This window comes from Streptomyces sp. NPDC004658 (assembly GCF_040609555.1).
GTDB lineage: Bacteria > Actinomycetota > Actinomycetes > Streptomycetales > Streptomycetaceae > Streptomyces.
The window spans coordinates 1-57,671 of the sequence record NZ_JBEXKG010000009.1 but is presented as its reverse complement, the minus strand read 5'-3'; the positions used below and the strand labels follow the sequence as shown (position 1 = coordinate 57,671).

Annotated in this window: 42 protein-coding genes and 1 tRNA gene (1 of these 43 running past the window's edge); 23 read left to right on the top strand and 20 right to left on the bottom strand. The window is 72.0% G+C overall.

Translation table 11 applies throughout. The annotated features are described in order from the left end of the window. The 3 genes in view from ABZV94_RS06115 to ABZV94_RS06105 are tightly spaced (each overlapping or abutting the next) and all read right to left on the bottom strand, a layout consistent with a single transcriptional unit that may run on beyond the window. On the bottom strand, positions 1-2,980 hold the 5' portion of the coding sequence (locus tag ABZV94_RS06115; protein WP_356337703.1) for a signal recognition particle. The gene continues 458 nt to the left of window position 1, outside the view; the window shows 2,980 of its 3,438 coding nt (coding positions 1-2,980); the start codon lies at positions 2,978-2,980; the stop codon falls past the left edge of the window. After that, the gene (locus tag ABZV94_RS06110) at positions 2,973-4,148 is read right to left on the bottom strand and encodes a hypothetical protein (protein WP_356337700.1); all 1,176 of its coding nucleotides are present in this window, start codon (positions 4,146-4,148) and stop codon (positions 2,973-2,975) included. The genes ABZV94_RS06115 and ABZV94_RS06110 overlap by 8 nt, the downstream gene beginning before the upstream one ends. Further along, positions 4,145-5,785 (bottom strand): PD-(D/E)XK nuclease family protein, encoded by a 1,641-nt coding sequence (locus ABZV94_RS06105; protein ID WP_356337698.1) that lies wholly within the window; start codon positions 5,783-5,785, stop codon positions 4,145-4,147. Before ABZV94_RS06105 ends, ABZV94_RS06110 begins: the two co-directional genes overlap by 4 nt. A 135-nt stretch (positions 5,786-5,920) precedes the next feature. On the opposite strand from ABZV94_RS06105, the gene ABZV94_RS06100 reads away from it, so the two are divergent. The 4 genes from ABZV94_RS06100 (at position 5,921) to ABZV94_RS06085 (ending at position 10,872) form a co-directional block, all read left to right on the top strand. Then, positions 5,921-6,796: a hypothetical protein gene (locus tag ABZV94_RS06100; protein WP_356337696.1), complete on the top strand. Its 876-nt coding sequence runs from the start codon at positions 5,921-5,923 to the stop codon at positions 6,794-6,796. Between the two features lie 88 nt (positions 6,797-6,884). Continuing rightward, entirely contained in the window at positions 6,885-8,003 is a 1,119-nt protein-coding gene (locus tag ABZV94_RS06095; protein WP_356337694.1) for a hypothetical protein, read from the top strand. After that, positions 8,000-9,511: a hypothetical protein gene (locus tag ABZV94_RS06090; protein ID WP_356337693.1), complete on the top strand. Its 1,512-nt coding sequence runs from the start codon at positions 8,000-8,002 to the stop codon at positions 9,509-9,511. The genes ABZV94_RS06095 and ABZV94_RS06090 overlap by 4 nt, the downstream gene beginning before the upstream one ends. Further along, positions 9,508-10,872 carry an AAA family ATPase gene (locus ABZV94_RS06085; protein WP_356337691.1) on the top strand — a complete coding sequence of 455 codons (1,365 nt, stop codon included), beginning with the start codon at positions 9,508-9,510 and terminating at the stop codon, positions 10,870-10,872. Before ABZV94_RS06090 ends, ABZV94_RS06085 begins: the two co-directional genes overlap by 4 nt. A gap of 359 nt (positions 10,873-11,231) precedes the next feature. Here ABZV94_RS06085 and ABZV94_RS06080 read toward each other — a convergent pair whose 3' ends face one another. From ABZV94_RS06080 to sucC, 9 genes are all read right to left on the bottom strand, one after another. Beyond that, positions 11,232-11,717: a hypothetical protein gene (locus tag ABZV94_RS06080; RefSeq protein WP_356337689.1), complete on the bottom strand. Its 486-nt coding sequence runs from the start codon at positions 11,715-11,717 to the stop codon at positions 11,232-11,234. Next, complete coding sequence (locus tag ABZV94_RS06075) at positions 11,714-12,043, bottom strand: ribbon-helix-helix protein, CopG family (protein ID WP_356337686.1); 330 nt, start codon at positions 12,041-12,043, stop codon at positions 11,714-11,716. Before ABZV94_RS06075 ends, ABZV94_RS06080 begins: the two co-directional genes overlap by 4 nt. Positions 12,044-12,127: 84 nt before the next feature. Continuing rightward, a complete protein-coding gene (locus tag ABZV94_RS06070) occupies positions 12,128-12,577 on the bottom strand; it encodes a hypothetical protein (protein WP_356337684.1) in 450 nt (149 codons plus the stop codon). Further along, the gene (locus ABZV94_RS06065; protein WP_356337682.1) at positions 12,574-15,012 is read right to left on the bottom strand and encodes an AAA family ATPase; all 2,439 of its coding nucleotides are present in this window, start codon (positions 15,010-15,012) and stop codon (positions 12,574-12,576) included. Before ABZV94_RS06065 ends, ABZV94_RS06070 begins: the two co-directional genes overlap by 4 nt. 218 nt (positions 15,013-15,230) lie before the next feature. Further along, entirely contained in the window at positions 15,231-16,904 is a 1,674-nt protein-coding gene (locus tag ABZV94_RS06060) for a DUF262 domain-containing protein (RefSeq protein ID WP_356337680.1), read from the bottom strand. Between the two features lie 661 nt (positions 16,905-17,565). Next, positions 17,566-17,650 (bottom strand) — tRNA-Leu (locus tag ABZV94_RS06055). Positions 17,651-17,813: 163 nt separating this feature from the next. After that, positions 17,814-19,388 (bottom strand): aldehyde dehydrogenase family protein, encoded by a 1,575-nt coding sequence (locus ABZV94_RS06050; RefSeq protein WP_356337677.1) that lies wholly within the window; start codon positions 19,386-19,388, stop codon positions 17,814-17,816. Positions 19,389-19,534: 146 nt separating this feature from the next. Then, positions 19,535-20,416: a succinate--CoA ligase subunit alpha gene (gene sucD / locus ABZV94_RS06045; RefSeq protein ID WP_356337676.1), complete on the bottom strand. Its 882-nt coding sequence runs from the start codon at positions 20,414-20,416 to the stop codon at positions 19,535-19,537. 11 nt (positions 20,417-20,427) lie between these two features. After that, a complete protein-coding gene (gene sucC / locus ABZV94_RS06040) occupies positions 20,428-21,558 on the bottom strand; it encodes an ADP-forming succinate--CoA ligase subunit beta (protein ID WP_356337673.1) in 1,131 nt (376 codons plus the stop codon). A 289-nt stretch (positions 21,559-21,847) separates the two neighbouring features. On the opposite strand from sucC, the gene ABZV94_RS06035 reads away from it, so the two are divergent. The 5 genes from ABZV94_RS06035 (at position 21,848) to ABZV94_RS06015 (ending at position 29,839) form a co-directional block, all read left to right on the top strand. Further along, positions 21,848-23,530 (top strand): thiamine pyrophosphate-binding protein, encoded by a 1,683-nt coding sequence (locus ABZV94_RS06035; RefSeq protein ID WP_356337671.1) that lies wholly within the window; start codon positions 21,848-21,850, stop codon positions 23,528-23,530. A gap of 10 nt (positions 23,531-23,540) precedes the next feature. Then, positions 23,541-24,782, top strand: a complete 1,242-nt coding sequence (gene frc / locus ABZV94_RS06030) for a formyl-CoA transferase (protein WP_356337669.1) — start codon at positions 23,541-23,543, stop codon at positions 24,780-24,782. A 4-nt stretch (positions 24,783-24,786) separates the two neighbouring features. Continuing rightward, positions 24,787-26,931, top strand: a complete 2,145-nt coding sequence (locus ABZV94_RS06025; protein WP_356337666.1) for an acetate--CoA ligase family protein — start codon at positions 24,787-24,789, stop codon at positions 26,929-26,931. A gap of 116 nt (positions 26,932-27,047) precedes the next feature. Further along, positions 27,048-28,436: an OFA family MFS transporter gene (locus ABZV94_RS06020; protein WP_356337664.1), complete on the top strand. Its 1,389-nt coding sequence runs from the start codon at positions 27,048-27,050 to the stop codon at positions 28,434-28,436. Positions 28,437-28,438: 2 nt separating this feature from the next. Then, entirely contained in the window at positions 28,439-29,839 is a 1,401-nt protein-coding gene (locus ABZV94_RS06015) for an OFA family MFS transporter (RefSeq protein ID WP_356337662.1), read from the top strand. Positions 29,840-30,313: 474 nt separating this feature from the next. On the opposite strand, the gene ABZV94_RS06010 is transcribed toward ABZV94_RS06015, so the two are convergent. The 4 genes from ABZV94_RS06010 to ABZV94_RS05995 form a co-directional block, all read right to left on the bottom strand. Further along, positions 30,314-30,991, bottom strand: a complete 678-nt coding sequence (locus ABZV94_RS06010) for a GntR family transcriptional regulator (protein ID WP_356337660.1) — start codon at positions 30,989-30,991, stop codon at positions 30,314-30,316. 182 nt (positions 30,992-31,173) lie between these two features. Next, positions 31,174-32,121, bottom strand: a complete 948-nt coding sequence (locus ABZV94_RS06005; protein WP_356337657.1) for a beta-ketoacyl-ACP synthase III — start codon at positions 32,119-32,121, stop codon at positions 31,174-31,176. 137 nt (positions 32,122-32,258) lie between these two features. Further along, on the bottom strand, positions 32,259-32,387 hold the full coding sequence (locus ABZV94_RS06000) for a hypothetical protein (protein ID WP_356337655.1): 129 nt from the start codon (positions 32,385-32,387) through the stop codon (positions 32,259-32,261). Continuing rightward, entirely contained in the window at positions 32,362-33,690 is a 1,329-nt protein-coding gene (locus tag ABZV94_RS05995; protein WP_356337652.1) for an OFA family MFS transporter, read from the bottom strand. Before ABZV94_RS05995 ends, ABZV94_RS06000 begins: the two co-directional genes overlap by 26 nt. Positions 33,691-33,950: 260 nt before the next feature. Here ABZV94_RS05995 and ABZV94_RS05990 point away from each other — a divergent pair, with 260 nt between their 5' ends. From ABZV94_RS05990 to fdhD, 5 genes are read left to right on the top strand one after another with little or no spacing between them, the layout of a single operon-like run. Continuing rightward, the gene (locus ABZV94_RS05990) at positions 33,951-34,922 is read left to right on the top strand and encodes a 2-dehydropantoate 2-reductase (RefSeq protein WP_356337650.1); all 972 of its coding nucleotides are present in this window, start codon (positions 33,951-33,953) and stop codon (positions 34,920-34,922) included. Beyond that, on the top strand, positions 34,919-36,838 hold the full coding sequence (locus ABZV94_RS05985) for a molybdopterin-dependent oxidoreductase (RefSeq protein WP_356337648.1): 1,920 nt from the start codon (positions 34,919-34,921) through the stop codon (positions 36,836-36,838). The genes ABZV94_RS05990 and ABZV94_RS05985 overlap by 4 nt, the downstream gene beginning before the upstream one ends. Positions 36,839-36,843: 5 nt before the next feature. After that, entirely contained in the window at positions 36,844-38,667 is a 1,824-nt protein-coding gene (locus ABZV94_RS05980) for an NADH-ubiquinone oxidoreductase-F iron-sulfur binding region domain-containing protein (protein WP_356337773.1), read from the top strand. Beyond that, entirely contained in the window at positions 38,664-39,524 is an 861-nt protein-coding gene (locus tag ABZV94_RS05975; RefSeq protein WP_356337646.1) for a 2Fe-2S iron-sulfur cluster-binding protein, read from the top strand. The genes ABZV94_RS05980 and ABZV94_RS05975 overlap by 4 nt, the downstream gene beginning before the upstream one ends. Before the next feature lie 7 nt (positions 39,525-39,531). Then, on the top strand, positions 39,532-40,380 hold the full coding sequence (fdhD, locus tag ABZV94_RS05970; RefSeq protein ID WP_356337643.1) for a formate dehydrogenase accessory sulfurtransferase FdhD: 849 nt from the start codon (positions 39,532-39,534) through the stop codon (positions 40,378-40,380). A gap of 180 nt (positions 40,381-40,560) precedes the next feature. On the opposite strand, the gene ABZV94_RS05965 is transcribed toward fdhD, so the two are convergent. Further along, positions 40,561-41,082: an isochorismatase family protein gene (locus ABZV94_RS05965; protein WP_356337641.1), complete on the bottom strand. Its 522-nt coding sequence runs from the start codon at positions 41,080-41,082 to the stop codon at positions 40,561-40,563. Between the two features lie 19 nt (positions 41,083-41,101). Continuing rightward, complete coding sequence (locus ABZV94_RS05960) at positions 41,102-41,539, bottom strand: MarR family transcriptional regulator (protein WP_356337638.1); 438 nt, start codon at positions 41,537-41,539, stop codon at positions 41,102-41,104. 125 nt (positions 41,540-41,664) lie between these two features. On the opposite strand from ABZV94_RS05960, the gene ABZV94_RS05955 reads away from it, so the two are divergent. Then, entirely contained in the window at positions 41,665-42,609 is a 945-nt protein-coding gene (locus ABZV94_RS05955) for a zinc-binding dehydrogenase (protein WP_356337636.1), read from the top strand. A 115-nt stretch (positions 42,610-42,724) separates the two neighbouring features. Next, entirely contained in the window at positions 42,725-44,602 is a 1,878-nt protein-coding gene (locus tag ABZV94_RS05950) for a sialidase family protein (protein ID WP_356337634.1), read from the top strand. On the opposite strand, the gene ABZV94_RS05945 is transcribed toward ABZV94_RS05950, so the two are convergent. Next, positions 44,552-45,568 carry a bile acid:sodium symporter family protein gene (locus ABZV94_RS05945; RefSeq protein WP_356337632.1) on the bottom strand — a complete coding sequence of 339 codons (1,017 nt, stop codon included), beginning with the start codon at positions 45,566-45,568 and terminating at the stop codon, positions 44,552-44,554. The genes ABZV94_RS05950 and ABZV94_RS05945 overlap by 51 nt on opposite strands. Before the next feature lie 168 nt (positions 45,569-45,736). On the opposite strand from ABZV94_RS05945, the gene ABZV94_RS05940 reads away from it, so the two are divergent. After that, positions 45,737-46,606, top strand: a complete 870-nt coding sequence (locus ABZV94_RS05940) for a LysR substrate-binding domain-containing protein (RefSeq protein ID WP_356337630.1) — start codon at positions 45,737-45,739, stop codon at positions 46,604-46,606. Between the two features lie 26 nt (positions 46,607-46,632). Here the strand turns inward: ABZV94_RS05940 and ABZV94_RS05935 are convergent, their stop codons facing one another. Then, positions 46,633-47,643: an Lrp/AsnC family transcriptional regulator gene (locus ABZV94_RS05935; RefSeq protein WP_356337627.1), complete on the bottom strand. Its 1,011-nt coding sequence runs from the start codon at positions 47,641-47,643 to the stop codon at positions 46,633-46,635. An 85-nt stretch (positions 47,644-47,728) separates the two neighbouring features. Between ABZV94_RS05935 and ABZV94_RS05930 the strand changes: the two genes are divergently transcribed. The 6 genes from ABZV94_RS05930 to ABZV94_RS05905 all read left to right on the top strand — a co-directional run bounded on the left by ABZV94_RS05930 (position 47,729) and on the right by ABZV94_RS05905 (position 57,525). Continuing rightward, entirely contained in the window at positions 47,729-49,216 is a 1,488-nt protein-coding gene (locus tag ABZV94_RS05930; protein ID WP_356337625.1) for an MFS transporter, read from the top strand. 310 nt (positions 49,217-49,526) lie between these two features. Then, positions 49,527-51,353 carry an AMP-dependent synthetase/ligase gene (locus ABZV94_RS05925; RefSeq protein WP_356337622.1) on the top strand — a complete coding sequence of 609 codons (1,827 nt, stop codon included), beginning with the start codon at positions 49,527-49,529 and terminating at the stop codon, positions 51,351-51,353. A 145-nt stretch (positions 51,354-51,498) separates the two neighbouring features. After that, positions 51,499-51,816: a CU044_2847 family protein gene (locus ABZV94_RS05920; protein ID WP_356337620.1), complete on the top strand. Its 318-nt coding sequence runs from the start codon at positions 51,499-51,501 to the stop codon at positions 51,814-51,816. Further along, the gene (locus tag ABZV94_RS05915) at positions 51,813-52,616 is read left to right on the top strand and encodes a serine protease (RefSeq protein WP_356337617.1); all 804 of its coding nucleotides are present in this window, start codon (positions 51,813-51,815) and stop codon (positions 52,614-52,616) included. Before ABZV94_RS05920 ends, ABZV94_RS05915 begins: the two co-directional genes overlap by 4 nt. Positions 52,617-53,686: 1,070 nt before the next feature. Next, complete coding sequence (locus tag ABZV94_RS05910; RefSeq protein WP_356337770.1) at positions 53,687-56,599, top strand: BTAD domain-containing putative transcriptional regulator; 2,913 nt, start codon at positions 53,687-53,689, stop codon at positions 56,597-56,599. Positions 56,600-56,688: 89 nt separating this feature from the next. After that, positions 56,689-57,525, top strand: coding sequence for an aldo/keto reductase (locus ABZV94_RS05905; RefSeq protein WP_356337614.1), 837 nt, complete (start codon positions 56,689-56,691; stop codon positions 57,523-57,525). Positions 57,526-57,671 lie beyond the last annotated feature (146 nt).

Below are 57,671 nucleotides of genomic sequence, written 5' to 3'. Positions count from 1 at the left end.
AGTCGTTGATGGACTGGATGGCGAGTGAGATGTCGTCGGGCCGAGGGTGGGGACGTGCCAGGAAGTAGACCGTGCCGATGGCCGCCTTGCCACCGCGCAACACGATGTTGTGTCCCCGCTCCACGGCGAGCAGCGGCGCGACGAGAATGTCGCCGCCGACCGAGGGGAATGCCTTCACGTCACCGCGGGGCAGTGTCCGTGCGGCGGCATCCTCCGGCAACCGGGTCCAGGCCGTGTCGGAGTCCGCGTCATCGGACACGAGCCGGGTGACGCGGCCGTTCCACCCGGGTATCTGGTTCAGATACTCGGCGGCCCGGCGTGCCTCGTCGTAGCTGCCGACGAGCAACAGGATGCGGCGACGGTCCGGATCGTCGATCTCCTTCAGCTCGGCGTCCAGCATGCTCTCGGCGTCGGGCAGGCTCCGGTCGGGCACCGCGAGCTGGTGCAGCATGTGCAGAAGGACCTGCGGTCGCTCTTCGGGGTCGCAGCCGGACAGGCGCAGCGGTTTCGGCCGGTCGTTCCCGGGCCAGTACAGGAACTCCTTGCGGAACTCGCTGCGCAGCACGGCTTCGACTTCCTCGTCGTGAGGACGCAGTACGGCACCGACCTCGGCGTGCACGTGGTACCTGCTGGACGTGCCCGCCCAGCTCGTCGCGGACATGAGCAGGACGTGTGGACCGGGACGGCCGTCCACGGCGCACAGGTCACCGAGCCGCATGAGCAGTTCGCGCCCCACGCCGTTGCAGTGGAAGAAGCGGAGTTCACCGCTGCGGTCACCATCGCGCTCACGGTCGTCGTGGCGGAACTGGAAACCGAGCACGTTACCCATGGGCGACTCGGGGATGACCGCCTCGTAGTCCTTCGGGGGCCTGCGGGAGAGCACGTTCGAGGCGCTCTCAAGATTGAGGGCGGCCTCGACGCGCGGCCACAGCGTGGTCATGAAGTCGAGCCGACTGTGCAGAGCGGAGAGGAGCAGGGTGAACTCGAAGCGCCGGGCCTGGAGGTCGGCGTCCGCGAGCACCGTGCTGTCGTCTCCGACGATGTCGGTGAGCGTGTCACGCAGCCTCTCGCGCGTCCGTGCTCCCTGGGGCGCGTGCAGGAGCTCCAGGGTGAGGTGGACGAAGGTGTTCACCAGGGGTGTCACTTCGTCGTCGTCGCCCGTGCCCTGCTGCTCGTGCAGCGGGTCGTCGCGGAACCGGCCGAGCGCACCGTCCAGCGTCCGGGCCGCCGCAGGCGGGCGTTCGCCCCCCTTCCGCCCCGGGAACCAGCTGTCCAGCAGCAGGTTGTGGAGGGTGAAGGCGCTGAAGTAGTCGACGCTGATCCACCGCCTGAGCTTGTCGTCCTTGACGAGCAGGGCGAAGAGGCGGTCGGTGGCGGCGCTGACCGTGTTGACGGCGTTGGTCCAGTCGTCGACGTCACGGGCGGAGAGCTGGAGCCGGCCGTCCCGGGCCATCTGCTGGAACTTGTGGACGGCGACCTCGTCGAACCAGGAGTTCGGGGCCTTGCCCACCAGAGTGCTGGCCGGAGCGAAAGCCGTGTCGAGCTGCATCTGCACCCGGTCCGCCTCGTCGACGATGATCAGGTCGCTGAGGCGGCAGGCCAGTTCGAGGTAACGGAGCTGTTCCTGGTGCTGGTGCAGCGGGACGGAGCTGTGCACCAGACCGGCCGGGGTGGCGACCCACACCTGTGCGTCGACCAGGTCACGCGCCCCACGGTGGCGCGGGCAGCGGTTCCACAACGGGCACAGTCTCCGCTGCGGCTTCGGGCCTTGTGCGTCGCGCTGTGCGCTGTTCTCGTCGTCGAGGAGGGGATCTCCGTCCGCGGCCTCCTGCTCGGGGACGGTGTACAGCGTGATGCACGGTGCTTCACGGATGCCGAGCGGGCGGCGGGCCTCCAGACCGCGTAGCACGTCGACGGGGCAGGCGCTGCTGAGGTAGGCGAAGCCCGCGTGGTCATGCCCGAGCATGGTGGCGGCGCCGGCCGTGGCGGTGCGGCGGTGCAGCCGGTTGATGTTGCGCTCCCTGGTGGAGTGCCCGAGGACCGGCGCCGCCCGTACACCGAGCCGGTCGAACTGCTCCACCACGGCGAGCGTCTCGGCCACGTCCCCGACGACGATGGTGACCCGGCGAGCTGTCCGGGTCACGAGGTGGTAGGTCAGGATGTCCCGGAGGGTGGACTTGCCGGCTCCCACCATTCCCACGAGGTGCAGCAGCCGGTCGATCCTCAGCCGTCCCTTTTCGGTGAAGCGGCCGAGTTCCGCGTCGCGCACGAGCAGTTTCACCCGCCGGAGCCGCCCGGCCCAGCCGTTGCGCGGCCCCTCCGGCGCCGTCGCCTCGACCGCGTCCATCTCGTCCGCGGCCTTTTCGAGCTCTTCCCAGGTGACGTCGACGGGCTCTCCGTGCCCGGCCGGTGGCGCGTCGAGCGCGTGGGCGCGCGGCAGACTGTCCGTCAGCAGTTCCTCGTCGAACACCACGGAGTGGGTGCGGTCCTGAACTCGGAAAGTGTGCTCTCCCTCCTCGGCGAACGGAATGGACCGCGTCGCGAACCGCGGAGGGGCGCTGAGCAGTTCTTCGAAGATCTCGAAACGGCGAGCGGCGCGCGACGTCTCGCGACGGCGCGGCACGGAGCCGGGTCCGTCGATGTCGTACCCGCGCAGGTGCTGGGGGACCTTCAGGTAGTCGGTCAGCGCCTCCGACCAGGCGTGCCGGCGCCGCATGTCCCACAGGTAGTGGCGGGCGCGCAGAACGCGCAGCCGCTGTTCGTCGGTGCGGACGTCGCCGAACACCTCGCTGTACGGGTAACCGCCCAGCAGCGGCCAGACGTCAGCGGCCGTGCGGGTGGGCGTCACGTCCTGCAGGAGGTACAGGCCCAGTTCGACGTCGAGAAGGTCGCCCGGGCGGAAGCTGCCGAGATTCGCCGGCCACACCTCGGTGAGCTGCTGCGGTGAGCAGCGCCGGTGCCATCCCCTGCGGTCACGCACGGCGTCCTCCTTCGGCACGCGGGTCCCCCGCCTTGTCGCGCGGGACGGAGATCTCATCGGCGACCAGCCGTTGGAAGGCCAGGTCGTCCAGGAGGGTGATCCGGTCGGCCAGGTGCTCCGGCAGGTTGCGGCGGAACTGCCGCCCATACGCCTCGTTGTCGCGGAACCGGTAGCGGGGCACGACGAGGAACGCCCGGTCGTACGGCGGCTCGTTTCTGAACGGTGTAATGGAACGTGCCAGGAGAACGGGGTTCACCCGGTCTTTGACGTCCACCGCCCAGTGCCGTCGTCCCGGCAGGGGGACGCGCAGGTCGTACGCGTCGTAGTTGGGCCACATCTCGGCGGTGATTCCGAACTTCTTCTCCAGCGCGGCTTGCAGATCGGTCTCCGCGAGCCCGGGGCTGGTGATGAACATCCGCAGCGGGCGGCTGAGCTGGAAGATCCCGCCTTTGTCCGCACGGAGCGGCGTGCCTTCGTCCGATAAGCCGTCGCGGCGGCATCGGTCCAGTTCACACCGGTGGCCGCCGTGCAGCAGCGGCACCATCAGGCAGCGGCAGCGAGCGCACTGCCGGTATGCACCGCGCCGCAGGTAGGAGGAGGGCACGGGCTCGTAGCAGCGCTTGATCACGTCGTGCAGCAGCACCCCGCAGTCGGGATCGCCGCCGAGCAGCGCCAGCTCGGCGGCGGTCAGCACGGGCCTGGAGGTGAGCAATGCCCGGAACGCGGTGTACGCCTGCGGGGCCTTTGCCGCGCGGCACACGGCGAGTGCCTCCCGGATGCGCTCGTTCTCGAAGATCTCCGCGGCCGGGTCGGCCGCGCTCACATCCCACTCCAGGCACAGCTGGTGCGGCAGCCGGGTCTCCGGATCGACGAGCAGGGCCGTGTCAGGAAAGTTCTCGGTCGGCAGCCTCAACGGCCACTCGGCCAGCGGCCGTTCGCAGGCCCATCGGACCATCTGCGGCACACTGCCCGGCGGTTCCTCGCCCCGGCGCAGGCAGTGCAGGACGAGTCGGTTGTACGCGTTCTGCACCTTCGCCGGGTAGACCGGATTGGGTACGGTCCGCTGCCGGGACAGGCTCGCCAGGGCGCTGGCGATTTGGCGAAGCAGCCCCTCGTCCGCTCCGACGGCGTCCTCGGACCGTGCGTCCCTCATGTCGGTCGTGGTCACGCCTCCCCCTCTCCCGCGACGGCGCCGTCGGGTGTGGCGCTCGGGCACCATCGGGACACCGGGCAGGACCGGCAATGCCGTCCGGGGCGGGCGTCCCATGTCTCGTCCTCCCGCCACGGACCGGCGTACCGCCGCAGTACCGACAGCGCCTTCTGCTGCCGACCGGGGTCGGTCGGATCGATCACATGTGGATCGGAACCGTCCGGCCGGAGGATCTCCACCTCGACGCGGGAGCCGTCCGGATCGCCGCCCAGCGCTCCCTGTGCCAGCAGCGTGACGGCCAGGGCCAGTTGGGGGTAAGTCTCAAGAAGGTCCTCGTGGTGCCGGCGCCGCCTCCGCGTCGTCTTGAGCTCGCGCCACACCCATGAGCCGTCCTCCTGGTAGAGCAGGTCGGGTTTGGCTATGACGACGGCCTGCGCCGCAGTGTCGTGTACGACGCGGAGAGCTTCTGGCTCGACCCGCTGGATGAGGGCAGCGTCCTGGAAGGGACAGGCATCGACGTGGCGGAGCAACATGTCCCGGCCGGTCGCGGCGTCCTCGTCGGAGACCCGCCAACGTCCCTCCGTCCAGTTCTCGCCCTCCGCGGGCATGTCGCCGGCCGTGCACGGCGGCCACCCCCGGCGCCGGTGCAGCTTCTCGATCCAGCCGTGCACCGCTTGGCCGAGCCTGGCCGCGCTTCCGTACTCGTCGGACTTGGGCAGGTGCAGGGCACGGAGGAATCCCTGTGCGGGGCAGGCCGCGTGATAGCGCAGATCGCTGACGGACACCTTCCTCAGCGGTGCCACCCGCGAGGAGAGTCCGAGGACACCAGGCCTGCGCGTCAGGGCCTCGCAGCCCGTGAACTGCTTGCAGTCGACGCAGGAGGAGCCGGGTACCGGCCTGCCCCCCGTCACGACACGGGCCACGTGCGTGTGCCCGTGCTCGGCGTAGTACGCCTCGGCCTCCTCGGCCGTGCCCTCGAACTGCACGCGCGGCCGTCCGTCGGCGAGCCCGACTTCGACCACACGCACCCGCTCGGGCCGGACGCCGGGTCCGTACGGCTCGAACGCACGCGACCATTTTCGGGGCCAGGCCGCCTGCCGCCCGTGGACGGCCACGTACACGGCGATAGCGATCTCGCCGGGCTCGGAGTCCTTGGCCTCACCGTGCCGTAGGCGCCGGTACTCGCGCACTCGTCCACCGGCCGACTCGTACCTGCGCCACCAGGTGTACATCTCCCAGACCTTGCCGTTCTCCCGCTGGGCCACCCAGAACGGACGGACGGGCTGGAGCCGCTGCTCACCGTCGCCGGCGCACGCTTCGATGTACGTACGGAGGGCATGCTCGGCATACGTCAGGTGGCCGGGGTGGAGCGCGGGGGTGCGGGAGCGCAGCCCCGCCAGGGCCTGGTCCGGTGTCTCACCGTGGAACTCGACCCGGTCGACGGCGTCCATCACCGGCCCGAGGGTGAACGTCTCAAGCTCTGGATTCGGCAGCCGGAGACGCCGGACCGGCCACAGACCGGGCCGGGCCTTGGCGGCGGCGTGCGAGGGGCAGGTGTGCTCCTCGCTCCCGCCCGTTCCGGGCCCCACGCGTACGAGGCCGTCGTCCCCGGTCAGCCAGTGCGGCTTGTGCCATGCCGTCGCGTCGTGACTCATTGCCTCCCCTTGTCTCGGAACAGACGGCACCCTTCGGACCGGGCCGGGTGCGCCGCCGGCTTCGACCGTAGCAGGAATCTTGGAACTCATTGGAAGTTATTGGCATTGGTTGGTTCTTGCGCTACGCTGCCCCGCATGGCGGCATCACTGGAGGAGCTCGAGCAGCGCCTGTCCCAGCTGCGCACCGAGCTGCGCGGTGCTGTGCGCGCACGGGACAAGGCCGAGACCATGCGTATCCGTCGCGCGCTGCGCGAAGCCGAGGCCGCGTGGGAGCACGCCCTCGAAACCGAGGCGGGACCGGACGGCGAGGCACTTTTGACCGAGCCCCCGGCCGCGCAAGCACCGGAAGCCACAGGCGCGCCACGCCGCAAGGGGCGTCCGGCACACGGCTCCATCCCGATCCGCGAACAGGTCCACCAGTCGCTGACCCTGCTGGGCGCCCCCGCCTCCCCGAAACTCATCTCGTCCACGTACGAGGCGTTCTTCACCGAGTCGCTGGTCGCCACCAAGCTCGCGTCCCTCCGCCGCGACGAGGAACGCTCCTTCACGGCACAGGGCTATGCCCGCCCGTACTACGTCTGCGCGGCGCTGACCCACGACCGCCTCGTCCCCGCACGTGGACTCCTGGCCCTGTCTACCTGGCCCGTGGAGCGGCGGATCATCGGCCCGCTCAGCCCGCGCACCGACTTCCTCACCCATGCGATGGGAACCGCCGAGCAGATCCAGCGGCTCACCACCGCGGGGCATCCGGCCCCCGACGCGGCCTGGCGGCTGCTGCGCCGTTTCGCTCTCACGATCCCGGGCGCCTACGACGCCGCGGCCCCGGAACTCGACCCCGCCCGCGTGATCGCGGCCGCCCACGCCGAAGCGGCCGTCCACCGGCAGGAGGACGACCAGCAGCGGCAAGCGGCAGCGCAGCGCGCCCGTTCCCAACTGTCGGACGCGCAGCAACTGTTCGGCGCGGCGCCGATGCGTGACGCGCTGCGCGACGCGAGTGGGACCCTCCCCTGACCTTCCTGACCGACCCCTTTCCCGGCGGCGATGGCGTCAGACGCCTCGCACGCCGGTGAGCCCCGAAAACGTTCCCGAAGTAGAGACGATGCCCTCGCAGCAGTCCGAACCTCCCGACGGCCGACTCACGCGGCTGCGTGGACCGCAGCTCCCTCAGCCGTACACCGCCCGCAAGATCACCGCCCTGACCGCCAATCCCGCCTGCGCCCGCCGTGCCGTCCTCGACGCCGCCGGAGTGGACAAGGCGTTACTCGCCCAGCAGGTCGGATACGAGCCGCGCTTCGGCCAGTCACCCTTCGCCCTCGCCCGCGAGAAGGCGTTCCACGACCTCGTGAAGTGGGGCTCCTACGCCGAGCTCATCCGGCTGCTGCGCGAGCAGCTCTCCGTCCCCGTGGCAGAGGCCCAGGTCACTGACCTCACCGAGGTGGGGGGCAACACGGCGCTGCACGTGCGCGAGCGGGAAACCCACCGCCTCATCGCGCACGTGGCCTCCGGCCAGGACGTACGGCTCATCCTCGACCGCCCCGTGCTCACCCTCGAAGTCGCCGGCCAGACTGCGTACTTGGAGCCGGACGCGCTCACCCACCGCATCGGGGGGAAGTTCCACGTCGTCGTGATCCGCTCGTTCGCGGCGATCGACGGCCAGGCCAACCCGACCGCCGTCGCCGAGGCGGCCAAGCAGGCCGCGGTGTACGTCCTCGCCCTACGCCGCGCCTTCGAGACCGCTGCCCTGCCCACCGAGCAGATCTCCCACGAGTTCCTGCTCGTCTGCCCCAAGGACTTCTCCAACCGCCCCTACGGCCGCCTGATCGACCTTCGGCAGGAACTCGACGCCCTCCAGTTCCAGCTCTCACGGCTGCGGCGAGCCGAGGAGCTCGCGGCCGGGCTGCCCGAGACGGCGACCCTGGACACGACCCGAAGCGCAGACGAACTCTCTTCTTCCACAGCGGCGTTGGACGCGTCGTACACCCCCTCCTGCCTGTCCTTCTGCGAGATGGCGCGCTACTGCCGCGACGAGGCCGACGCATGCGCCTCTCCGGCCCGCCTCGGCAACGGCGTACGCAACGACCTGCCCGGCATCGACTCCACCCGCACCGCGCTCGACTACCTGGACGGCGTCGCCGCCCCCGGAGAGGCCGAGGCGGAAGCCGCCGACCTGTTGCGCGACGCCGCCCGGCTGCGTCGGCTCCGCCAGGGGGCTGCATGAGCGTCCTGTCCACGGTCGCGATGCTCACGGCGTCCCGCACCGGCCGCGCCGAACCGCTGACGACCGTCCGCCACCAGCACCTGGACGAGAAGCCGTTCGTCCTGGTGCCGCTCACCCTCGCCGGCGAGGCGTGCGCGCCCCTGGCCGCGCTCGCCGGTACGGACCCCGAGCACCCGACCCTCCTCACCATCCGCCAGCCTCGCAACCGCGCCGAACGCTTCCGGTTCGCCGAGCGTCTCGCCGCACTGCTGCTCGCCTACATCGACGGATGCCGGACGGAGACGGAGCCGTACACCGTCGGCCGCGGCAAGGGGAAGGAGGAGCGCCTGCGCTTCCAGCGGGCCCCGCAGTTCCTGGTGCCGAACGGCGAGGGCATCGCCTACGTGCGCCTGCTCGGTCGGCTGACCAGGCTGCGCGCCACCGAGGGGCCGTACGCGGTCGACCCGTCCGTGCCCGCCCTCGGCAAGTGGCTGACCTGGTTCGCGGACCTGGCCGAGTTCCCGGACTCCTCTGTGCTGCTCGCGATGACCCGGCTGCTCGCCGCGCACTGGGCCACTGGCCAGAGCCCCTCGGAGGACTCCCACCTCGCGTCCCTGCTCGCCTGGATCGATCCACCGGAGGGCAGCGACGGCGCGCGGGCGGCGCGAGAGGCGGAGGACCCCGCCGTGTGGCCGCCGGCGGGTCCGTCCACGGACCCGGTCTTCGACCGGACCCTGCACGAACTGATGACGCGCTTCGACGAGGCGTCCGACGACCGCGGGCGCGAGGCGGTCGGCCGCCAGATCGACCGTGAGCTGAACGGCCAGATGCTGCCCACCTGGCGGCTGATGTGGCGCGGCGTGGAGTTGCTCCGCGAGCTACCGGAGGGCGCCCACGTCCCCGGCCGCTGGGCCCTTGACCGCCGCTGGTTCTCCGAGTACGCCGAGTACCTGGACGCCGACGGCCGCCCGCAGGCCCGCCGCGACCAGGCCGTCCGAGCAGCCCGCCGCCTGGCCCGACTGGAGGACGCCCTCGCCCGCTACGAGGCGCAGCGCGCGTACGACGACCCGCTGGTGATGGCGGAGTACGAGCTGACCGGCGAGGCGTTCACGGGCACGGTGACGGCCAGGGACGAGGACCGCTTCGTCCCCGGCGACCGTCCCGGCTCCCAGGTGTGGCGTCCCACGCTCACTCTCCGCACCGACACCCGCGTACGCCTTGCGGTCGGCACGACGGTGAAGTCCCCCGCCCGGCCCGGCCAGGAGGCACGGATCCTCGGTGTCCGGCAGGAGGACGACGGCGGCCACACCGTGGTGCTCCAGCTCAAGGGTGGCTTCGCGAACAAGCGCAGGCCTCCGGCACCGGCCGGAACCCTCGCGGAAACCGGCGAGGAGCTGACGTACACCACGCTCAACCCCACGGCCATGCCGTCCGCCCTGCCCGACGAGGAGAACACCCCCTGGACCCACGGCGGTCCGCCCCAGCCGTACGAGCCCACCGACGAGGACGCAGAGGAGACCTGGGAGTGACCGCCCTCCTTCCCGGCACCGCGGAGCCCGAAGCTCTCACCCCCGGCGAACGCGCGGACCGCGCGGTCGGTGGAATCCTGACCAGCCTCGACACCGCGCCCGGCCGGGGCGTCGTCGTGGACTCGCCTCCGGGAGCCGGGAAGTCCACACTGGTGGTGAAGGCCATCGGGCACCTGACGTCCGCGGGCCACCAGCTCATGATCGTCGCACAGACCAACGAACAGGTCGACGACCTGGTGGACCGCATCGCGCGCGAGCACCCCGGCCTCGCCCTCGGCCGCCTCCACGCCGGGGGCCACATCCTCCCGCCCCGCGTCACCCGGCACCCCAACGTCACCGGGAGCAGCCAGGTGACGGACCTGCGCGACCTGCCCGTCGTGGTGTCCACCGCGAAGAAGTGGTCGTTCGTCACCCCGGACAAGTGCGCACCGTGGCGGTGGGCCATCGTCGACGAGGCGTACCAGATGCGCTCGGACGGGCTACTCGCGACGGCCCCGCTGTTCGCCCAGGACGACTCGCAGGTCCTCTTCGTCGGCGACCCCGGCCAACTCGACCCCTTCGCCACCGTGGAGACCGACCGCTGGCACGGCCTGACCTGGGACCCCCTGCGCAACGCGGTCGACGTCACCCTCGCCCACAACCCCGACCTGGTACGCCACCAGCTCCCAGTCTCCTGGCGCCTACCGGAGACGGCGGCGCCTCTGGTCGAGCAGGCCTTCTACCCCTTCTACCGGTTCGTCCCCGGCACAACGGCATCGGAGCGTGTGCTGTCGTACGCCAGCTTGCCCCACGGCTCCGGCCCACTGGACGACGTCCTCGCCCGGGCCGCCGGCTCCGGCTGGGGCCATCTGGAACTCCCCGCCCGCCACACCCTGGACCAGGACCCGGAGGTGGCGGACGCCCTCGTGGCGACGGCGGCCCGGCTGCTCGAGCGCGGCGCGCTGGTCAACGGGGAGCCCCTGACCGCGGACCGCATCGCCATCGGTACGGCACGCACCGTGCAGGCGGACGCGGTCCGCTCCCGCCTCGCCGCCCACGGCCTGACCGGCATCACCGTGGACACCGCCAACCGCCTCCAGGGCCGCGAGTTCGACGTCACCCTGGTCTGGCACCCGCTCTCGGGCCGCCAGGACGCCTCGGCTTTCCACCTGGAGACGGGCCGCCTGTGCGTCCTGCTCTCCCGGCACCGCTTCGCCTGCATCGTGGTGGCCCGCGCCGGTATCCGGGATCTACTGGACCGGCATCCGCGGAGCAGTCCTGTGTACCTGGATGTGCCACCGAAATTCCCGGACGGGTGGCGGGCACATCAGGTGGTCATGGGGCATCTGGAGCGGGGGGAGCACCAGGTGCGGGTTGCCTGATCCGAGCATCGATTCGCCGTACGCGGAGCCGGCCTGGCACTGGGCGAGCGGGGGTAACCGACCGGTGAGCGGCTTCCCGGGCGCCGCCCGAGCGAGACCTGGATGCCCGTCCCGCGCGCCCGAAAGAAGCGCAAGACGTCGGCCGGCGTCTAGCACGAGCTGTTCATCGACGGCTTCTCCGCTCAGCATCGTTCTCGGATCGAGTGGCACCGGTGGCGGTTGCCGTTGCCGGCTGATCGCCTCGGCACCCGCTCGTGGAGCAAGCCCGCGAAGGGCTGAGCCCCGTGCCCGGCTCCTGCCGGCGGGTCGTTCACCGCGTGAGCGATCATCTGGACAGGGCGGAGCGTGGCTCCCGGCCGTCAGACGGCCACCACATGCACGTCCGTCGGCGCGAAAACCGTCAGGTAGGCGTGGATGTCCCCAGGGTCGGTGGTGAAGATCACCGCGCTGCCGTGCCGAGCCGCCGCCAGGGCCACCCAGGCGTCCACCGCGTCCGGCCGCTTCTTCGTCGGCAGGGCCGCCCGCCCCAGAGCGGTGCCGATGCGCCGCCAGTCGGCCAGGTCCGGACCCGTCGCGCAGGCCAGACACTCCGGATGGCCCGCCTTCGTCTCACGCATGGGCGGCTCGGACGTACGGGCCTGCGGGACCGTGCAGTCTTTCAGGACGCCGGACAGGGCGTGCACCAGCGCCGGCTGGGGGCGCCACACCTGGGCGAGGACCGGTCCGAGCACCAGCGCCCGGTGCGGGACCGTGCGCAGTCCCTCATGGAGAGCCACCGCCTTCGCCTTGCGGTCGGCGAGTGCGATGAGCATGCCGGTGTCGTAGACCGGCACCCGTACGCTCACGCGGCGTGTCCCGGACGGCGGGCTTGCCGATCCCGGCCGTGGACGAGGCCCAGGGCCTCCTCGACCTCGCGGCGTTCCTGCTCCGTCAGTTCCACGGCGGGTGCCGGGGCGGGTTCGGCGGGCAGCACCTCCGCTGCCCGCTCCGCGCGGGCGATGAGTGCGTCCACCGCGGCGAACTGTTCCTCTATGGCATCGCTCTCGGCCATCTGACGCGTTGCGGCATGCACCAGGTACGCCGAGACATCCATGCCCGCCCTTTCCGCATGCTGCCTGATGCGTTCGGCCTGCTCCTGCTCCAAGCTGATGCTGATGCGCGTCTTCGCCATAAGGACAGCGTAATACGCGTATGACGACAGTGCGAGCGCGGTCGCGGGGAACTGGGCACGTCCCCTCTCCCGGCGCGCCGTCGGTCACTGCCTCCGGGGCGCCAGAGCCCCGATCACCCGCTCCACGTCGTCCCGCCACGCACACAACTCCCCCTGCGTGGGAGCCAGCTCGTACCCGTGGTAGTGGCAGGCCCGACTGAGGCCGGCCCAGGTGGCCGACCAGCGGCGGGCTGTGTCGGGGTCGGCGTAGGACTCCAGGCACAGGGACTGCGCGTGCGGCGGGCAGTAGGACAGTTGGAGCTTGCGGGCCTGCCAGTAGCGGCGCAGGGCCTCTTCGAGAGCGTGGCGAAGCAGCAGTGCCACGGCGCGCGGCCAAACGCCCGTGCTGGAGGCGGTGGCCGTACCGAGCAGCCGGTCCGCACCCGCGAGCAGTTCCTCGGGGGTCGAGGTGGACGACGGCGAAGCCGGGAGGGCCGCGCGGGGCGGGGACAGGCGCGTGGACGGAACGGGGGCCGCCGGGGGGCTCGTGGTCACAGGGATCGCACCGCCTTCGCGAGGTCCGCGGTGCGGCGGATGATCCCCTCGACATCGTCGATGGGCACCGCTTCGTGGGAGCCCCTGTTGCACCACCGGATGTGGTCGGTGGCCTGCTGGCCGTAGGCCCGGGTGAGGTCGGTCATGGCCTCGCCCACCCGGTCCGTCTCCCCGTAGAGGGCGAGGGAGGCCAGTTCGGTGAGCCTGTGGGCCTTGGCGATGCGTCGCTCGATCTCGTCGTGGGGCAGGCCCGTGCCGAGGAGCCGGCGGCGGGCCGGTTCGAGGAGGGCGGCCTCCAGAGCGGTGCGGCACAGGCCGGGCAGGACCCGGGCGGCGACGTCGCCGGGCAGGTCACGGGTCCTGGCGAGCGCCTTCGCGTCGTTCAGGGCCTGCTTGACGGGGTCGTCACCGGAGCGGACGCGTACGGCGGAGCGCTCACGGCGGTCGACCGTGAGGACGGTGGCGGGCAGCCGCAGGTACTTCAGGGCTTGGGGCAGGCGGGTGTCGTGGGTGAAGACGACGACCTGGCGGTGCTCGGCGAGGAGGGCGAGGACGCGGGCGAGGCCGTCCACCTTGGCGGGGTCCATGGACTGCACCGGGTCGTCGATGACAAGGAACCGGAAGGGGTTCTCCGGGAGGAAGGTGCGCGGGAGGAAGAGGGACAGGGCGAGGGCGTGCAGTTCCCCCTGGCTCATCACGCCGAGCGCGGGGGCGTCGATGTCGTCGACGGTCACGTCGAGGGCGACCTTGCGCTGGGTTGCGGAGCCGCTCAGGCGGACGGGGCCGAGAGCAACGTTGCTCTGCTGGCGCAGGTTGGACCAGATGCGCTGGGCGTCTTCGGCGATGGGCCGCATCCGGTCGGCGCGGATCTCGTCGTGGGCGGCCTTGAGCCACTTCTGGGCGGCCTTGACACGGGCCAGGTGCGGGACCGCACGCTCGGCTGCGTGGGCCTTGTCCAGCCAGGCGGCCAGTGCCCGCGCGGCGTCGCGCCAGGTGTCGTCCTGGTCGACGAGGCGCCCTGCGGCCTCCTGGCGGGTGACCCGTGCGGCGTCGGCGGCGATCCGCGCGGCGTGCTCGGCGGCGGACGCCAGTACGGCCGGGTCGGACATGGTGCGGCACCGCAGCCAGTCGTCCCAGGCGGCGGCGATCTCGGACGGCAGCCAGTCGGGGGGCGGGACGGCCAGGTCACGGACGGCCTGCGCGGCCGAGCCCAGTTCCCTGCGGGCCGTGAGGACCTGCTCGGCCTCGGCGCGCAGCAGGCGTTCCTGCTCGGCGGCGTCGCGTGCCCATTCCTCGTCGAGGCGGGCCGCGCCGCCGCACACCGGGCAGGTGTCGAGGGCGGGGTGGGCACGGTGGTGGGCGAGCGCGCGGGCGAGGAGTTCGGCGCGGCGCAGCGCGTCCTCGGCGGACGTGCCCCGCAGGTCCTCGGCGGAGGCGATGGCTTCGCGCAGCCGGGTCACGGCCGTGGCGACCGCCTCGGTGTCGGGTCCGGTCAGGGTGGAGCGGCGGCGCAGGTCGAACAGGAGTGACTCGTCCGCCGGGCCAGTCCCTGCCGCCAGTTCGGCCGCCCGGGCGAGGTCCGGGCGCCGCCCGCTGAGTGCGGTGCAGGCGGCCCGGGCGCGGGGGTCGTCGATGCCGTTGAGCAGAGCGAACAGGGCGGGCAATTCGGCCTTGGCCGCCTTGGCGGGTGCCTCGTACTCGCGGGCCAGCTCGCGCAACCGCGCGTCTGCGGCGGTGAGTTGCTCCAGTCCCAGGATGGAGGCGACGGCGTCGTACATCTCACTGGGCTTGCCGCCGATCACCTGGCCGAGCTCGGAGTACGACAGGAAGGGGCGGTAGGTCGCCAGGTCCTCCTGCCAGCCGAGGTCCGAGAGGGGAACGGGGTCGCGGCCGGGTCGGTCGAGTTCGGCGGTGGAGTCGGCGACGTCGTCCCCGTTCCAGGTGCGCAGCACGGTGGCGGGCTCCGGATCGCCGTCGATGCGCAACTCCACGGCGACCTGGGGTTCCTGGGCGTGGTGGAGGTTGCGCCAGCTCTTGCGCCAGATGTCGCTACGGCCGCGCCAGCGAGCGTTGTCGCCGGTCAGTGCGATCTCTACGGCTTCCGCGAAGCTCGACTTGCCGGAGCCGTTGCGGCCGGTGACCAGGGTGAGTCCCGGGCCGGGGGCGAGGGGAAGGCGTGTGGTGCGGCCGATGCCTCTGAAGCCGCTGACCGTGACGGACTGCAGGTAGGCGCCCGGCATCCGGCCGCGAGTCCCGCCGTCGTCCTGGAAGGCGGTGAGCAGGAGGGCCCGGGTGTCCTCGTCGAGGTCCGAACGGGTGAGCCGCCCGGCGATGAGATGGGCGAGAGTGTCGGCCGCCGGCTCCTGGGCGGGCGGCCCTGCGGGAAACGGGTCCGGGGCGGGATCGGCGGGTACGGGATCGGCGGGTACGGGCATGGCGGGACTCCCGTGGAGTTGTCGACTGCGGAGCGAGGGGCCGGACAGGCCGACGGCGACTGAACGACCAGGGACACACGGGAGCTGCGTTGTAACGCGGGGCCGTGAGCCGTGAGGTGTGGACGACCATAGCCCACCCCGCACCGATAATGGAACTCTTTGGAATTCCATGGGGATCTTTGGTACCGGGGCCGGGCGTCACACCCCAACCCCGGCACTCACAGACGCCACTCCTCGAAGAGCACCCCCAGCAGCTCGTCCTGTCTGGCCTTCAGCACCTCGGGGGTCCACTCGGCGTGCTGGAGCACCTGGCTGGTCAGCGCGAAGGGGACCACTCCCCCGCGGCCGGTGAAGTACTTGGCCTTCTTGGCGGTGAAGTCGTAGTTCTGAGCCGCCGAGTTCTTGGCGCGGTTCAGCAACACCAGGTTTCCCAGGCGGTGCGTCCACTGGGCACGCTGCTCCTCGTCGAACAGCTCGACCCACTGCGAGTCGGCCTTCGGGTTCTGCGGCAGGACGTGCTCCACGGTGATGAGCGGATGGTCGTACGTCACGCCCTGCCCGCGGGCCAGCAGCTCGTCGAGCCGGAGCAGCACGTACTTGCGGATCTTGCCGACCAGATAGAGATCGCCGTCGAGTCGGGCCCGCGTCTCGGCCTTCTCGTCATCCCTCAGTTCGAGGGCCGGGGAGTCGAGGCCCAGTCCGTCGTCGAGCTGCCGAAGCAGCTCTGCGTAACGTGTGACGCGAGGGGTCGTGTAGACGCGGCGGACGAACATGCTGGCCGACAGCCGCTCCAAGGCCCGCATGAACGTGTCGAGCCATGCCGGATCGTCCTCATGGTGGCGCAGCGCCCAGAGAGCGGCCGGCCGCCAGTCGTAGTTGTCGACCTGCTGGAGCCTCCTGAACCAGGCGTTGACCGCCTCCGCACCCGAAGCGGACTCATAACGTGCCTCACGGATCTGGGCGTAGGCCTCGGCATACGGCCGGACGACGTCATGGACGAAGACCTCGGCTCTGCCGGGGAGGTAACGGCTGAGCACCTGCTCCGGGAACTCCTTGAGCAGCTCCTGTTCCGCCCGCTTCTTGGCGAAGATCATCCGCAGGTGGAGGAAGAGCTCCGCGAAGTCGTCACGGCCCAGCATCTCCTCGGCGTCCTCCCAGGTGGTGGCGCACGCCTCGGAAGCCTCCGCACCGAGATCCCCGATGATCTGCGACTTGAAGATGTCGGTGGGAGACAGGTCGAGGCCGCGGGAGTTCATGACGCTGAAGATCCGGTGTGCACTGTCGAGGTCAGGAGTGCTGACGACAACCAGGAACGTCCGCTCGGCGAGCATCTGGGCCAGTTCCAGTCGGCGTTCCTCGGTCAACGCGGTGAGGCTGCGGTGGAGGACCGTCGCGTTGCGGAGAACGGCCTTCTGCGCGTCCGTCCGCAGGGCTTCCTCCTTGAGCGTCAGCAGAGTGCCCACCGCACCCTTCGTCTGCACGTACTTCTCGAAGAATTCCGCGTCACGGCTTCGCAGAGTGAGCCGCGGCCTCGGGGCGAGCCCACGGATCTTGGCACCCGGTTCCATCACCAGCCGGTCGAGGTCGCCGCGTAGTTCCGGATCCTCGGTGAGGTCGCGCAGGACCGACAGGAGGATGGTCAGGGTCGTGAGGCGCTGCTGCCCGTCGATGACATCCGCCTTCGGGACTGCGCTGTTCTTCACGAGCACAACCGATCCGAGGAAGTACGGCTCATCCGTCCCGCGGTCGAGGGCTTCCTGCAGATCCATCAGCAGTTGAGCCGCCTGCTCCTCCTGCCAGGCATAGGGGCGCTGGTAGTCAGGGATCTGAAAGTCGTAGTCACTGCTGAACACCTTGTGCAGGGGCATCTCGTGCGCCTCAAGCTTTTGCATGCCCAGATGATGTCGGAAAAATGGAGCTCCGCGGCGGTGATCCGGCGCAACTCCCTTCCGCCCGGCAGCGATTCCGCGGGAGCCGGGGCCACCTCACAGTTGGACGAGAGCTTCGGGGAGTACGGGCCCGCAGGGGACCAGCGTCGGCAGTGCCCCGCCCTCGGGTCCCACGCCACGGTCACCTGCCACCGCCGGCCCCAGCCACGCCCGCCCACCGTCGTCGACCTCGACGCCCCACTGTCCGCGCTCCGGCAGCCCTGCCCACCATCCCCAGGCCCCAGCGGGACACCCCGGCCTACGCCGACATCTGCACGGGGAAGAACATCACCGTCCCGGGCACCGCCTTGGTTCCGACCCGCCCCACGCGCGCCCGCTTCCGACCGAGCAGGTCGAGCCTCCGCCGCGCGAGTGACACGCCCCCGCCGCGCTCCGCCCCCTGAAAACCCCGCATGCCTGCGCCACGGCTACCAGCCGTCACGCAGGCATGTCCTGTTTCCACAGGCGAGAGGCGCAGCACCCGGACTGCCACCGCCTCACTCCCTCATCGAGCCGATCACGAAACTCAAGGCCCCATAAACGACGAAAAACCGGCGAGTCACATGACTCGACCGGTAATTCGCGAACGCTTCGGGACGATCACGTGAGCATCCCGCACGGAGAGTGTCCGAGGGGGGACTTGAACCCCCACGCCCGATAAAGGGCACTAGCACCTCAAGCTAGCGCGTCTGCCATTCCGCCACCCGGACCAGGTGTCTGCCGCCTTGCGGGGTGTGTTCCGCGCGGCGACAGGGACAACAATACCAAGGTTTCGGGGTGCGTTTCACCTGCGTATCCGTCCGCCGGGCGAGGCAGGACGCGGGATTGCCAACGGTATACAGTCCGCGAGGTCCCGTGTGCCGAGGGTGAGAGTCAGGGCATGAGCTGGTACTCCGGGAAGTTCCCGGGCAGCCGCTCCCCCGCCGGGCCCCGTGTCACCGCCCGTACCAGTAGCTCACCGCCGACGAAGGCGCCGCGCCAGGACGCGCCGAACCCGCCGAACAGCTCGTCCCGGTCGCCGCGGGAGCGCGGGACGCCGTGCCCGGTCTTGAAGGCGCGGATGTGCGGGGCGAGCCGGTCGTAGGTGGCCCGGTCGTCCGTGGCGAGCGTGGCCACCAGCGCGCCGTTGGACGCGTTCATGGCGGCCAGCAGTTCGGCCTCGGTGTCGACGAGGACGATCGTGTCGACCGGCCCGAAGGGCTCCGCGTGGTGCAGCGGGGAGGACGGCGGCGGACCGAGCAGGGTGACCGGGTGGACGTAGGCGGAGGTGTCCTGGCCCGGCAGGAAGCGCGCCTCGTCCGGCCGGGCCCGGTACAGCGGCACGGCGCCCCGGTCGACGGCCTCGGCCACCTGGTCGGTCAGCTCCTTGGCCTTGGCCGCGTTGATCAGCGGCCCGAAGTCCAGCTCGGGGAGCGGGTCGGCCGGGTCCGCCACGGCGAGCGGGTGGCCGACGCGGACGGCCCGGACCGCCGGCAGGTAGGCGGCGAGGAACGCGTCGAACAGGGAGCGCTGGACGACGAAGCGCGGGTAGGCGGTGCAGCGCTGTTTGCCGTAGTCGAACAGGCGGGGGACGACGGCGGTGAGCGCGGTCCAGTCGGAGAAGTCCCAGACGCCCCAGGTGTTGAGGCCCTCTTGTTCCAGGATGTGCCGTTTGCCCAGGTCGGCGACGGCGGTGGCGACGGCCGCGCCGGTGTCGCGCCCTCCGACGAAGGACACACAGCCGATCTCCGGGGCCCGCACCAGCGCCTGGTTCAGCTCGCGCCCGCTGCCGCCGACCAGGGTCAGGGGCACTCCTTCGCGGGCGGCCAGCGCCGCGGCGAGGGTGAGGCATGCCACACCGCCGTCGGTCGGGGTCTTGGCGATGACCGCGTTGCCCGCCAGCGCCTGCACGAGAGCGGCGTGCACGAGCACGCTCATCGGGTAGTTCCAGCTGGCGATGTTCGACACGGGCCCGTCCAGCGGGGCCCGGCCCGCGAGCATCGGTTCGATCCCGTCGACGTACCAGCGCACGCCGTCGATCGCCCGGTCCACGTCCGCGAGCGCGAGCCGCCACGGCTTGCCGATCTCCCAGACGAGCAGCAGGGCGAGCAGGTCCCGGTGCTCGGCGAGCGCGTCCAGGGTGGCGGCGACGCGGGCCCGCCGTTCGGGCAGCGGGACGTGCCGCCAGGCGCGGTGCTGGTCCAGCGCGGCGCGTACCGCCCGCTGGGCGGTGTCGCCGTCCAGGCGGGGCGCGCCGGCGACGGGGGTGCCGTCGACCGGGGTGGTGGCGGGCAGTGTCCGGCCGTCGGGGCGCCAGACACCGGCCCACAGATTGCCGGCGGCCTGTTCCCGGAAGGCCTCGGGGGCGACCGTGAGACAGCGCTGCCAGGCGTCGGCGTAGGAGGTGCCGGGTTTGAGGAGTGCGACGGGGGAAGGGGTCGGCGGCTGTGGGGTGAGGGTGGGTGCCATGCGTGGTCTCCGCTCTTGCTGGGCGGGGATGGAGGGTGCGGGGAGTTACCTGCCTTCTCTCGGGAGGCGAGGTCCCCGCTCCTGGCGGGAGGCGGGGTACCTGCCTTTTCTCAGGAGGCGGCGGTGCGGGAGGCACGCGCCTGCGCTCAGCCCTGCCGCAGCGCCTCCAGCACCGCGCGGGCCGTCTCCGTGGGGGTGCGGCCCACCCGCACCCCGGCCGCCTCCAGGGCCTCCTGTTTGGCGCGGGCGGTGCCGGTGGAGCCGGAGACGATGGCGCCGGCGTGGCCCATCGTCCGGCCCTCGGGCGCGGTGAACCCGGCGATGTAGCCGACGACGGGCTTGGTGACGTGGTCGCGTATGTAGGCGGCGGCCCGTTCCTCCGCGTCGCCGCCTATCTCCCCGATCAGGACGATCAGTTCGGTGTCGGGGTCGTCCTGGAACGCGGCCAGGCAGTCGATGTGGCTGGTGCCGACGACGGGGTCCCCGCCGATGCCGACGCAGGTGGAGAAGCCGGTGTCGCGCAGCTCGTGCATGAGCTGGTAGGTGAGGGTGCCGGATTTGGAGACCAGGCCGATCCGGCCGGGTTTGGCGATGTCGGCGGGGATGATGCCCGCGTTCGACTGGCCCGGGGAGATCAGGCCGGGGCAGTTGGGTCCGATGACGCGCGTGCCCCGCCGCCGCGCGTACGCGGTGAAGGCGACGGTGTCGTGGACGGGGATGCCCTCGGTGATGACGACGGCCAGCGGGATCCGGGCGTCGGCGGCCTCGGTGACGGCCGCCTTGGCGAAGGCGGGCGGGACGAAGACGACGCTGACGTCCGCGCCGGTCGCCCGTATGCCGTCGGCGACCGAGCCGAACACGGGCAGCGGGTGTCCGTCGACGTCGACGGTTCGGCCGGCCTTGCGCGGGTTGACCCCGCCGACGACGTTCGTGCCGGCCGCGAGCATGCGCCGGGTGTGCTTCATGCCCTCGGCGCCGGTCATGCCCTGCACGAGGATCCTGCTCTCCGTGGTGAGGTGGATGGCCATGTCCGGGCTCCTCAGGCGGTGTGGGCGAGTTCGGCGGCCCGGCGGGCGGCGCCGTCCATGGTGGCGACCTGTTCGACCAGCGGGTGCGCGCGGGCGTCGAGGATCGCCCGGCCGCGGGCGGCGTTGTTGCCGTCGAGGCGCACGACGAGCGGCTTGGTGGGCTGGATGCGGTCGACGGCCGCCAGGATGCCGTCGGCGACGGTGTCGCAGGCGGTGATCCCGCCGAAGACGTTGACGAGGACGCTGCGGACGGCGGGGTCGGCGAGGACCACCGAGAGCGCGTCGGCCATGACCTCCGCCGAGGCTCCGCCGCCGATGTCGAGGAAGTCGGCGGGGCGGGCGCCGCAGCCGGCGACGACGTCCAGGGTCGACATGACGAGGCCGGCGCCGTTGCCGATGATCCCGACCTCGCCGTCGAGCTTGACGTAGTTGATCCCGCGGGCGGCTGCCTCGCTCTCCAGTGGATCACGGTGCTCCGCGTCGTCGGCGCCCCAACGGGTCTGCCGGAAGCGCGCGTTGTCGTCCAGGGTGACCTTGCCGTCGAGGGCGAGGACCTGCCCCTGGGCGGTGCGCACCAGCGGGTTGACCTCGACCAGCAGGGCGTCCTCGTCGACCAGCACCTGCCACAGCCGGACGAGGACGTCGGCGGTCTGCGGCGGCAGCCCGGCGGCCCGCGCGATCTCCCCGGCCTTGGCGGAGGTCACGCCCTCGGCCCGGTCGACCGGGATACGCGCCACGGCCTCGGGGTGGTGCGCGGCGACCTCCTCGATGTCCACCCCGCCCTGCGCGGAGGCGATGGCGAGGAAGCCGCCGGCCGCCCGGTCCAGGACGTAGGAGACGTAGAACTCCTCGGCGACGTCGACCGGTTCGGCCAACATCAGCGTGCCGACCCGATGGCCGTTGATGTCCATTCCGAGGATCTGCCGTGCCGTCAGTTCGGCGGCGGCCGGGTCGGCGGCGAGCCGGACTCCGCCCGCCTTGCCGCGCCCGCCGGTCTTCACCTGAGCCTTGACCACGGCCCGGCCGCCGAGCCGCCGGGCGATCTCCCGGGCCTGCTTGGGCGACCGGGTGACCTCGGCCCGCGGCACCGGGATGCCGTGGTCCTGGAAGAGCTGTCGTGCCTGGTGTTCGTACAGGTCCATGCCGGCTCCTGTCTGCGGGGATCATCGCGCGCGCTCGGCTGACCGGAATCGACCGGACGCCGATGACCGAAAACTGTGTACGCCCCCTGGACACCGCCCACTGGATGCGGGATAACAAGCTTCATACAGTATTCGTCGACTGTATGCAATCTACTGCATACAGACCGACCTACCGCATGCACCGCCCCTCCACACACCGCTGTATGCACCGCTCACCGCTCAACACGCACCGCTCCGCACGCATCCCCGTGAGCCGCCCAACCTCCTACGAAAGGGACGGGACTCCGCCATGCCCGACGACACCCAGGACGTGATCTCCGGTGGCCATCTCGTCGCCAAGGCCCTGAAGGCCGAAGGCGTCGACCGCATCTACACCCTGTGCGGCGGCCACATCATCGACATCTACGACGGCTGCGTGGACGAGGGGATAGAAGTCGTCGACGTCCGCCACGAGCAGGTCGCCGCGCACGCCGCCGACGGCTACGCCCGGATCACCGGCAAGCCGGGCTGCGCGGTGGTCACCGCGGGGCCCGGGACGACCGACGCCGTCACCGGCGTCGCCAACGCCTTCCGCGCCGAGTCCCCGATGCTGCTGATCGGCGGTCAGGGCGCGCTCACCCAGCACAAGATGGGGTCCCTCCAGGACCTGCCGCACGTCGACATGATGACGCCGATCACCAAGTTCGCGGCGGCGGTGCCGGACACGGCCCGCGCGGCGGACATGGTGTCGATGGCCTTCCGCGAGTGCTACCACGGCGCGCCGGGCCCCTCCTTCCTGGAGATCCCCCGGGACGTCCTCGACGCGAAGGTGCCGGTCGCCAGGGCCCGTGTCCCGCAGCCCGGCGCCTACCGGGCCTCGACCCGCTCGGCCGGCGACCCGGAGGCCGTGGAGAAGCTCGCCGACCTGCTCGTCCACGCCGAGAAGCCGGCGATCCTGCTGGGCAGCCAGGTGTGGACGACCCGGGGCACCGAGGCCGCGATCGAGCTGGTGCGCACCCTGAACGTCCCGGCGTACATGAACGGCGCCGGACGCGGCACGCTCCCGCCCGGAGACCCGCACCACTTCCAGCTCTCCCGCCGGTACGCCTTCTCCCACGCCGACGTCATCGTCATCGTCGGCACCCCGTTCGACTTCCGCATGGGCTACGGCAAGCGCCTCTCCCCCGACGCCACGGTCGTGCAGATCGACCTCGACTACCGCACGGTCGGCAAGAACCGCGACATCGGCCTGGGCATCGTCGGCGACGCGGGCCTGGTCCTGAAGTCGGTGACGGAGGCCGCCGCCGGCCGGCTCAACGGCAGCGCGGCCAGGCGCAAGGAGTGGCTGGACGAACTGCGGGCGGCCGAGCAGACGGCGATCGAGAAGCGGCTGCCGCAGCTGCGGTCCGACGCCTCCCCGATCCACCCGTACCGGCTGGTCAGCGAGATCAACGACTTCCTGACCGAGGACTCGATCTACATCGGCGACGGCGGCGACATCGTCACCTTCTCCGGGCAGGTCGTCCAGCCCAAGTCGCCCGGCCACTGGATGGACCCGGGCCCCCTCGGCACCCTCGGCGTCGGCATCCCCTTCGTGCTCGCCGCCAAGCAGGCCCGCCCCGACAAGGAGGTGGTCGCCCTCTTCGGCGACGGCGCCTTCTCCCTCACCGGCTGGGACTTCGAGACCCTGGTCCGCTACGACCTCCCGTTCGTCGGGATCGTCGGCAACAACTCCTCGATGAACCAGATCCGTTACGGCCAGGCCGCCAAGTACGGCAAGGACCGCGAACGGGTCGGCAACACCCTCGGCGACGTCCCGTACGACAAGTTCGCGCAGATCCTCGGCGGTTACGGCGAGGAGGTCCGCGACCCCGCCGACATCGGCCCCGCCCTGCGCCGGGCCCGCGAGTCCGGCAAGCCGTCGCTGATCAACGTCTGGGTCGACCCGGACGCGTACGCCCCCGGAACCATGAACCAGACCATGTACAAGTGAGGTGGCCCGCATGACTGGAACGCCCACCAAGGCCCTGGCCGGCATCCGCGTCCTGGACATGACCCACGTCCAGTCCGGGCCGTCCGCCACCCAGCTGCTCGCCTGGCTCGGCGCCGACGTCGTCAAGCTGGAGGCACCGACCGGCGACATCACCCGCAAGCAGCTGCGGGACCTGCCGGACGTCGACTCCCTGTACTTCACGATGCTCAACTGCAACAAGCGGAGCATCACGCTGAACACCAAGACCGAGCGCGGCAAGGAGATCCTCACCGAGCTGATCAGGCGCTCGGACGTCATGGTGGAGAACTTCGGACCGGGCGCCGTCGACCGGATGGGCTTCACCTGGGACCGCATCAGGGAGATCAACCCGCGGATCGTCTACGCCTCCATCAAGGGGTTCGGGGACGGCCCGTACACCAACTTCAAGGCGTACGAGGTCGTCGCGCAGGCCATGGGCGGGTCGATGTCGACCACCGGCTTCGAGGACGGGCCGCCGCTGGCGACGGGGGCCCAGATCGGGGACTCGGGGACGGGCGTGCACGCCGTGGCGGGGATTCTCGCGGCGCTGTTCCAGCGCGAGCGGACCGGGCGCGGGCAGCGGGTCAACGTGGCCATGCAGCACGCGGTGCTCAACCTGTGCCGGGTGAAGCTGCGGGACCAGCAGCGCCTGGCGCACGGGCCGCTCGCCGAGTACCCCAACGAGGACTTCGGCGAGGAGGTGCCCCGCTCGGGGAACGCGTCCGGCGGCGGTCAGCCGGGCTGGGCGGTCCGGTGCGCGCCGGGCGGCCCGAACGACTACGTGTACGTCATCGTCCAGCCCGTCGGCTGGAAGCCGATCACCGAACTCATCGGCCGGCCCGAACTCGCCGAGGACCCCGAGTGGGCGACCCCGGAGGCCCGGCTGCCGAAGCTGGGCAAGATGTTCCAGCTGATCGAGGAGTGGTCGGCGACGCTGCCCAAGTGGGAGGTGCTGGAGCGGCTGAACGCGCACAACATCCCGTGCGGCCCGATCCTGTCCACGAAGGAGATCATCGAGGACGCCTCGCTCGCCGCCAACGAGATGGTGGTCCGCGTCCCGCACCCCGAGCGCGGCGAGTTCGTCACCGTCGGCAGCCCGCTCAAGCTCTCCGACTCCCCCGTCGAGGTGACCAGCTCACCCCTGCTCGGCGAGCACAACGAAGAGGTCTACGTCGGCGAACTGGGCCTCGGTGACGAGGAACTGCGCCTGCTGAAGTCGAACGGGGTGATCTGACGTGATGGCCGAGGACCGGGTACTGCGGGTGCGGTCCCTGCTGGAGTCGGTGCGGGCCGGGGGCCGTACGGCGCTGACCGCGCCCGAGGGCCGGCTGGTCGCCGAGGCGTACGGGATCGCCGTACCGGGCGAGGAACTGGCGACCGACGTGGACGAGGCGGTGGCCGCGGCGGCGCGTCTCGGCGGGCCGGTGGTGCTGAAGATCGTCTCGCCGGACATCCTGCACAAGACCGAGGCGGGCGGGGTCGTGGTGGGGGTGGAGGGCGCGGCCGGCGTACGGGCCGCGTTCCACCGGATCGTGGAGAACGCGCGCGCCTACGACGCCGCGGCCCGGATCGAGGGCGTGCTGGTGCAGGAGATGCTGCCGGCGGGCCAGGAGGTGATCGTCGGCGCGGTCACCGATCCGACCTTCGGGAAGGTGGTGGCGTTCGGGCTCGGCGGCGTGCTGGTCGAGGTGCTGAAGGACGTCACCTTCCGCCTCGCGCCGGTCTCCGCCGACGAGGCGCTGTCGATGCTCGACTCCATCCGGTCGGCGGAGATCCTGCGCGGGGTCCGCGGCCAGGCCGGTGTGGACCGGTGGGCGGTGGCCGAACAGATCCGCCGGGTGTCCCAACTCGTCGCGGACTTCCCGGAGATAGCCGAGGTGGACCTCAATCCGGTGATCGCGACGGCCGAGGGCGCGGTCGCCGCCGACATCCGGATCCTGCTCGCCGAACGGCAGCCGGCACCGCGGCGGACGTACACGCGCGAGGAGATCCTCGCGTCCATGCGGCGGCTGATGCAGCCCGCCTCCGTCGCCGTGATCGGCGCCTCCAACGAGCCCGGCAAGATCGGCAACTCGGTGATGCGCAACCTGGTCGACGGCGGTTTCGCCGGGGACATCCACCCGGTGAACCCCAAGGCCGACGACATCCTGGGCCGCAAGGCGTACAAGAGCGTCACGGACGTGCCGGGCGAGGTGGACGTGGCCGTCTTCGCCATTCCGGCCCGCTTCGTCGCCGCGGCCCTGGAGGAGGTGGGGCGCAAGGGCATCCCCAACGCCGTCCTGATCCCCTCCGGTTTCGCGGAGACCGGCGAGCACGAACTCCAGGCGGAGATCGTGGCGATCGCCGAGCGGCACGGCATCCGCCTGCTCGGACCGAACATCTACGGCTACTACTCCACCTGGCAGGACCTGTGCGCCACGTTCTGCACGCCGTACGACGTCAAGGGCGGGGTGGCGCTGACCTCGCAGTCCGGTGGCATCGGCATGGCCATCCTCGGCTTCGCCCGCACCACCAAGACGGGTGTGTCGGCGATCGTCGGCCTCGGCAACAAGTCGGACCTGGACGAGGACGACCTGCTGACCTGGTTCGGCGAGGACCCGCACACCGAGTGCATCGCCATGCACCTCGAAGACCTCAAGGACGGGCGGGCGTTCGTGGAGGCGGCCCGCGCGACCGTGCCGAAGAAGCCGGTCGTGGTGCTGAAGGCGGGCCGTACGGCGGCGGGCGCGAAGGCGGCCGGCTCGCACACCGGCGCGCTCGCGGGCGACGACGCGGTCTACGACGACATCCTCCGGCAGGCCGGGGTCATCCGGGCGCCGGGCCTGAACGACATGCTGGAGTACGCGCGCGCGTTGCCGGTGCTGCCCACTCCGAAGGGGGACAACGTGGTGATCATCACCGGTGCGGGCGGCAGCGGTGTGCTGCTGTCGGACGCGGTGACGGACAACGGGCTGTCCCTGATGGAGATCCCGCCCGACCTGGACGAGGCGTTCCGCCGGTTCATCCCGCCGTTCGGCGCGGCCGGCAACCCCGTCGACATCACCGGGGGCGAGCCGCCGTCGACGTACGAGGCGACGATCCGGCTGGGCCTGGAGGACCCGCGCATCCACGCCCTGGTGCTCGGCTACTGGCACACCATCGTCACCCCGCCGATGGTGTTCGCCGAACTCACCGCGCGCGTGGTCGCCGAGTTCCGCGAGCGGGGCGTCGAGAAGCCGGTCGTGGCGTCGCTGGCCGGTGACGTGGAGGTGGAGGAGGCCTGCCAGTACCTGTTCGAGCGGGGGGTCGTGGCGTATCCGTACACGACCGAGAAGCCGGTGGCGGTGCTCGGCGCGAAGTACCGGTGGGCCCGGGCGGCCGGACTCCTGGGAGGCGGTTCATGAGCTGAGCGGAACGGGGCCGGCCGGCGGTGCGCGCCGGCCGGACCCGGGACCCGTCTGCGCACGAAAGGCATGGGACAGGGGGCGCTGGCCAGAACTTTCGACGCAAGGGGTGAGCGATGAGAACGACCGATTGCGCGACGTCCGTGCCGTACCGGGAAGTGACGGACCGGAACGGACGCGTGTACCGGGTCGGCGAGTCCGACATCGACATCATGGGCCGCAGACGCACCTGGATGGTCATCCTGCCCTGGGTGGGCATGATGGGCATCAGCTCCGCCGAGTACGCGTTCACGTCGGCGGAGGACACGCTCCACGAGGCGCATCTGTGGAGCAGCGGACACATCTTCTGGCTGATGGGCGTCTGGGTGTTCTTCCAGGCGGCCGTGGCCTTCCCGGCGGGGCGGCTGCGGGAGAGCGGCCGGCTGCCCGCCCGTACGGCGATGCTGCTCGGCGCGGTCGGCACGCTGCTGGGCTATCTGTCCCTGGCGTACGCGCCGCACGTCGCCGTCGCCTACCTCGGCTTCGGCATGTGCAGTGGCATCGGCGCCGGCCTGGTCTACGCGACCTGCGTGAACATGGTCGGCAAGTGGTATCCGGAGCGCAAGGGCGGCAAGACCGGCTTCGTCAACGGCGGGTTCGCCTACGGCTCGGTGCCGTTCGTGTTCCTGTTCACGTCGTACCTGGACCTGGGCAACTACCGCGGTGTGCTGGTCACGGTCGGGGTCGGACTGTGCCTGGTGGTGGCGTCCGCCGGCTGGTTCTTCAAGGACCCGCCGAAGAACTGGTGGCCCGCGCACGTCGACCCGCTCACGGTGACCCAGGACCCGAAGATCCGGCGGGCGCTGGAGAAGAACCCGCCGGCGGTGAAGCAGTACACCCCCAAGGAGGCGGCCCGTACCCCTGTTCTGTGGATGATGTGGTTCTGTCTGCTGTGCACGGCCGGGATCAATATCTTCGGCATCGCCTTCCAGGTGCCGTTCGGCAAGGACATGGGCTTCGCGGGCGGGATCGTGGCGACGGCGATGTCCCTGAAGGCCATCGTCAACGGCACCGGTCGCGGGGTCATCGGCTGGATATCCGACCGCTACGGGCGCCGCCACACGCTGATCATCGTGTGCGTCGTGCTCGGCTCGGCGCAGTTCGGTGTGCTGGTCTCCGGCCAGACGGGCAGCATGCCGTTCTTCCTGCTGTGCTCCATGGTCTCGGGTTTCGGCGGCGGGGCGATCTTCCCGCTGTTCGCGGCCATGACGGCGGACTACTTCGGCGAGAACAACAACGCCTCCAACTACGGGATGGTCTACAGCTCGAAGCTCGTCTCCGGGCTCGTCGGCTCGGGCCTGGGCGCGGTCGTCGTCGACGCGTGGGACTACCACGGCGCGTTCGTCCTCGCGGGCTCGGTCGGGCTGGCCTCCGCGGTGCTGGCGCTCTTCCTGAAGGCCCCGGGCAGGCCGAAGGCCCGGCGCATCGTCCCCAACCCGCACCCCCTCGGTGAGGAGATGGCATAAGCATGACGGCAGATCCACTCTCGGCCGACCTGCACGCCGCACCACGTCCCTACCGCGAGGTGACCGACTCGCACGGCCGCGTCTACCGCGTGGGCGAGACCGACCGGGACATCCTCGGCCACTCCCGCAAGCTCATGGTCTACCTGCCGTGGATCGCCATGATGGCGATCAGCGTCTTCGAGTACGCGTACGGCTCCGCGGAGGACACCCTCTCGCACGCGCACGGCTGGACCCAGTCCAACACCTTCTGGATCCTCAGCGTCTGGGTGTTCTTCCAGGCCGGCATCGCCTTCCCGGCGGGCTGGCTGCGCGAGAAGGGCATCCTGACGGCCCGCCGCGCGATGTACACCGGCTCCGGTCTGTGCCTGGTCGGCTTCCTGGCCCTGTCCCATCTGGGCGAGGTGTGGCTGGCGATCCTCGGCTTCGGCGTGATCGGCGGCATCGGCGCCGGGCTGGTGTACGCGACGTGCATCAACATGGTCGGCAAATGGTTCCCCGAACGGCGCGGCGCCCGCACGGGCTTCGTCAACGGCGGCTTCGCCTACGGCTCGCTGCCGTTCATCTTCATCTTCAACTACGCCTTCGACACGGAGAACTACCACCGGGTCCTGGACCTCATCGGCGTCTACGTGATGATCGTGGTGTTCGCCTCGGCGTTCTTCTTCAAGGACCCGCCGAAGAACTGGTGGCCCGCGGACATCGACCCGCTCGCCTTCTCCGGTGACAGCAAGAACGCCCGGTCGCTGGCGAAGAACCCGCCCGCCGTACGGCAGTTCACGCCCAAGGAGGCCATCCGCACCGGGATGCTGCCCCTGATGTGGATCTCCATCGTGATGACCGCCGGTGTGTCGATCTTCGGGATCTCCTTCCAGGTCGACTTCGCCAAGGAGGTCGGCTTCGGCCCGCTGGTCGCGGCGTCCTCCATGGGCGTTATGGCGGTCATCAACGGCATCGGCCGCGGTGTCGTGGGCTGGCTGTCGGACCGCTGGGGACGCAAGACGACCCTCGTCTTCGTCATCGTCGTCCTCGGACTCGCCCAGTTCGGGGTCATCTGGGCCGGTGACGTCCGCAGCGAGTGGCTGTTCCTGTTCTTCGCCTTCCTCTCCGGCTTCGGCGGCGGCGCCTTCTACCCGATGTTCGCCGCGCTGACCCCGGACTACTTCGGCGAGAACTACAACGCCACCAACTACGGCCTGGTGTACAGCGGCAAGCTGGTGAGCGGCCTGTTCGGCGGCGGCCTCGGCTCCATGGTGGTCGGCGCCTGGGGCTACGACGGCGCCTACGCGCTGGCCGGCGGGGTCTCGATGGTGGCGGCGGCGCTCGCGCTCCTGCTGCGCCAGCCGGGCCGCCGCTCCCGTGGCGGCGAGCCGGTACCGGCCGCGAAGCCGCACCCGGCCACCTGACCGCCCCGCTCCCCCTCTGCACGGCGCAACCGGTGTTCCCCCTCCCGGCCCGCTCGTCGGGCCCCGGAGGGGGAACTCCGCGTGCGGCTGCCCACCGGGCCGACGGCTCCTGGCCGGCCGCCCGCCACACAGGCCGCGTCCCGCCCGTCGTACGGGAGGGGCCGACGTTCGGTGAGGACACCGCCCGGCTCGCGCTCCGCTCGTGCCACGAACGCGGCCACCCCGCGGCGGAGACCCCACCCGACTCGCGCTCCCCTACCGCCACCACCCCGGGCGGCCCGCCGCGACGACGCACGGCCAGGTCGCATCACGCTCGGGGTACAAGCGCGCGGCCACCCCCCGGCGAGGACACCACCCACCTCACGCCCCGCCCCCGCACGACCACAGCCAACCCACGGCGGAGACGTCACCCACCTCGCGATCCGCTCCCCGTCCCCCCCCCCCCCCGCGGTTGCCCTTCTCGAAGACGGACGGTCAGGTCGCGTTCCGCTCGTGGTACGAGCTCCGGGTGTGCTCGGTGTGTTCGCGCATCAGCCGGGTGGCGCGCGCCTCGTCACGGGCGGCGATCGCGGTGATCAGTTCGCGGTGCTCGCGCCACGACTGCCGGCCGCGCTGCCGGGCCACCGGCGTGTAGTACCAGCGGACCCGCCGGTCCACCTGGGCTGCGAGTCCGGCGAGGACGGTGTTGCCGGCCAGTTCCATCACCTTGGCGTGGAAGGCCGCGTTGAGGGCGACCGCGCGGTCCACGTCCTCGGCCGCCACCGCCGTCTCGCCCTCGGCGCACAGCTCCTCCAGCACGGTGATGCCGGCGCTGTCCGCGTGCGCGGCGGCCAGCCGGGCGGCCTCCGCCTCCAGCAGGGTGCGGACCGTGAGGAGCTGGTCGGCCTCCTCCTCGGTCGGCTCGTGGACGAACGCGCCCTGGGCGGGCCGCAGATCGACCCATCCCTCGGTGTTGAGCCGCTGGAGCGCCTCGCGCACGGGCTGCCGGGAGACGCCGAGGTGTCCGGCGAGTTCGCTCTCGACGAGGTGCTGGCCGGGCTGCAGAGCGCGGGTGGTGATGAGTTCCAGCAGCGCCTCGTAGACGCGCTCGCGCAGGGGGCCGGGGCGTTCCAGCTTGGGCACCGCCCCCTGCGGCAGTCCGGTCGACAACATCGCGGTCCCCTCCTGAGCAGGTCTGACGCGTGGGCCCTGAGACGCTCGCTTCGGCTCAGTATCGATTGTCTTTCGTCTACAGTCTACGGTGCACAGTATTCATCACCAGGCGTGCGGAAGCACGAGACAATCCAGCCGAGTACGCATCTGAGCCCCCTGTGGCTCGTCTGCGCACCGCGCCGCTACGGGCACCGCACGACCTGACCGGCGTACGACAGGTTGCCGCCGAAACCGAACAGCAGCACCGGGTCGCCCGTGCTGAGCGCTCCCCGTTCGGCCAGCTTGGAGAAGGCGAGCGGGATGCTGGCGGCCGAGGTGTTGCCGGACTCGGTCACGTCGCGGGCGACCACCGCGCGCACGGCGCCGAGCTTCTCGGCCAGCGGCTCGATGATCCGCAGGTTGGCCTGGTGCAGCACGACCCCGGCGAGGTCCTCGGGGGCCAGCCCGGCCTTCTCGCAGGCCTGGCGGGCGATGGCCGGGAGCTGGGTGGTGGCCCAGCGGTAGACGCTCTGCCCCTCCTGCGCGAACCGCGGCGGTGTCCCCTCGATCCGCACGGCGTGCCCCATCTCCGGCACCGAGCCCCACAGCACCGGCCCGATGCCGGGCTCCCGGTCCGGCCCGCAGGCCTCCACCACGGCCGCCCCGGCGCCGTCGCCGACGAGGACGCAGGTGCTGCGGTCGGTCCAGTCGGTGACGTCGGACATCTTGTCGGCGCCGATGACGAGCGCCCGGGTCGCGGCGCCCGCCCGGACGGTGTGGTCGGCGGTGGCGAGGGCGTGGGTGAAGCCGGCGCAGACGACGTTGACGTCCATCGCGGCGGGCCGCGGGATGCCGAGGCGGGCGGCCACCCGGGCGGCGGTGTTCGGGGAACGGTCGATCGCGGTGGACGTGGCCACCAGCACCAGGTCGATGTCGGCGGGCGCGAGTCCGGCCGCCGCGAGGGCCTTGGCGGCGGCGTGCGCGGCCAGTTCGTCGACCGGTTCGTCGGGGCCGGCGATGTGCCGGGTCCGGATGCCGACCCGGCTGCGGATCCACGCGTCACTGGTGTCGACCATGCCCGCCAGGTCGTCGTTGGTGAGCACCTTGGCGGGCTGGTAGTGACCGATGGCGGCGATGCGCGAGCCGTTCATGCCGGGTATCCCCTCGTGCCGTGGGTAACGGGATCCACAGTCTGATCAGTGACTCGCGAGTACGACGGCAGGTGAAGCCACAGGAATCGGGCGCCCGGGTTGTCGGCTTCGCTCAGGCCCCCGGACGCCCGGCTCTTTCACCCGGTGAACAGCTGTGTCGCCTTCCGCACCAGCTCGTACAGGCCGTAGGCGAGGGGGGTGCCCACCCACAGCCAGGCGAAGGCGATCAGGCCCCTGCGGCTAGGCGGGCTGCTGTCGCTGGACATCCGCGGCCTCCTTCGGGGCGGTGAGGTGGTGGCGGGGGTGGACGGGACGGACGAGTTCGCCGGCGACGAAGCCGACGACGAGCAGGCCGATCATGATGCCGAACGACAGCCCGTACAGCGCCGGGCCGTGCTTGCCGGCCGCCTGCTGCCGGTCGGCGATCCAGTTGACGATCAGCGGCCCGAGCACGCCGGCCGTGGACCAGGCGGTCAGCAGCCGGCCGTGGATGGCACCGACCTGGTAGGTGCCGAAGAGGTCCTTCAGGTAGGCGGGGATCGTCGCGAAGCCGCCGCCGTAGAAGGAGAGGATCACCAGCGCGCAGAGCACGAACAGCGGTTTGGACGTGTCCCCGAACAGCGCGATCAGCAGGTACATCAGCGCGCCGACGCCGAGGTAGACGCGGTAGACGTTCTTGCGGCCGATTCGGTCGGAGGTGGAGGACCAGCCGATGCGGCCGGCCATGTTGGCGGCCGACAGCAGCGCGACGAAACCGGCCGCTGCCGAGGCCGACACGGGGGTGGGGCCGTCCGCGAAGAAGTCGGTGATCATCGGCGCGGCCTTCTCCAGGATGCCGATGCCCGCGGTCACGTTCGTGCACAGCACGACCCACAGGAACCAGAACTGCGGGGTGCGCACGGCCTCGCGGGCGGAGACCTGCACGCCCTCGACGGCGCTCGGCGCGCTCTCGACGGGCTTCCCGGTACGCGGCACACGGACCAGGAGGACGCCGAGGGTCATGAAGGCGGCGTACGACAGCCCGTGCACCAGGAAGGCGAGGGCGATGCCGTCGTGGTCGGAGCCGAAGGATTGGAGCATCTGGGCCGACCACGGCGAGGCGATCAGCGCGCCGCCGCCGAAACCCATGATGGCGATGCCGGTGGCCATGCCGGGCCGGTCCGGGAACCACTTGATGAGGGTGGAGACGGGTGAGATGTAGCCGATGCCGAGGCCGATCCCGCCGACGAAGCCGTAGCCGAGGACGATCAGCCAGTACTGCTTCGTCCCCGCGCCGAGCGCGGCGATCAGGAAGCCGGAGGAGAAGCAGACGAGGGCCACGGTCATCGCCCAGCGCGGCCCGTTGCGCTCGACGAGCGTGCCGCCGAACGCGGCCGACAGCCCGAGCATCACGATCGCCAGCTGGAAGGGCAGCGCGCTCTGGGTGCCGTCGAGACCCAGCGCGGATTCGAGCGGCGGCTTGAAGACGCTCCAGGCGTACGCCTGGCCGATGGAGAGGTGGACGGACAGGGCGGCGGGCGGGACCAGCCAGCGGCTCCAGCCCGGGGGTGCGACAGGGGGGCTGCTCATGACGCCGGACGGTAGGGCGGGGCCCGGGAGTTGAGAAGCCGGCCGTCGACCGTATGCGGTGAACGGTATGCGTACTGCGCTCAACGGTCGCCGTGCGAGCCCGGGTTCGCCGCGCGAACCCTGCAACGGTCGGCGCGCGCACCCTTGCTGACACCAACTCCATACTGTAGACAATATTTCGTCGACAGGATTCAGCCGACGTTTCCGTCGGCTCCGGTCCTCACCTCCGCGGTATCCCTCAAACCGAACGGAGCGTCCCTGTGAAAGTCGCAGTCCTCGGCGCCGGTGCCATCGGCGCCTACGTCGGTGCCGCGCTCCACCGCGCCGGCGCCGACGTGCACCTCATCGCCCGTGGACCGCATCTCGCGGCCATGAGGCGGCACGGCGTGCGCGTGGTCAGCCCGCGCGGTGACTTCACCGCGCACCCCCACGCCACCGACGACCCGGCCGAGGTCGGCCCGGTCGACCACGTCTTCCTGGGCCTGAAGGCCACCGCGTACGCGGCGTGCGGGCCGCTGATCGCACCCCTGCTGCACGAGCGCACCACGGTGGTGGCGGCGCAGAACGGCATCCCCTGGTGGTACTTCCACCGGCACGGCGGCCCCTACGACGGCCACCGCCTGGAGAGCGTCGACCCGGACGGCGCCGTCAGCGCGGTCCTGGCCCCCGAACGGGCCGTCGGCTGCGTCGTCTACGCGGCGACGGAACTCGCGGCGCCCGGCGTGGTGCGGCACCTGGAGGGCACCCGGTTCTCCCTCGGCGAGCCCGACCGCAGCGTCTCGGCGCGCTGCCTGGAGCTGAGCGGGGCCATGCAGGCCGGCGGGCTGAAGTGCCCCGTGGAACCGGACCTGCGCAACGACATCTGGCTCAAGCTGCTCGGGAACATCTCCTTCAACCCGATCAGCGCCCTGGCCCGGGCCACCATGCGGCAGATGTGCCGGCACGGCGGCACCCGCCGGGTCATCGAGACGATGATGCGCGAGACGCTCTGTGTCGCCGAGGTCCTCGGCTGTGAGGTGGGCGTCTCCATCGAACGCCGGCTCGCCGGTGCGGAACGCGTCGGCGACCACCGCACCTCCACCCTCCAGGACCTGGAGCGCGGCAAGCCGCTGGAGCTGGACGTGCTGCTCGCCGCCGTCGTCGAACTCGCGGAGATCACCGGCGTGGAGGTGCCCACCCTGCGCACCGTGCACGCCATCTCGGACCTGCTCGCGCTGAGGAGCGCCGCATGAGGAACCGGCAACCGAAGACCTACACCCGGCTGACGCACCCCCTGGTGCGCGACTCCCGTGACGAGCCGTTCCGGGAGGCGACCTGGGAGGAGGCGCTGGACCGCGCCGCCCGGGGCCTGGAGCGCAACCGGGGCGCGTTCGGAATGTTCTCCTGCGCCCGCGCCACCAACGAGATGAACTACGTGGCGCAGAAGTTCGCGCGGGTGGTGATGGGCACCAACAACGTCGACTCCTGCAACCGGACGTGTCACGCGCCCAGCGTCGCCGGGCTGTCGGCCGCGTTCGGCTCCGGCGGCGGCACCTCGTCGTACGAGGAGATCGAGCACACCGACGTCATCGTGATGTGGGGCTCCAACGCCCGCTTCGCGCACCCGATCTTCTTCCAGCACGTGCTGAAGGGCATCCGCAACGGCGCCCGCATGTACGCCGTCGACCCGCGCCGGACCTCCACCGCCGAGTGGGCGGAGAGCTGGCTCGGGCTGAACGTCGGCACCGACATCCCGATGGCGCACGCGATCGGCCGGGAGATCATCCGCGCCGGGCTGGTGAACGAGGCGTTCGTCGCGCGGGCGACCACCGGCTTCGAGGAGTACCGCAAGCTGGTCGAGCCCTGGACCCTGTCCCTGGCCGAGAAGGTGACCGGCGTACCGGCCCGCGCCATCCGGGAGCTGGCCCACGCCTACGCCCGTGCCGAACGCGCCCAGCTGTGCTGGACCCTCGGCATCACCGAGCACCACAACGGCACCGACAACGTCCGCGCGCTGATCAACCTCTCCCTGCTCACCGGGCATGTCGGCCGCTACGGCTCCGGGCTCCAGCCGCTGCGCGGGCAGAACAACGTGCAGGGCGGCGGCGACATGGGCGCCATCCCCAACCGGCTGCCCGGCTTCCAGGACATCCTCGATCCCGGTGTCCGGCTGAAGTTCGAGTCGGCCTGGGACACCGTCATCCAGCCGCACTACGGGCTGAACCTGACGGAGATGTTCGAGGCGATGGAGGACGGCGGGCTGCGTGCGGTGTACTGCGTCGGGGAGAACCCGGCCCAGTCCGAGGCCGACAGCGAGCAGGCCGTACGCCGCCTGAAGGCGCTGGACTTCCTCGTCGTCCAGGACATCTTCCTCACGAGGACCGCCGAACTGGCGGACGTGGTCCTGCCCGCGACCGCCGGCTGGGCGGAGACCGAGGGCACCACGACCAACAGCGAGCGGCGCGTGCAGCGGGTGCGGCGGGCCGTCACCCCGCCCGGTGAGGCCCGCGAGGACATCGACATCATCTGCGCGCTGGCCGCCCGGCTGGGCCACGACTGGAAGTACGCCGACGCGGAGGCCGTGTGGAACGAGCTGCGGTCGGTGTCCCCGGACCACTACGGGATGACGTACCGCCGGCTGGAGGAGCACCAGGGCATCCAGTGGCCCTGCCCGAGCACCGAGGAACTCGAACCGCCCTTCCTGCACGGGCGGTTGTGGGAGCCGGACCCCGGGCGGCGGGGCAGGCCGGCGCCGTTCGGGCTGGTGCAGCACGATCCGCCGGTGGACCTCACGGACGAGGAGTACCCGATCCGGCTCACCACCGGCCGGCGGCTGGACTCCTACAACACCGGTGTGCAGAGCGGTGGTTTCGCCTCGCCCCTGCGGCGCGGCGAGTACATCGAGCTGTGCCCGGAGGACGCCGAGCGGTACGGCGTCGTCGTCGGCGAGGAGGTGCGGGTGTCCTCGCGGCGGGGCTCGGTCGTGGCCCCCGTGTGGATCGACACGGCCCTGCGCCCCGGCCTCGCCTTCATGACCATGCACTTTCCCGACGAGGTCGACACCAACCAGCTGACCATCGAGGCCAACTGCCCGATCGCGGGGACGGCGGAGTTCAAGGCGTCGGCGATCCGGATCGAGAAGCTGCCCGCAGTGACCTATGTGAGGTGACCTTCGTGGACCTGCACTTCGGCGACAGCAAACCGACGGACGAGGAACGCGCTGCCGTGGACGCGCTGCTGGGCCCCCCGGAATCCGCCTGGGAGGGCGCCGACCGCACCGACGCCGACCTGCGGTGGGCGCGCGGCGGCCGGGCGGCCCGCGACCGGCGCGATCTGCTGCTGCCGGGGCTGCACGCCCTCAACGACCGCGTCGGCTGGATCAGCGAGGGCGGCCTCGGCTATCTGTGCCGCAGGCTGACCGTGCCGCCGGCGGAGGCGTACGGGGTGGCCACCTTCTACGCCATGTTCTCCGTCCGCCCGCGCCCCGCGACGGTGCTGCACGTGTGCACCGACCTGGCCTGCCTGGCCGCCGGCGCGGAGGAGGTGTGCGCCGGGGTCGAGGGGCGGCTCGGCCCCGGCGCCGGGGTGAGCGTCGAGCGCGCCCCTTGCCTGGGCCTGTGCGAACGCGCTCCGGCCGCCCTCGCGGTCCGGGCGGGCGACCCGGTGCGTACGGCGGTGTCGGCGCCCGCGTCCGTGGCGGAGGCCGTCGCCGCGGCGAGCGCACCCGACGCGGCGCCGAAGGAGCCGCCGGCCGCGGCGGCGGTGCCGCAGGCGGGGGACCCGTCGCTGACGCTGCTGCGCCGGGTCGGTGTGGTGGACCCCGCCTCGCTGGACGACTACCGGGCGCACGGCGGCTACGCGGCCCTGCGCCGGGCCTTCGCGCTCGGCCCGGCCGGGGTGATCCGGGAGGTGACGGACGCGGGCCTGGTCGGGCGCGGCGGCGCCGCCTTCCCCACCGGCCGCAAGTGGCAGGCAACGGCGTCCCAGCCGGACCACCCGCACTATCTGGTGTGCAACGCCGACGAGTCCGAGCCCGGGACCTTCAAGGACCGGGTGCTGATGGAGGGCGATCCGTTCGCGCTGGTGGAGGCGATCACGATCGCGTCGTACGCGGTCTCCGCGCACCGGGCCTTCGTCTACATCCGCGGTGAGTACCCGCGGGCGGTGCGCCGGGTGCAGCACGCGATCGACCAGGCCCGGGCCCGCGGTCTGCTCGGCGACGACATCCTCGGCCAGGGCTACCACCTGGACATCGAGATCCGGCGCGGCGCGGGTGCCTACATCTGCGGTGAGGAGACCGCCCTGTTCAACTCCATCGAGGGCCACCGCGGCGAGCCCCGCAGCAAGCCGCCCTTCCCCGTGGAGAAGGGCCTGTTCGGCAAGCCGACCGCCGAGAACAACGTGGAGACGCTGGTCAACGTCCTGCCGATCCTGACGATGGGCGCCCCGGCGTACGCGGCCATCGGCACGGCGCGCTCCACCGGGCCGAAGCTGTTCTGCGTCTCCGGCAGCGTGGACCGGCCCGGGGTGTACGAGCTGCCGTTCGGCGCCACGCTCGGGGAGCTGCTGACCCTGGCCGGGGTGCGCGCGGGGCTGCGGGCGGTCCTGCTCGGCGGGGCGGCCGGCGGGTTCGTACGGCCCGACGAGCTGGACCTCCCGCTCACCTTCGAAGGCACCCGGGACGCGGGCACCACGCTGGGCTCGGGGGTGGTGATGGCCTTCGACGACACCGTGCCGCTGCCCCGGCTGCTGCTGCGCATCGCCCGGTTCTTCCGGGAGGAGTCCTGCGGGCAGTGCGTGCCCTGCCGGGTCGGGACCGTGCGCCAGGAGGAGGCGCTGCGCCGGATCGCGGACCGCACCGGCGCGGGCGCCGCGGACGACATCGCCCTGCTGCGGGAGGTCGGCCGGGCGATGCGGGACGCCTCGATCTGCGGTCTGGGACAGACCGCGTGGAACGCCGTGGAATCCGCCATCGACCGTCTGGGGGCCTACAGATGACAGCGATACCGCTCGGAGTGCCGCGCCGGCTGGTCGAGTTCACGCTCGACGGGCAGGAGGCCCGGGTGCCCGAGGGCGCCACCGTCCTCGACGCCTGCCGGGCCGCGGGCAAGGACGTGCCGACGCTCTGCGAGGGCGACACCCTGCGCCCGAAGAACGCCTGCCGGGTGTGCGTGGTGGAGGTCGAGGGGTCGCGGACACTGGTGCCGGCCTGCTCGCGCCGGGCCGAGCCGGGCATGGAGGTGCGCACGGACACCGAGCGCGTCCGGCACAGCCGCAAGATCGTCCTGGAGCTGCTGGCCTCCTCCGCCGACCTGTCGACCACGCCGCGGGCCGCCGGGTGGATCGAGGAGTACGAGGCGAAGCCGGACCGTTTCGGCGCCGACGCGGCCCGCCTGAACGACGAGCCGAAGATCGACAACGAGCTGTACGTGCGGGACTACGCCAAGTGCATCCTCTGCTACAAGTGCGTCGACGCGTGCGGCGACCAGTGGCAGAACTCCTTCGCGATCTCGGTCGCCGGGCGGGGTTTCGACGCGCGGATCGCCGTGGAGCACGACGCGCCGCTGACCGACTCGGCCTGCGTGTTCTGCGGCAACTGCGTGGAGGTGTGCCCCACCGGGGCGCTGTCCGCCAAGCGGGAGTTCGACCTGCGGGCGGCCGGTGACTGGGACGAGTCGCGGCAGACGGAGACGACCACGGTCTGCGCGTACTGCGGGGTGGGCTGCACACTCACCCTCCATGTGCAGGACAATGAGATCGTGAAGGTCACCTCACCGCACGACAACCCGGTGACCCACGGCAACCTCTGCATCAAGGGCCGTTTCGGCTACCAGCACGTACAGAACCGGGGCTGATCAGACCATGGGACGAGTCACGGAACGACGCAAGGTCCTCCGCATCCGGGACGGGGCGGTCTCCACCCGGCCGGACACGCTCGTCGCCGAGGAACCCCTGGAGATCCGGCTGAACGGCAAACCGCTCGCGATCACCATGCGCACCCCCGGCGACGACTTCGCGCTCGCGGCCGGCTTCCTGGTGAGCGAGGGCGTGCTGGCCGCGGCGTCCGACCTGCAGAACATCGTCTACTGCGCCGGGGCGACGGTGGACGGTTCGAACACGTACAACGTGGTCGACGTGAAGACCGCGGCGGGCGTCACGCTCCCGGACTTCACGCTGGAGCGGAACGTCTACACCTCCTCCTCGTGCGGGCTGTGCGGCAAGGCCAGCCTGGACGCCGTCCGGACGACCGCGCGCTGGCCGATCGCCGACACTCCCCCGCTGCGGATCACGCCCGAGCTGCTGGCGAGCCTGCCCGACCGGCTGCGGGCGGCCCAGCGGGTGTTCGACCGGACCGGGGGTCTGCACGCGGCGGCCCTGTTCAGCGAGGACGGGGAGCTGCTGGACACCCGGGAGGACGTGGGCCGGCACAACGCGGTCGACAAGCTGGTCGGCCGGGCCCTGCAGAACGACGCCCTGCCGCTGTCCCGGTCGATCCTCATGGTGTCGGGCCGGGCCTCCTTCGAACTGGCGCAGAAGGCCGTGATGGCGGGCATCCCGGTGCTCGCGGCGGTGTCGGCGCCTTCGTCGCTGGCGGTGGACCTGGCCGCGGAGACGGGGCTGACCCTGGTGGGCTTCCTGCGGGGCAGCTCGATGAACGTGTACGCGGGCCAGGACCGGATCGCCCTGCGGGAGGCGGCCGCCCAGGGATGACCGGTCCCCCGCGGCACGGCGGCGGGACCCCGCCCGGCGGGGAGCGCCCCCTGCGCCCGCGGGGTCCCGCCACTTCCTGCCGCGTTCGCCGACGGGGGCGCGCCCCCCGCGGCTCTCTTCACGGCCGACGCGTGGGCACAGCGGGCCTGGGTGGGCCCTTGCCCTTCGCCGGGGGGCCGCTCAGGCAAAGCCGATGTCCGTCGACCTCGTCACCGTGCCCAGCCTCGGGAAGTCGAGGCGGACGGACGCCTCGTGCTCGGCGGCGGTGAACGCCGCCATGGCGTCCTCGGCGAAGACGAGGTCGTAGCCGAGGTCGGCGGCGGCGCGGGCGGTGGACTCGACCCCCAGGTTGGTGGCGATGCCGCCGAACACCAGGGTGGTGATGCCGCGTGCGCGCAGCCACTCGTCCAGGCCGGTGCCCTGGAAGGCGCCGAGGGTCCGCTTGACGACCTCCAGGTCGCCGTCCCGGCGCAGGCCGGGGACCAGCCCGCTGCCGGGCGGCTGTTCGGCGACGGCGGGTCGCTCCACCCGCACGAGGGCGACGAGGGCACCGGCGCGGCGGAAGGTCGTCGCCAACTCCTCGGCGGCGGCGAGCACTTCGGTGCCTTTGCGGGGTTCCAGGGGCAGCGCGACGATGCGGTCCATCAGGTCGACGAGGATGAGGGCGGTGCGCTGCGGATCGAGCACGGGAGCTGCGGTCATGACGGAACGTTAGCCGTCGTCAGCCGTCCGTGCCGGAAATCCGGATCAACAGACCCATGAACTGATCGCGTTCGGCGGCCGACAGCGGGGCGAGCAGTGCGTCGTTGGCCTCCCGGGCGGCCTTCTCGCAGCGCACGAGGAGACGGGCGCCCTCGTCGGTGAGGGAGACGGCGTTCTTGCGCCGGTCGCGGGGGTCGGGGGCGCGTTCGACCAGGCCGGCGGACTGGAGGTCGTTCAGGACGCCGACCACGTCCTTGGGGTCGAGGCGCACGCTGCGGCCGAGGTCCGCCTGGGCGACCGGGGCGAGGTCGCGGACGGCGGAGAGGACGACGTGGTGCCACATCTTCAGCCCTTCCGCCGCGAGGGCGTCGGCGACCAGGGCGCGGCCCCGCGCGGCGGCCCGGCCGAGGAGCCAGCTGGGCAGGGAGCGGATCGCGGGCAGGGGTGCTTCGGCCATGGCGGCAGCCTAGCGAAGAATCATTGGACTTCCCCACGAACCTGCCCTACCGTTGGGAGCCCCAACGATTTCATTGGTATTCCCCACGACCGCGGGTCGGGTGCGCCCGGCCTCAGGAGGTTGCGATGCGTCGCGTCCGGTACGAGTCCACCGGCGGCCCGCTGTTCGTCGAGGAGGTGCCCGTCCCCGCTCCGGGCCCCGGTGAGCTGCTGGTGCGCTGCGCGGCCGTCGGCGTCACCCTGCCGATGGTCCGCAAGGTGGCCGAGGCCGCCGAGCCGGTGCCGCTGGGCGGTGAGATCGCGGGCGAGGTCGTGGCGGCCGGCGAGGGTACGACCCGCTTCCGCGCCGGCGACCGGGTGACCGGCCTGTGCTTCGGACACGGATACGCCGAGTACGCCCTGCTGCACGAGGCCATGGCCTCTCCGGTGCCGGACGGCGCCGACGCCGTGACCGCGGTGACCCTGGTGCGCAGCGGCCTCGTGGCGTGGGGGGCGCTGGAGGCGGCCCGCCTCGCCCCGGGGGAGTCGGTCCTCGTCACGGCGGCGGCGAGCGGCGTGGGGCACCTCGCGGTGCAGCTGGCGCGGGCGCGGGGCGCGGGGCGGGTCGTGGCGGCCGTGTCCGGGCCCCGGGGGGCGGAGGCCGCGGCCGGCCGGACGAAGGCGGACTTCGTGCGCTCGCTCGGTGCGCACGACTGCGTGCGGTACGACGACGACAGCTGGGGCGACCCGTTCGACTGCGCCCTGGACGCCGTCGGCGGCGACCTGCTCACCCCCGCCCTGGCCGCACTCGCCCCGCACGGCCGCCTGGTCGCCTACAGCTCGGGCGGCGGCACCATCCGGGCGTACGACCTGCTGGTGGGGGCCAAGTCGGTGATCGGCTTCCAGATGGCGCTGATCGCCCGCGGCCGGCCGGAGGTGTACGAGCGGTGGCGGCGGGAGCTGTGGCGGCTGTGCGCAGCGGGTGCCCTGAAGCCCGCCGTGCACGGGGAGTTCGCCCTGGAGGACACGGCGGCGGCGCACGCGGCGATCACCGGCCGGGCCAACCTCGGCAAGGTCGTCCTGCGGCCGTAACCGGTCGCACGCTTCTTGTGACCCGCGCCACCGCCAACTACCGTTCATGGGGCGCACGTTGGACGTGGGATGTCCGGATGTCCAGATGTCCGGCCGACGAAGGGCAGGTCGCACCGTGCCGTCAGGTCTTCGCGCCCGTCTCAGATCCGCGCTCGCCACCGCCGCCCTCGCCGCGGCCGGACTCCTCCTGCCGTTCCTGCCGGCCCCTTCGGCACACGCCCAGCCGGCGGGCGGTTCCCCACGGTTCGAGCAGCAGGTGCTGTTCCAGGCCGCCCAGGACCCGGGGTACGCGTGCTTCCGCATCCCGGCGGTCGTCCGCACGGCCGGCGGCACCCTGCTGGCGTTCGCCGAGGGCCGGGTCCTCAACTGCGGGGACGCGGCCGACATCGACATCGTGCTCAAGCGCTCCACCGACGGCGGCCGCACCTGGGGCCCGTTGCAGGTGGTCAACGAGGGCGGCGGCGACACCCATGGCAACCCCGCCCCGGTCGTGGACCGCGTCACCGGCCGGGTCTGGCTGGCTCAGACGTACAACACCGGCCGTACGGACAGCGCCGGCTGCCCCGTCCCCTGCGACCGCACCCCGCATCTGCAGTACAGCGACGACGACGGCCTGACCTGGTCCCCGCCGCGCGACCTGAGCCCCGAGATCCTGCCCGCCGACTGGAACTCCTGGTACGCCACCGGGCCCGTGCACGGCATCCAGCTCACCCGCGGCCGGTACGCCGGACGCCTGCTCTTCGGGGTGAACACCGAGACCTGGGACGGCAGCCGGGTCACCGCCAACCACGCGGCCCTGATCGTCAGCGACGACCACGGCGGCCACTGGCGGATCGGCGCCACCGACACCTGGCCCATCGCCACCGACGGCACCTTCCGGCAGAAACCCTCCGAACTCACGCTCACCGAGCGCGGCGACGGTTCGGTCCTGGTCAGCGGCCGGGAACAGGACGGCACCGACCTCGGCCACCGCACCCAGGCCGTCAGCCGCGACGGCGGCACCGCCTTCACCGCGCCCTTCCGCGACCTGCCGGACCTGTACACCCCGCAGGTGCAGGGGTCCCTGCTGCGCCTCGGCGACCGCCTCCTGCTCGCCTGCCCCGGCGATCCCGACCGGCGCCGCACCATGATGATCCGCTCCTCCTACGACGGCGGCCGGACCTGGGACAGCGTCGACCGCGGCACGGTCGTCACCACGGACTGGTCCGGCTACTCCGACCTGGTGCGCGTCGACTCCCGCACGGTCGGTCTGATGTACGAGGGCGGCGCGGTGGACGCCCGCGACGAGATCCGCTTCGCCCGCTTCACCGAGGACTGGCTCACACCGCGCCGCGGCCCCGACCCGGTCACCGCCGACCTCGCCCCGCACGCCCGCCCCGCGCTCGTGCTGGGCGGGCCGCAGGAGACGGACGGGGTGTCCGGGGGCGCGCTGGAGTTCGACGGCACCGACGACGCCGTACGCCTGCCGTACCGCACCGGGCTCCCCCTGGGCACGAAGGACTTCACGGTGTCGCTGTGGTTCCGGTACGCGGCGACGGCCGGGGAGCAGCCGCTGCTGTGGATGGGCGGGACCGGCACCAGCCAGCCGCAGGTGTGGCTGCGCGGGGAGCCGGCCGACCACAGGGTGCAGGGGCTGATCACCGTGCGAAACGGAGCCGCCCCGCCACAGACCGCGTACGTGCGCACGGACACCGCGTACAACGACGGCCGGTGGCACCACGCCGTGCTCCGTCGCGGCGGGGGCCGGCTGTCGCTGTCCGTCGACGGCGCGCCGACCTCCGCCACCGACGTGCCGGGCTCGGTCAGCCGCAACTCCCCCTTCGGTGTGCACCTCGGTCAGCGCATGGACAGCCGCGCCTTCCTCACCGGCGCGCTGGACGAGGTGCGCGTCTGGGACCGGGCGCTCACCGACGCCGAGCTGGCCGACCCGAAGGTGCTGCGGTCACCGCAGGACACGGTCCTGTGGCTGCCCCTGGACCGGGTGCGCGGCTGACGCCCCGGGCGCGTCCGTGGCGGCCTCCGGGTCACGGGCGCGCCGCTTGGCGATGACCGCGCACACCATCAGCTGCATCTGGTGGAACAGCATCAGCGGCAGGACCGCCAGCGAAGCGTGGGCGCCGAACAGGACGCTCGCCATCGGCAGCCCGGAGGCGAGGGACTTCTTCGACCCGGCGAACTGGATGGCGATCCGGTCCTCCCGGCCGAAGCCGAGCGCCTTGGCGCCGTACCAGGTCAGCACCAGCATCGCGGCCAGCAGGACGGCCTCCACGCCGAGCAGCCCGGCCAGCCGCACGGGGCTCACCTGGTGCCAGATGCCCCGGTTCATGCCCTCGCTGAACGCGGTGTAGACGACCAGCAGGATCGACCCCCGGTCGACCAGCCCGAGGACCTTCTTGTGCCGGGTGACGAACCCGCCGATCCACCGCCGCAGCAGCTGCCCGGCGAGGAAGGGCACCAGCAACTGGAGCACGATCTTCACGACCGAGTCGGTGGAGAATCCGACCGCCTCGCCGCCGAGCAGCCCCGCCGCGAGCAACGGGGTGAGGACGATGCCGACGAGGGAGGAGAAGGACCCGGCGCAGATCGCGGCGGGCACGTTGCCCCGGGCGATCGAGGTGAACGCGATGGACGACTGGATGGTCGACGGCACCAGCGTCAGGAACAGCAGGCCCTGGTAGAGGGGCTGGGTCAGCAGGACCGGCACCAGGGCGCGCGCGGCCAGCCCGAACACCGGGAAGAGGACGAAGGTGCAGGTCAGCACGGTGACGTGGAGCCGCCAGTGCTTGAATCCGTCCAGCGCCTCGCGGGTGGACAGCCGGGCGCCGTAGAGGAAGAAGAGGAACGCGATCGCGGCCGTGGAGGCGCCCGAGGCCACGTGGGCGGCGGTGCCCCGGGCCGGCAGGAGCGCGGCGAGACCGACCGTGCCGAGCAGCAGCACGATGTACGGGTCGATCGGCATCCAACTCGGCCAGCGCAGGCGTTTCACGGTGCTCCGATTGCTGTGGTGACGTGCGGTCGCGGGCCCGCAGGGCCCCCGTCGATTGTCCTCCTCCGGCCATTGATCGGGAATCCCGCACACCGCTCTGACTGTCATCATGTTCCACGATAGGAGCTAGGCTCGGACGTCGTGTACGAGCCGACGCACCTGCGCACCTTCCTCGCGGTCGCCCAGACACTGAGCTTCACGCAGGCCGCCCGGCGGCTGGGGCTGCGCCAGTCCACGGTCAGCCAGCATGTACGGCGGCTGGAGGACGCGACCGGCCGGCAGCTGTTCTCCCGGGACACCCATTCGGTGGAGCTGACCGAGGACGGCGAGGCGATGCTGGGGTTCGCCCGCCGGATCCTGGAGGTGCACGAGCAGGCGACGGCGTTCTTCAGCGGCACGCGCGTGCGGGGCCGGCTGCGCTTCGGCGCCTCGGAGGACTTCGTCCTGACCCGGCTGCCGGAGATCCTGGAAGGCTTCCGCTACGACCACCCGGAGGTCGACCTGGAGCTGACGGTGGAGCTGTCCGGCACCCTGCACGAGCGGCTGGCCGCCGGGAAGCTCGACCTGGTGCTGGCCAAGCGGCTCCCGGAGGATCCGCGCGGCGAGCTGGTCTGGCGGGACGACCTGGTGTGGATCGGCGCCGAGCGGCTGCGGCTGGACCCCGACCGGCCCGTTCCGCTGATCGTGTACCCGCCGCCGGGCATCACCCGGGCCCGCGCGCTGGAGGTGCTGGAACGGCAGGGACGCGACTGGCGGATCGTGTGCACGAGCGGCAGTCTCAGCGGGCTGATCGCGGCGGCCCGCGCCGGCCTCGGCGTGATGGCCCACTCCCGGCGGCTGATCCCGCCGGACCTGTTCCGGCTGCCCGACCGGGCCGGCCTGCCGGAGCTGGGCAAGGTCGACTTCGTCCTCGTCCACGGCCACCGCCGGGGCCCCGCCGAGGGCGCCGCGGACGCGCTGGCGGCGGCGGTCCTGGCGGGCGGCGAGCGGCTGCGGCGCAGGAGCGGCTGACACCGGCGCCCACGCGCCGGGGCGGCTCACCGCGCCGGGCGGTACGTCAGCTGCTTCACCCGCCGCAGGAAGGGCGTCGTCTCCACGTGCTGGACCCCGTCCAGGTGACCCAGGGGCCCGCTCAGGTAGGCGTACAGCGCGGCGGTGTCGCGGACGACGACAGTGACGACGAGGTGGGACGGCCCCGCGGTGGCCGACACGAAGGCGACCTCGTCGTGGGTGGCGAGGGCCCGGCCGACGGAGTCCAGGGCGCCCGGTGCGGTGGTGATCCACAGGATGGCCGCCGTGGGATGGCCGAGGATCGCGGAGTCGTACTCGATGTCGACGTACACCGCGCCGGAGGCGATCAGGGCGGACAGGCGGCGTTTGATCGCGGACTCGGAGCGCCCGGTGGCCCGCTGGAGTTCGGGGTAGGTGGCGCGGCCGTCGCGTTCGAGGACGGCGAGCAGCGGGGCGTCCCCGGGCTCCAGGCGGGCGGGACCGGGCTCGGGCTCGGGCAGGTCGGGGCGCAGGGCGGCGATCTGCTCGTCGCTGAGCGCACGGAACTTGGGCAGCCAGCCGACCGGGCCGCCGTAGAAGCGGTGCAGGAGTTGCAGGGCGCGGATCTCCACGACGCTCGGGGTGCGGGGCAGCTTGCCGAGCAGCAGGTCGTCGTGCTCGCCGGGGCTGCGCGGCCGGGTGAGGCAGGCGATCTCGGTGCCGCCGGAGGCCAGCCCTATCCAGTAGGTGTCGGGGCGCCGGGCGAGCGCGTCGGCGATGACGGTGGCGCCGTCGGGCGCGCAGCGCAGCCGCAGCATCCACTGGTCCTGGCCGAGGCGTACGGCGTCGCGCAGCACGACGACGCGCAGGCCGCCCTCGGCGCACAGGCGGTGGTAGCGGCGGGCGACGGTCCGGTCGGAGACGCCGAGGACGGCGGCGATCCGGCTGAAGGGGGCCCGGCCGTCGACCTCCAGCGCGGAGAGCAGCTGGAGGTCCAGCAGATCGAAGGTGTCGGATTCCATCCGCAGCATGCTCTCCCCCGCCGGATTCCGTCGCATGTGGGGTTCCTGGACGCCGGATCGTCCGTCGTGCGGTCATCGTACGGGGCGTTACGCAGTCCGTTCGGACAGGGGAGTTGAGGACATGCGCAGATGGGGGACGCTCACGGCCGTGTGCCTGGGCACGTTCATGCTGCTGCTGGACGTGACCATCGTGGTGGTGGCGCTGCCGGACATGGCGGGCTCGCTGCACGCGTCGCTGGGAGACCTGCAGTGGGTGGTCGACGGGTACGCGCTGGCGCTGGCCGCGCTGCTGCTCGGGGTGGGTGCCGCGGCGGACACCCTGGGGCGGCGCCGGGTGCACGTGACGGGCGTGGTGCTGTTCGCGGCGGCCAGTCTGCTGTGCGGGCTGGCGTCCGGGCCGGGGATGCTGGTGGCGGCGCGGGCGCTCCAGGGCGTCGGCGGGGCGGCGATGTTCGCGACGACGCTGCCCCTGCTGGCCTCGGCCTACCAGGGCCGGGAGCGCTCCACGGCCCTCGGGGTGTGGGGCGCGGTCAGCGGCGGCGCCGCGGCGGTCGGGCCGGTGCTGGGCGGGCTGATCACGCAGGGTCCGGGGTGGCGGTGGATCTTCTTCGTGAACCTGCCGGTGAGCGTGGTCGCGGTGTGGCTGACGCTGCGGGCGGTCCCCGAGTCCCGGGGACCGCGCGGACGGGGCGTGGACTGGGCGGGCACGGCGGCCTTCGCGGTGTTCGCGGGCGGTGCGACGTACGCCGTCGTGCGCGCCGGTGAGGACGGCTGGACGGCGCCCGTCACGCTGACCGCGTTCGCCGTGTCCGCGCTGGCCCTGCTGGTGTTCGTGCTGGTGGAGCGGCGCGTGGCGCACCCGCTGCTGGATCTGTCGCTGCTGCGCCGGCCGGCGTTCGTCGGGGTGATGGTGGGCTCGTTCGCGTTCAACGGGGTGGCGTTCGGCGGGATCCCGTACCTGTCGTTGTGGATGCAGACGCTGCTCGGCATGTCACCGGTGCGGGGCGGGCTCACGCTGCTGCCGATGACGGCGGTGTCCATGGTGGTGGCGGTGCTGGTCGGGCGGCTGCTGCACGGGGCGCCGGCCTGGCTGACGGTCGGCGGCGGGCTGCTGCTGATCGCCTCGGGCACCCTGTGCCAGGCGGTGCTGGACGCGGGTGCGGACTGGACGGCGCTGGTGCCCGGGTTCGTGCTGGTCGGGGTCGGCACCGGGTTCGTGGCGCCGACGGTGGCCGGGGCGGCGCTGGCGGCCGTGCCCCCGGAGAGGTCCGGAATGGCGGGCGGCGCGGTGAACACGGTCCGGCAGCTCGGGTACGCGCTCGGGGTGGCCGTCTTCGGCACCGTCCTCACCTCCCGGATGAGCGGGCGGCTCCCGGACGGCGCGGCCCACACACTGGCCGGCGGCGGTGCCGGGGCACTGCGCGGGGCCTTCCCCGAGCACACGCTGCGGGCCGCGTTCGCCTCGGGCCTGAACGGCGCGCTCGTCGTGGCGGGGCTGGCCGGGACGGTGGCGGGCGCCCTGGTGCTGGCGCTCGTCCGGGCGGGCCGGCCGACGCCGCCGAAGGCCTCCGGCACCGTGGCGGAGGAGGCGGTGGCGGCCCGCGGCTGAGCGGCGGACCGGCACTCCAGGTGCGCGGGGCGGTCACGGAGCGGTGTTCCGGGGCCGCCTGCCGCGCGTGGGGCCGTAATCGGCGCGTACAGATTCGGTGGAGATTACGGCACCGAAACTTACTGACCCGTCAGTAGTTGTGTCCGGCCCTTCCCCATGTGCGGGCATTTCGGGGTCGTCGTCCAGGCGGAACGTGAGGTTTGCTCGGTTTCCGCAACCCCTCCCGCACGCCGACCGGGTGGGGTAGCTTTCAGGCCGCTGTGCGGTGCGTGGACCAACGTCACTGAGGCGCGAGACACGGGGAGCGAGGTTGCGCGAGTTCACCAACCCTCCGTTGGCGTCGCCGCCGCCGGTGGGCGGTCTGGCAGACGTCGTCTTCGACCATGCCCGGACCGACCCGCTGCACATCGCGCTCGGCCGCAAGGACGCCTCCGGACAGTGGCGGGACGTCACCTCCGCCGAGTTCCGCGACGAGGTCATGGCCCTCGCCAAGGGGCTGCTGGCGCGCGGCATCCGCTTCGGCGAACGCGTCGCGATCATGTCCCGCACCCGCTACGAGTGGACCCTGTTCGACTTCGCCCTGTGGACGATCGGCGCCCAGGTGGTGCCCGTCTACCCCACCTCCTCGGCCGAACAGTGCTTCTGGATGCTCTACGACGCCGAGGTGTCCGCGGCCGTCGTGGAACACGAGGACCACGCGATGACCATCGCCACCGTCATCGACCGGCTGCCGCGACTGCGCCAGCTGTGGCAGCTCGACGCGGGCTGTGTGCAGGAGCTGTACGACGCCGGCGCGCACCTGGACGACGAGGTGGTGCACCGGCACCGGGAAGCGGTCACCCCCGACTCGGTGGCCACCGTCATCTACACCTCCGGCACCACCGGCCGCCCCAAGGGCTGTGTGATCTCCCACGGCAACTTCATGTTCGAGGCGGACACCGTGATCCAGCGCTGGGAACCGGTGTTCCACTCGAAGAAGGGCGACGAGGCGTCGACGCTGCTGTTCCTGCCGCTGGCGCACGTCTTCGGGCGGATGGTGGAGGTCGCCGCGATCCGCGGCCGGGTCCGCTTCGGGCACCAGCCCCAGCTGCACGCCGCCGCCCTCCTGCCCGACCTGGCCGCCTTCCAGCCCACGTTCATCCTCGCCGTGCCGTACATCTTCGAGAAGGTGTTCAACGCGGCCCGCCGCAAGGCCGAGAAGGAGGGCAAGGCGGGGCCGTTCGAGAAGGCCGTCGACATCGCTGTCAGATACGCGGAGGCGGTGGAGGCGAAGGCGTGGGGCATCGGGCCCGGCCCGTCGGCGGGGCTGCGGATGCAGCACCAGCTCTTCGACAAGCTGGTGTACGCGAAGGTCCGGGCCGCGATGGGCGGCCGGATCCGCAACGCGATGTCGGGCGGATCGGGGATGGACCGCCGGCTGGGGCTGTTCTTCGCGGGCGCGGGCGTGCAGATCTACGAGGGGTACGGCCTGACCGAGTCGACGGCCGCGGCGACCGCCAACCCGCCCGAGCGCACCCGCTACGGCACCGTGGGCCAGGCCATCCCGGGGGTGACCGTGCACATCGCCGACGACGGGGAGATCTGGCTGCGCGGCGCGAACGTCTTCCAGGGGTACCTCAACAACCCCAAGGCCACCGACCAGACCCTGCACGACGGCTGGCTCGCCACCGGCGACCTCGGCTCCCTGGACGAGGACGGCTATCTGACCATCACCGGCCGCAAGAAGGAGATCCTGGTGACCTCCGGCGGCAAGAGCGTCTCCCCGGGCGTGCTGGAGGAGCGGGTCCGCGAACATCCGCTGGTCAACCAGTGCATCGTCGTCGGCAACGACCGTCCCTACATCGCGGCCCTGGTCACCCTCGACCAGGAGGCCGTCGAACACTGGCTCCAGATGCGCGGCAAGCCGAGGATGACCCCGGCCAAGCTGGTGCACGACCCGGACCTGGAGACGGAGGTGCGGCGCGCGGTGGTCGCGGCCAACACCCTCGTCTCCCAGGCCGAGTCGATCCGCACCTTCCGCATCCTGGCCCAGCCGTTCACCGAGGAACACGGCCTGCTGACCCCGTCGCTGAAGCTGAAGCGGAAGGCGATCGAGAAGGCGTACGCGGACGAGGTCGAGGCGCTCTACCGGACGTGACCGGTCTGCGGGAACCGCGTCCGGCATTGCCGCGGGAAGCGGTCGCGACATCAAGTCACCGCGGTTACCCTCCTGTTGGGATCTCCGCCCGCCTGGGTCACGGTCCGTCATCGCAGGCTCCAGCGCACACGGGGGAAGTACGGTCATGGCCGACATCAGGGTCGAGACGGTGTCGCTCGACGCGGCGGGCAACCGGCAGATCGCGAGCCGCACCCGCACCACGGCGAGCCTCGACGAACGCGCCGAAGACATCGAGCGGGCCATCGTGCAGGCCTCGGAGATCGCCCAGCGCTCCCTGGACCGGGTGCCGCGGCGCGACGGATGGACGGTACGGAGCCTGGACGTCACCTTCGGACTGACCCTGGCGGCGGAGGCCGGGGTCATCCTGTCCAAGGCGTCCGCCGAGGCCTCCTTCGAAGTGACCCTCACCGTGGAGCGCGCCCCGGAGACGGGGACGGCGTGACCGGCGCGGGGTACTGGGTCGACCTCTACCGAGCCCGGCAGCGGCTCGGCGGCGGCTTCCTGCTCACCCGGCGGTTCGTCCTCACCGCGCTGCACTGTCTGCGCGGCCTGGCTGTGGAGGAGTGCGTCGACATCCGGCTCGCCGACGGGCGCAGTGTCGGCGGCCGGGTCTGCCGACAGGACAAGGAGGCCGACCTGGCGCTGGTCGAGATCGCCGCAGAGCACCACGTGGACCTGCCGATCCCCGCGGCGGACGTGGCGCAGGACGGGGACCGCTGGCGCGGCCCGTACCGGCCGGCCGCCGACGAGGTCCACCTCAGCGGCCGGATCGACCGCACCGCACCGCACCTGTGCGCCGGCGGTACGACCATCGAGGCGCTCCAGCTCACCGCGGACCAGCAGCTCGGCGACTACTCCGGCTACTCGGGCGGGCCCGTGGAGGGCGTGCCGCCCGGGGACGACCGGCAGCCCGCGGTCGTAGGCATCCTCATCGAGCAGACCCCGGACCGGTCCGACGGCTCCCGTGCCACCAACGTCCTCATCGCGGCCACCCTCGGGGAGGCGATGCGCCGCTTCGACCACCTCGACGTCGCGCACCTCGTGGACGTACTGCGCCCCGCCGGATCGCGAGCCGCCACGGACAGTCCGCAGCCCCCGCGTTTCTCCGGCACCGAGGCGCTCCTGCGCCAGCTGGACGACTGGGCCGAACGCAGGATCCTCGACCCGGCGCAGCTCGCCGAGCTCAAGTTCCTGACCGTCCAGAAACTCATCGACAAGGAACTCGGCGGAGGGGGCGCATGACCGGGTCGGCACCTGACGTCCCCTGGGTGTGGCGCGAGGCGTTGCGACACGCAGAGCAGGCGCGCCCCGACCAGATCACCGACCGTGAGCGGGCCGCCGTCGCGGCCCGGCTGCTGAGCCAGAGCGAGGCGTTGCTGGCCCATCCCGATCTCGGCCGGGCCTGCGCCCGGCTCATCGCGCGGCTCGACGTTCTCGGTCTGCGGGCCGCGTCGCACGCCCTTCTGGAACAGGTGGTGTCCCGACTGGCCTGGGACGCGCGGCGGCTGCGCACCGACCTCGACTCGCTCAACCACCTGGCCGTCGTCCTGGCCGACCGCGGCCACCTCCCGGCCGCCTCGACCGTGCTGGGGACGGCCATGGAGCTGGGCGCACGCCAGGGCACCGGCCTCGTCGCCGCCAGGACGTTCGCCAACCTGGCCGCGACGCGCATACGGCTGGGGGACCACCGCGGGGCTACCGAGGCCGCGACGGAGGCACTTCACCGGGTGCCGGAGGACGACAGCGACACCGTGGACCATCTCGAGCTGCGCCTGCTGGCGACGTGTGTCCTCGCAGCAGCGGCCCAGATCCAGGACCGGCACCGTGACGCTGACCGGCTCGTCGATGACATCGAGTTGACCGTCCGGCGCCTCGTCGCGGTGCTGGGCGGACAGCACCCGGTCACACTGTCAGCGCTCGTGGCGCTGGCGACCGCCGAGTTCGAGTCCGCCAGAGCCGCCGACGACCGGGGCCGCATGGACCGGGCGGCGGACGTCCTGGCCATCGCGGCCCAGAAGTCGGCGGCGACCGTCGGGGCCCTGCACCCCCAGGCGGTGGCGGCGCTGGTGAGCCTCGCCGCCGCGGAGGGCGACTCCGCCGTGCACAGCGGAGACGGACGACGGCTGCGGGCAGCCGGGCGTCTGGTGGCCACCGCACGCTGGCGGGCCGAGACCGCCGCCCGCGGCTCGGCGACGGCCCGCCCAAGACCCGGCAGCCGGCCCGCCTCTCCTTCCTTGTCGGCTCCTCCCACGACGTCAGCACCGGTACACCGGCGAGCCGCGGCCGTACCGGCCCCGCCCCAGCAGTTCAAGGTGCTCGGCCCGGTACGGCTGTACCGGTACGGCGACGAGGCACCCGCCGGTTCTCCTCAGCAACGCGCCCTACTCGCCGTCCTGTTGCTGCGCGCCGGCCGCACCGTCACTGCCGCCGAACTCATCAATGCCCTCTGGGGGAAGGATCACCCGTCACAGGCGCTGGCGGCCGTGCGCACCTACGCGTCCCGGCTCCGCAAGATCCTGAACCCCGGCGTCCTGGTCAGCGAATCCGGCGGTTACGCCATCACGGTCGCGCCGGGCTCCCTCGACCTTGAGCAGGCGCAGCACCTCGCCGCCGAGGCGGAACGCTGCCGCACGGACGGTAAGTCCGCGCGGGCACGGGTACTGCTCGACAAGGCGTTGGCGCTGTGGGACGGGGAGGCACTGCAAGGCGTGCCCGGACCCTTCGCCGAGGCGCACCGGGCCAGGCTGGAAGCATGGCGGCTGGAGCTGAGGGAAGCCCGGCTCGGCCTCGATCTGGAACTGGGCGCACACGCGGAGGCCGTCTCCGAACTCACCTCACTCACCGCGGCGCACCCGCTGCGCCAGCGCCTTCGCGAGCTGCAGATGCTGGCCCTGTACCGCGGCGGCAGACAGGCCGAGGCCCTCGCCGTGTATGCCGACACCCGGCGCCTTCTTGCGCAGGAACTGGGCGTCGAACCGGGACCCGCGCTACGGGAACTCCAGCAGCGCATCCTCGAGTCCGACCCTGCGTTGGGCGGCGCCGACGACGGTGCCGAGGCGCCCTACCGGGCGGCTCTCGTGCGGCCCGCCCAACTGCCGGCAACGGTCTCGGACTTCACGGGACGGACAGCACCCGTCGGCGAGTTGGTCACGCTGTTGACGACCAAACCGGGCTTCCTGACGGCCATCTCGGGTGCCGCCGGCATCGGCGGCATCGGCAAGACGACTCTCGCAGTCCACGTCGCCCATGCCGCCCGGTCCGCGTTCCCCGACGGGCAGCTCTACGCGGATCTGCAGGGCGTGGGGCCGCGGGCCGCGGAGCCCGAGACCGTGCTCGGCAGCTTTCTGCGCGCTCTCGGTACGCCCGACGCCCAGATCCCGGACTCCCTGCACGACCGCGCGGCCCTGTACCGCTCGATGCTGGACCGGCGCCGGGTCCTGGTGCTGCTGGACAACGCCCGGGACTCGGCGCAGGTGCGGCCGTTGCTCCCGGCCGCTCCGGGCTGCGCGACCGTCATCACGAGCCGGGTGCGTATGGTCGATCTGGCCGGTGCCCATCTGGTGGACCTCGATGTGCTCAGCCCCGACGAGGCGGTCCAGTTCTTCACCGGGATCGTGGGCGAGGAGCGGGTGGCCTCGGAGCGGGAGGCGGCCCTGGACGTAGTCAGCGCCTGCGGTTTCCTGCCGCTCGCGATCCGCATCGCGGCGTCCCGGCTGGCGGCCCGACGCACCTGGACCGTGGCCGCCCTGGCCGCCAAGCTCGCCGACGAGCGGCGACGGCTGGACGAACTCCAGGCCGGCGACCTCGCAGTACGGTCCTCATTCGAACTCGGCTACGGCCAGCTCGAACCCCATCAGGCGCGGGCCTTCCGACTCATCGGCCTTGCCGACGGACCGGACATCTCCCTCGCCGCTGCCGCCGCCATGCTGGACGGGCCGCCGGAGGAGACGGAGGACCAACTGGAGGCGCTGGTCGACACCGGCTTCCTGGAGTCCGCGGCACCGGGCCGCTACCGCTTTCACGACCTCACGCGCCTGTACGCCCGGGCCTGCGCCGAGCGGGAGGCCCCCGAGGAGCGCGACGCGGCCCTCACCCGGCTGCTGGACTTCTATCTGGCGAGCGCGGCCGAGGCATACGCAGTGGAGCACCCCGGCGACCGCAGTGTGGAACACCTGGCACCGACGTCCCGTACGGCAGCCGAGTTCTCCTATCTGGAGGACGCGCGGCGCTGGCTGGGCGTTGAGACGGAGGGCATTCTGTCCTGCGCCCGGCAGCTGGCGCACGGCGCTCGGCTGCGCCGGGCGATCGATCTGCTCTGGAGCGTCAAGGACACGGTCGGCGTCCGCAGTCCCCGGCTGTACCACGAGACCGCCGCGGCTGCGAAGCGTGCCGCGCATGCGGCGCGCGACGCGCAGGCCGAGGGCCGGGCCTGCGCCGCGCTGACGGCCGTTCACCTGACGGCGGGCGACCTGCGCGCGGCCGACGCGGAGGCCCAGCGGGCGCTGGTGCTGGCCCTCGCCGTCGACGACCCGGTGACCGGCGCGTGGGTCCAGTACGACCGCGGTGTCATCGCGCTCCAGGAGGGCAGGTTCCCGGAGGCGGACCGCTTTCTGCGAGAGGCGCTGTCCCGTTTCCGCGCCGACGACAACCCGTTCGGCGTTGCCAGCGCACTGTGTCAGCTGTCCCACGCCGAGGCGGGCATCGGCAATGTGCGCAGTGCTGTCGCGCTGGCCGAGGAGGCCGTCGAACGCATCGGTCCCGAGGCCGCGACCCTGGCGCTGGCCGAGTCGCGGTATGCGCTCGGCATCGCGCTGTCCGCGGCCGGCCGGACCCGCGAGGCGCTGAGCCAGCTGGATCAGGCGTTGGTGATCTTCGAGGACTGTGGGCAGGCGCTCGGTGAGGGCATGGTCCGCTTCCGGCGTGCCCAGATCCAGTTGGCACTACAGGAGCCCGGCCGGGCCGCCGCTGAGGCGGAGCAGGCTCTCGCGGTGCTCAGCGGGGTCGGGGGCGACCGGCGACGGGCCGACGTGCTGGTGGTCCTGGGGGACGCGATGGCCGGGCAGGGCGAGTCGGCGCGGGCCCGGACCTGTTGGGCAGAGGCGCTGGCGGTCTACCAACGCGTCCGAGGCCCGGAGGGCGAGGAGCTGTGCCGTCCGCTGCAGGAACGGCTGCACCGCTCCGGTCGTAGGGCAGGCGACGGAGCCGGCCGTCTGTCGGGAAGCTGATCCAATCCCGCGGTCAGGAATGCGAACCCGGCCGTGATCGTTGACGATGGGAGTACCACCTTGTCGACAACCGAAGGATCAAGAGGCTCGTGAGCAGCAAGGTCCCCCCGATCATCCTCAACAACGGCGTCGAGATGCCCCAGCTGGGCTACGGCGTCTGGCAGGTGCCGGACGACGAGGCCGAGCGGGCCGTCGCCACGGCACTGGAGGCCGGGTACCGCAGCATCGACACCGCTGCGATCTACGGCAACGAAGAGGGCACCGGCAAGGCCATCGCCGCCTCCGGCCTGCCCCGTGAGGACATCTTCGTCACCACCAAGCTCTGGAACAGCGACCAGGGGTACGACTCCACGCTGCGCGCGTTCGACACGTCGCTGGAGAAGCTGGGGCTCGACTACGTCGACCTCTACCTGATCCACTGGCCGCTGCCGTCCCGGGACAGGTACCTCGACACCTACAAGGCGTTCGAGAAGCTGCACGCCGACGGCCGTGTCCGCGCCATCGGCGTCTCCAACTTCCTTCCCGAGCACCTGCGGCGGCTGATCGAGGAGACCTCGGTCATCCCCGCGGTCAACCAGATCGAGCTGCACCCGCACCTGCAGCAGCGCGAGGCGCGCGAGTTCCACGCCGAGCAGGGCATCGCCACGGAGGCCTGGTCGCCGCTCGGCCAGGGCAAGGGCCTGCTGGAGGTGCCGGCGATCGTCGCCATCGCGCAGAAGCACGACCGCACCCCGGCCCAGGTCGTGCTGCGCTGGCACATCCAGCTCGGCAACGTCGTGATCCCGAAGTCCGTGACGCCGTCCCGGATCAAGGAGAACATCGAGGTGTTCGACTTCAGCCTGGACGACGAGGACCTCGCCGCGATCAGCGCGCTCAACGAGGACCGGCGCCTGGGCCCCGACCCGGCCACCTTCGACGTGGGCTGACAGCCGGGCCGTCCGCACGCACACCCCGCAGCACCCGGCACGGCCGTGGGGGGGGGGCCCGACGCCCGGGGGACGGCCGGGGGCCGGGGGTGGGGGGCCGCGCCGCGGTAATGTGTAAAAGAGGGCCGCGGGTCTGAGTAGAAAAA

Coding starts and splice junctions, on each gene's coding strand:
- ABZV94_RS05995 (WP_356337652.1), bottom strand. CDS start 33,690: ATGAGCAGCCCCCCTGTCGCACCCCCGGGCTGGAGCCGCTGGCTGGTC.
- ABZV94_RS05945 (WP_356337632.1), bottom strand. CDS start 45,568: ATGCCGATCGACCCGTACATCGTGCTGCTGCTCGGCACGGTCGGTCTC.
- ABZV94_RS06060 (WP_356337680.1), bottom strand. CDS start 16,904: ATGCAAAAGCTTGAGGCGCACGAGATGCCCCTGCACAAGGTGTTCAGC.
- ABZV94_RS06095 (WP_356337694.1), top strand. CDS start 6,885: ATGCCCTCGCAGCAGTCCGAACCTCCCGACGGCCGACTCACGCGGCTG.
- ABZV94_RS05930 (WP_356337625.1), top strand. CDS start 47,729: ATGCGCAGATGGGGGACGCTCACGGCCGTGTGCCTGGGCACGTTCATG.
- ABZV94_RS06010 (WP_356337660.1), bottom strand. CDS start 30,991: ATGTTGTCGACCGGACTGCCGCAGGGGGCGGTGCCCAAGCTGGAACGC.
- ABZV94_RS06050 (WP_356337677.1), bottom strand. CDS start 19,388: ATGGCACCCACCCTCACCCCACAGCCGCCGACCCCTTCCCCCGTCGCA.
- ABZV94_RS06100 (WP_356337696.1), top strand. CDS start 5,921: ATGGCGGCATCACTGGAGGAGCTCGAGCAGCGCCTGTCCCAGCTGCGC.
- ABZV94_RS05985 (WP_356337648.1), top strand. CDS start 34,919: ATGAGGAACCGGCAACCGAAGACCTACACCCGGCTGACGCACCCCCTG.
- sucD (WP_356337676.1), bottom strand. CDS start 20,416: ATGGCCATCCACCTCACCACGGAGAGCAGGATCCTCGTGCAGGGCATG.
- ABZV94_RS06035 (WP_356337671.1), top strand. CDS start 21,848: ATGCCCGACGACACCCAGGACGTGATCTCCGGTGGCCATCTCGTCGCC.
- ABZV94_RS06075 (WP_356337686.1), bottom strand. CDS start 12,043: ATGGCGAAGACGCGCATCAGCATCAGCTTGGAGCAGGAGCAGGCCGAA.
- ABZV94_RS05920 (WP_356337620.1), top strand. CDS start 51,499: ATGGCCGACATCAGGGTCGAGACGGTGTCGCTCGACGCGGCGGGCAAC.
- ABZV94_RS06005 (WP_356337657.1), bottom strand. CDS start 32,121: ATGAACGGCTCGCGCATCGCCGCCATCGGTCACTACCAGCCCGCCAAG.
- ABZV94_RS05975 (WP_356337646.1), top strand. CDS start 38,664: ATGACAGCGATACCGCTCGGAGTGCCGCGCCGGCTGGTCGAGTTCACG.
- ABZV94_RS06000 (WP_356337655.1), bottom strand. CDS start 32,387: ATGTCCAGCGACAGCAGCCCGCCTAGCCGCAGGGGCCTGATCGCCTTC.
- fdhD (WP_356337643.1), top strand. CDS start 39,532: ATGGGACGAGTCACGGAACGACGCAAGGTCCTCCGCATCCGGGACGGG.
- ABZV94_RS06015 (WP_356337662.1), top strand. CDS start 28,439: ATGACGGCAGATCCACTCTCGGCCGACCTGCACGCCGCACCACGTCCC.
- ABZV94_RS05955 (WP_356337636.1), top strand. CDS start 41,665: ATGCGTCGCGTCCGGTACGAGTCCACCGGCGGCCCGCTGTTCGTCGAG.
- ABZV94_RS06025 (WP_356337666.1), top strand. CDS start 24,787: ATGGCCGAGGACCGGGTACTGCGGGTGCGGTCCCTGCTGGAGTCGGTG.
- ABZV94_RS05960 (WP_356337638.1), bottom strand. CDS start 41,539: ATGGCCGAAGCACCCCTGCCCGCGATCCGCTCCCTGCCCAGCTGGCTC.
- ABZV94_RS05935 (WP_356337627.1), bottom strand. CDS start 47,643: ATGCGACGGAATCCGGCGGGGGAGAGCATGCTGCGGATGGAATCCGAC.
- ABZV94_RS06090 (WP_356337693.1), top strand. CDS start 8,000: ATGAGCGTCCTGTCCACGGTCGCGATGCTCACGGCGTCCCGCACCGGC.
- sucC (WP_356337673.1), bottom strand. CDS start 21,558: ATGGACCTGTACGAACACCAGGCACGACAGCTCTTCCAGGACCACGGC.
- ABZV94_RS06065 (WP_356337682.1), bottom strand. CDS start 15,012: ATGCCCGTACCCGCCGATCCCGTACCCGCCGATCCCGCCCCGGACCCG.
- ABZV94_RS06105 (WP_356337698.1), bottom strand. CDS start 5,785: ATGAGTCACGACGCGACGGCATGGCACAAGCCGCACTGGCTGACCGGG.
- ABZV94_RS05965 (WP_356337641.1), bottom strand. CDS start 41,082: ATGACCGCAGCTCCCGTGCTCGATCCGCAGCGCACCGCCCTCATCCTC.
- ABZV94_RS06020 (WP_356337664.1), top strand. CDS start 27,048: ATGAGAACGACCGATTGCGCGACGTCCGTGCCGTACCGGGAAGTGACG.
- frc (WP_356337669.1), top strand. CDS start 23,541: ATGACTGGAACGCCCACCAAGGCCCTGGCCGGCATCCGCGTCCTGGAC.